Here is a 57,671-nt window from a genome sequence, read left to right as displayed (position 1 = left end):
GGCGTTACAATTGTGCAGCTTGTTCAATGACGATGCTGTGGCGCTGGGCTAAGCGCTGATGGTCTTTGTCATACCCACCACCAATTACAGTCGCGACGGGGACACCGTATTGTTGACAGGTTTTTAATACCAAAGCATCGCGTTTGGCTAGCCCCTGCCAACTAATATTGAGCTTGCCTAACGAGTCATGCTCCCATACATCTACACCAGCATCATAGAGCACAAGCGATGGCGTTAAATCTTGCAATAACCCCGTTAAGACTTCTTCAACTTTGGCTAAATAAACTGAGTCCGAGGTGTGATTATCTAACCCGATATCTAAGTCGCTATCATGCTTGCGAAACGGAAAGTTTTTTTCACAGTGTATCGAGCAGGTAAACACATAAGGATTGTGTTTAAGTAGTGCAGCAGTGCCATCGCCTTGGTGCACGTCTAAGTCAAATATGAGGATGTTGCGAGCCAGACCTTCGTTGATAAGTGTTGTGGCCGAAAATGCAAGATCATTCACCATGCAATAGCCAGATCCAAAATCATAATGGGCATGGTGGGTGCCACCAGCTAGATGGCACGCGATACCATGTTTAAGTGCAAGTTTAGCTGCTTTTAACGTGCCCAAGGGGGCGGTGAAGGTTCGCACCATTAGCTGCTCTGACCAAGGCAAACCGATACGACGCATGGCCTTAGGGCAAAGTCGATTGTGCCACAAATCCCACAGATAATTATCGCAATGGATCAGTTCTAAGTGGTCGGGCGTCCCTAATTTTGGCGTGTAGACATTGTCTCGTATCAGCCCTTTAGTTAAACATTGCTCGTATAGGCGGGCAAATTTGCTCATTACAAAGCGATGCTGAGGATCAAAACTAAACGAGTAGTTTTCATGATAGACCAGTGGCAGGTTAGGATTAAATGTCATTGATTCACCTGTTGCAACGGCAAAATTAACGATGGAGCTGTGTTGCAGATAGGGTATAATATCGCGCTTTTGGCGCAACTACGAGCGCATTGCAGACATTTGACTCCATTTACACTGGCAGTGAGTAGTAACATACATGATAACTGAAGTTTTAGCGATAGATGATGAACATAGCTTGGACAAAGCACTTGAAGCGTTACGTTTAGGCGAATTGGTGGCTATTCCAACAGAGACAGTTTATGGCTTAGCTGCCGATGCAAATCAACCACATGCGGTGGGGAAAATTTTTGCAGCCAAAGGGCGTCCTGCGGATCACCCACTGATAGTCCATGTTGATAGTGTTGAGAAAGTTGGTCGCTGGGCAGCACATGTCCCCGAATCTGTCGCAACCCTCGCAGATGCTTTTTGGCCTGGGCCATTGACACTCATTTTACCAAAAGCCGAACATGTATCCACCGTCGTCACCGGTGGCCACAACACGGTAGGAATACGTGTGCCGAATCAAACTGGTGTACTTAAACTATTGAATATGCTTGATTCTGGGTTGGCAGCCCCGTCTGCAAACCCCTACAAACGTATTAGCCCGACTACTGCCGAACAAGTGATGTATGGGATGGATGGCAAAATCGCAGCGGTACTAGATGGTGGCCCATGTGAAGTGGGGTTAGAGTCAACAATTTTGGATATCAGTACCCAAGAGCCGAGAATTTTGCGCGCAGGTCCCATTACTAAATCACAGATTGAAGCGGTATTAGGCTGTGAAGTGAGCGTGCCGCTCAGCCACACTGTGGCGGTGCCGGGTAACGTGAAGGCGCACTATCAACCCAGCAAACCTGTACAATTATTATGTGGTGAGGTATTGGCCTCGGCTTTAACTGGGGTATCGCCCCGTGCACAAAATGATATCGCGATTTTATATTACTCGGAGCAGTTACAAACTGCACTTGAAGGTAACGAAGCCGTGACAATGAAGCTTTCTGCCAATAAAGCACACTATGCGCAAAATCTATATTATGCTTTGCATCAATTGGATCAGGCTGATGTCACGCAGATTTGGGTAGAATTACCACCGAGTGATGAAGCATGGTTAGACGTCCATGATAGGTTGAGTCGTTCTGCAGCCAAGTAATTGTTAATTATGATTTTATTGGTCATTTTCAATCGACCAGCACATGTTGCTTGAGTCTTTTAATACTGTTTTAAGTATTGTTTGATTTTTTATTGCATACGTATTCAACGGGATAAATGTGAATTGGTGCTCTACATTGTTATCGGTTTGTAAATAACGCAAAATAACAAAGAGCACATTATGACAACATTAAATAAAATATCTAAAACATCGCTGATTAGTGGTGCAGTACTGCTAAACCTAGCGCAATCCGTGCAAGCACAGCCCACCACTTTCGTGCATTTATTTGAATGGTCTTGGCCCGATGTCGCGCAAGAATGTGAAACTTTTCTCGGTCCTAAAGGGTATGCTGCCGTACAAGTGTCTCCGCCAAATGAACACATTAAAGGTGATCCATGGTGGACACGCTACCAACCTGTGAGCTATCAACTACAAAGCCGTGGTGGCAGTGAAGCTCAGTTTAAAGAGATGGTTAGTCGCTGTAAGTCAGCGGGTGTTGATATTTATGTTGATGCGGTAATAAACCACATGGCCGCAGGCAGTGGTGAAGGCGTTGCCGGTAGTGCCTATGGTGATAAGTACTTTCCAATGTATAGCCCACAAGACTTTCATGAGAGTTGCGCAATCAATGGTGAAGATTACGGCAATGATCCATGGCGTGTGCAAAACTGTGAGTTAGTAGGGCTTGCAGATTTGGACACCGATGCACCGTATGTACAGTCGCAGTTATCAGGCTATTTAAATTCTTTAGTTGCAGCAGGCGTTGCTGGGTTTAGGCTCGATGCATCAAAGCATATGCCCGCAGGAGACATTGCCAGTATTCTTTCTCAAGTAAATGGTAGTCCACTGGTCTTTCAAGAGGTGATTGATCAAGGTAGTGAGGCGGTCAGCGCTAGCGAGTACTTTGGCAATGGGCTCGTTACGGAGTTTAAATACACCACTAAACTGGGTGAAACATTTAAAAGTGGCAAACTCGCATGGTTGAGTAATTTTGGTGAAGCTTGGGGCATGATGCCAAGTTACAAAGCAGTGGTATTTGTCGATAACCATGATAATCAACGAGGCCACGGTGGTGCGGGTAATGTGGTCACTTTTGAAGATGGCAAGCTGTACGATTTAGCAAATGTGTTTATGCTAGCCTATCCATATGGCTACCCAAAAGTGATGTCTAGCTACGAGTTTAATCATGACAGCGATGCTGGTGCGCCTGCGGTGCCTGTACATGACAATGGACAGCTTAACTGTTTTGCACAGCAATGGCAGTGTGAGCATCGTCACGACTTTATCTCGGGGGCTGTGGATTTTCGTAACAATACCACTGGGCACTGGCAAGTAAGTAACTGGTGGGACAATGGCAATAATCAGATTGCTTTTTCAAGGGGAAGCGAAGGCTTCGTTGCTATCAACCGAGAATCGGGCGCGATGCAGCAGTACTTACAAACTGGGCTTGCACAAGGCGTATATTGTGATGTACTCAGTGGTCAGCTCAGCGAAGATAAGCAAACGTGTACAGGGCGACAGGTTTCAGTCAATGAGCAAGGGCAGGCTTTGATCTCTTTGGCTGCTATGGATGCGATAGCAATACATCATAATGCTAAAACCCTAAGTGATGCCACACCGCCAACCATGCAGCGCACCATCGTATTTATCAAAGCGCTAACCGAAGCGGGTCAAGACATGTTTATTCGCGGTGGCATTGACCACGGTTATGCGCAAACACTAGGTCGAGACTGTTCACTTAATGCCAATGATTGTGCTTTGCAAATTGTTCACAACAATTTGCAAAATGCCACCACCAATGTCTGGAAAGCGGGCGATAACTACCTAGATTGGGGGGCTTATGAAGCGGGCCAAGATACATCAGCACAAGGCAGTCCATTGGATTGGACAACGGACTTATGGCCAAGCGAATGGGGAACTAAACGCACCGTTGAACAAGATGGATATGGTGAAACGCCGCTTAACCAATATGGTGCACACTATTGGATGTTGGATGTACAAATGGATTGTTCAAACACCGTAAATGGATGGTTTGAATTAAAAGCCTACGTTAAGAATGGTCAAGGCTGGGAAGGTGATATTGCCCAAGCAGATGCGCCATACGCTAGCAACAATCATTTTGCGCAATGCGGTAAAATCAATGTCTTTGAGTTTGGTTCAAACAATGTGTACTACACGGATTTATAATTAATAGTAGACAATAAGTGATGAAAAGTGGCCCCTAAGAGGGTCACTTTGATTTTGTGTCATCTATAAGGCAGTGCTCGTTAAGTAAGTCTTTTGGCACATGCTTTTGTGGCCTTATTCGGTTATATCGTGCCACTTGGCTGGCGAAGTGTTCACTCAACCATCGAACATTCACCATATCAACATACTGCTGCATGGACTGTTGTTGGCCATGTTCAAACAAAAAGTCACCATGCTCAATGGCGTAGGCTAAACGTTGTAGGTGTATTTCATTTGGAGCTTCTAACACGTTAACCAGCGCACGCATAATGACAAAATGATAATAGTAATGATGATTGTTGTTCGGTACTGCAAAAATTGTTTGCCTTACAGAGTTTTGATAGCGCCAAAACTGTGCGAAGTCACCAAGTAAAACCTCAGTATTGAGCAAGTTCAAACCAATTCTTGCCGCGGTCTCAGTCTCATTTGCAAGGCTTAAATCACGATATAACTCCTTGAACAAGTCTCTAGCTTGATAGAGCTGGTTGTTATCAAGCAGATTATTAGCCACATTGATTTTTACACGTAAACGCTGTTGTTCATCTGTAGCAAGTAACTTTGCTTCTTCGAGGATCTGCTTTGCCTTATCATGCTGCTTTAGGCGTACCATCGCAGACTGTAAATTAAGCAAGGTGTGAAAGCGAAAATGGGGATCGTTTTGATTAAGGTCTAAAGCACATCGATATGCAAAAATAGCATCTTGGTAATGGCCATTGATACGCATTAAAACTCCCATATTACTGATTATCTTAGCTTTATGATTGTCTATAATGGGTTGCCATAGCGGTTGGGAGAGCTTAACTGAAATGTCATTGGCTAATTTGGGTTGGTTGCTGACTATCGCGGCTCTTAACGTGAGCTGATAAAATTGTGCTGACCCAGTATTGGCTGGCAAATTTGTATGCTGGTAGTAGCGTTCGGCAAGCTCAGCTGGCTCTTGCATAAACTGGGACTTTAGTTCAGCTAAATCGGGTGGTGTGCTTTGTATCAAACCAATTAAAAACGCAAAATTTAATAGCACATCTACTCCAGCTATAAGACAAGGTGCCAATGAGGCGAATGTTGCAGATTTAACTTTATGTAAAAGTTACTCAGATAAACGCAGTGTAACATCGAATAATTAATCGTAAAGGAAATAACAATAATGTGGATAAAAAACGTACCGCTTGAGGGTCGCTGGGTTACTCTAACGCCACTGGCTATGGGGCATTCGGAGGCGTTAAAAAATGCTGTGCAAGATGGTGAATCTTGGCGTCTTTGGTACGCAAATGTGCCTAAACCGGAACAAATGGATGATTATGTCGCGGATGCGATAGTAGGTGCTGAACAAGGTAATGTCGCGTATGCTGTGATCAATAATCAAAGTCAACAAATTGTCGGAACGACCCGTTATTATCAAGTGGATAGTGATAACCGCAGGGCAGCTATTGGCTATACATGGTATGCAAACTCTGCTCGCCGTACTGCGATTAATACGGAAGCTAAATTGTTATTACTAGAGAACCTGTTTGGGCAATGCAATGCGGTCGCAGTTGAGTTTCGCACGCACTTTTTAAATCATACATCACGCGGGGCAATTGAACGCTTGGGCGCTAAATTGGACGGCATATTACGAGCACATCAAATCATGAGAGATGGTTCGTTAAGAGACACCGCCGTCTATTCGATAGTTGCTAGTGAATGGCCCGCTGTTCGCAATAATCTTCAGTACAAATTGTCCTCAAGGATGTAATGAAATGTAGCCAAGCAGTGCTCATCCTTTGCAATTTTCAACCAATCCTTACAGTTAATTAGTGTCAATTTTTTTATGCTAATCCAATCTGACTTGGGGCTCAGGACAATAGATTAATGACACGATTAGTAGGGATTGATGTTGCAAGGGCGCTGGCTTTATTTGGCATGGTTATCGTGAATTTTAAGTTGGTTATGGGAGTACAGGAGGGTGACTCTGCGCTGTATTACATCACCAGTCTAATAGAGGGGCGGGCTTCTGCATTATTCGTGATTTTAGCTGGTGTGGGTCTGAGTTTTATGGCGACTCACGATGCGCAAACACGGCGACTGCCTTTGGTGCGTTGGCAGATTTTTAAGCGGGCCATTGTCTTATTTGCTATTGGTTTAGCATACACGCCGATTTGGCCCGCTGATATTTTACACTTTTATGGACTTTACTTTGTTGTTGCGGCGTGTGTGATCACCTTCTCAAATCGTTCGCTGTTGTGGGTATGTGCTGGTTTAATAGTGGGCTTTGTATTGCTGTTAAGCTTGCTTAATTATGAGCAGGGCTGGCACTGGGATACGTTAGTCTATAAAGACATGTGGTCATGGCAGGGCATGTTTAGACACTTATTTTTTAATGGCTTTCACCCTGTCTTGCCATGGGCTGCATTTTTAGTCTTTGGCATTTGGCTCGCCCGACAGCCATTATTGGATAAATCTTTTCAACACGCCGCGTGTAAGCGGGCTTTGACAATATTAATACTAATGGAAACGACACTGTGGCTGTTGCGTAGTTGGCTTGAACTTGATAACACAGACAAGGACCTTGGCGTGCTGTTGTCATCGCAAATGATGCCGCCTTTGCCAACGTATATGGTTTCAGCTAGCTGCTCTGCGACTTTGGTACTGATTGGGTGTATATGGATTGCACAGAGGTGGCACGAGTATTGTGTTTTTAAGTACCTTGCTCAGGTCGGTCGGTTGTCATTAACATTTTATGTGGCACACGTACTTATTGGTATGGGCACTTTAGAGGCATTAAATATGCTGGGAGGTCAAACAATAGAAACCGCGATTTTGTGTGCAGCAATATTTTGCTTGGCTGCGGTATTGGTCAGTGCATTATGGTTAGCGAAATTTAGGTCTGGTCCACTTGAGGCGCTATTTAGAGTGATCACAAAGTAAGCATGTCATGCGAGTGCGTTATTCAATATCTTGAAAATAACATTAATCGCCACTATTTATAAGTATCACTCAGCGCTGCTGATGAACACAGCGGGCTGAGACAGTCAGATAATACAGTTAAGGCGCAGGCATGAATCCTATTTTAGCAATTTTAAAAGAACATAATATCAGCGATGAACAAGTGAATGAGTTGTTCCAGACGCTCACAGAGAATCCAATGATGGCCATGGGGGTTATTTCATCGCTAGGTATTCCCCCTGAAAAGCTACAGCAGTTAATGGGGTTGGTGATGCAAAATCCAGCACTCATAAAAGAAGCTGTTGATGAGCTGGGTTTAGACTTTGCTAAAGTTGAACAAGCGAAAGCAAAGCTCAATCAATAATCCACTTTTGCTACGGCGAGGTCCCAGCTCGCCGTTGTCTTCATACAAAACACACATCGCACCACTACAAATCACCCAATTAGTTTGATCAAAAACATTGAATGACAAAAGTGAGCAGCGCTACCGCTTTCATTCGTTTAGGGTCTGAGTTATCATGCATAAAAATCGTAATGGGAATTATTGCTAATTACAATAAGTGGTTTAGCCTATGACTTTAAACGAATTAAAATTTCAGCAAAAAGCGGTAATAGCCGCTTTAAATCATCAAGATATTGCGCTAGCAAGTCGTATTATGGCTTTGGGGTTGGTCCCTGGAGAGACAATAGAGCTTATGAATGTGGCCCCCATGGGATGCCCGTTGCAGGTCAAAGTAGGCGATACGCTAGTAAGTGTGCGTAAAAGCGATGCAAGCTTGATAGCACTGCAAACAGCCAAGTAGGGGAAAAAATGAAAATTGCATTAGTTGGTAACCCTAACTGTGGCAAAACGACGGTATTTAATCGTCTGACAGGGTCTAAACAAAAGGTTGGGAACTGGCCAGGTGTAACCGTTGAGCAAAAAGTAGGGTTGTTTTCACTAACTGTTGAAACGGATGCCAAAGAGGTTGAGCTAATTGATTTGCCAGGTTTGTATAGCCTTGAGCAAATTGATGCGGGGCAGGATGAGCAGATTGCGATTGACTTTTTACGCAATGGTGACGCAAGTCTTATCATCAATATTGTTGATGCCGCAAACCTTGAACGTAACCTGGTGTTGACCACTCAGTTGCAAGAGTTGGGTGTGCCCATGGTAGTGGTAGCAAATATGGTGGACGTGGCTACCCAGCGTGGTAAAACGTTGAATGTTGATTTGCTAAGTGAGCGTTTGGGTTTCGCCGTTGTGGAGATGGTCGGCTCGACAGGTAAAGGAACCGATACGCTTAAAACTGCGTTAGCCAAGGCGATAGAAAGTAATGAGCCTGCGCCTTCAATATCGTCTGAAAAACCAAGCGAAGAGACCGATCCAATTAAGCAAACCACTGAGCGATACAAAAAAGTGCGTGGTTTAACGCAAGGCGTGAATGTGATTTCTCCTCAGCGCTCAGACATCACCGACAGCATAGATAAAATCGTACTGAATCGCTTTTTAGGTGTGCCAATCTTTCTTGGGATGATGTATCTGATGTTTACCATCGCGGTAAATTTTGGCGCAGTATTTATTGATTTTTTTGATATTTTTGTCGGCGCGCTGTTAATCGATGGCGTTAAAGAGGTACTCGGTGCTATCAATGCGCCCACTTGGCTTGGGGTTATATTGGCAGATGGCTTTGGTGCCGGTATACAGCTGGTCGCAACATTTATTCCTGTGATTGGCGTGTTGTATCTGTGTTTATCTTTGCTTGAAGACAGTGGTTATTTATCTCGTGCGGCGTTTGTCATAGACAGGTTGATGTCGTCCATTGGTTTACCAGGTAACGCGTTTGTACCACTCATCGTTGGCTTTGGTTGTAATGTGCCAGCGGTGATGTCAGCACGTACCATGAACCGTGAATCAGACCGTTTATTAACCATCATTATGGCTCCCTTTATGTCATGTGGTGCGCGCCTCACTGTTTACGCTTTATTTGCTGCGGCATTTTTTCCAACCAACGGCGCCAATGTGGTATTTGCACTTTATTTGTTGGGTATCGTTGTTGCCATAGGCAGTGGTTTTGTATTTAGAAAACTGGTGTTTACCGGTGAGAAAACGCCTTCATACACTGAAATGCCCGCCTATCACTTGCCAGTATGGCGCAATATTTGGCTAACCACTTGGCACCGCTTGAAGAGCTTTGTGATGCGAGCAGGTAAAACAATCGTGCTGGTTGTTGTGTTATTGAGTTTGGTAAACTCAATTGGTACGGATGGCAGTTTTGGCAATGAAAACACCGAACGTTCGGTGTTGGCAAAAGTAGCTCAAGTGGTGACACCAGTATTAAAACCACTTGGTATTGAAGAAGACAACTGGCCTGCAACTGTGGGTGTGGTGACAGGCTTATTTGCTAAAGAAGCGATAGTCGGTACTCTAGATGCGTTATATATTGGTGAAGGTGAGCAAGCAAGCGAGTATTCGTTGGTAAACTCAACGGTGGAAGCATTGCAGACCATCCCTAGCAACTTCATTGATTTGCTTAGTAACTTGGGCGATCCGCTCGGTTTAGGCGCATTAGATGAAACGGATGCCAACAGCAACGCGTTATTGACGCAAATGGCCGGCCAGTTTAACGGCCAGTTGGGAGCCTTTAGCTACCTTGTACTGATCTTATTGTATACCCCATGTGTCGCAGTGTTAGGCGCGGTTAAGCGTGAATCTGGCGCACGTTGGATGTGGTTGGTAATCGGCTGGACAACGTCTTTGGCGTATATTCTATCGACCAGTATTTATCAGATAGCCAACTTCGCCCAGCAACCTCTATTTGCCAGTGTTTGGTTGCTCGTAATGGCGGCTATTACGCTTGCATGGTGGGCAGGTTTAAGAGGCTTAGGCAAGCAGTTAAACCAACCGCCAACGTATCAAATAAATTTAGGTTAGCAAGCCTTAAAAAACCAGAAGCGGCGCATGATGCGCCGTTTTTTATGGTTTTTTGAGACTCACAACGCGCAATTCTCGCATCACTATTGGCATTTGCCCCAAGGCGTACTAAAGCTTGTTATCTATGAATTAAAAGTTCTCGGTTGGCGGTCTAGTGCCATATCTGAAACTTATAAGAGAAAGATATGTTAGATAAGTATGAAAATTGCGCGATTAAGACATGTTTAGCATTGAGTTTGCTGTTGTTGGGTGTGTCGTTCATGTTGGATGGCAACACCAAGGGTATGGCTATTTTGTTGGACTTTTACCGTTTGGAGTCAATGTTATCCCCCCAAACTATGGGGCTAATCACCGGAGGTGTAATGATGGCGACGGCGGTGATGGGGGCGCTGGCAAGGGAGGCTAAATCAAACCTCATCACTGCGGGGGCACTGCTATTTATTGCTGTGGTAGCCTTGCTTACTTTGCTAAGTCCAAGTCGTTATCTTCAGGATTTAGGGGGCTTTCCTATTCTTGGTTCGGGGCAGGGGATCATAAAATATGCTGCGCTTATACCGCTGGTATTAAGTATTTATTTATACAAACGTTATTCTTTAAAACAATTGGCTTGGCTGAACTACCTGAGCGTTGCAATGGTGTTGTATTGGATTGGTGGCTTAAAGTTTTTTGAATTTGAAGCCAAGGGCATTGTATCTTTGGTAAGCACATCGCCTTTTATGTCTTGGTTGTACGATGTATTTTCTGTGCAGCAGGCATCCAATATTATTGGTGTGTTTGACGTGTTTTTTGCCTCATTATTGGGGCTTGGGCTGTGGCTTAAACGACCAAATATACTCTGGGCCGGAATACTTGGCTGTGGATCGGTGTTTGTCATGACACAAACGTTTTTATTGTCGGCGCAAGGGGCCTTTAGCGCTCAGACTGTGCTCGGGGGGCTTGGGCAGTTTGTGATAAAAGACTTGTGGTTTATTGCCAATTTGCTGGTGATTATTTGTTATACCAAGCAACTTGCCAAGGCGAACTAAAGTAGGGTTAGGTGGTGGAGAGCATAATGCTGGTTTCACTGTTTAAAATGCCATGAATGGTTCGCACTTCACGTAGTACCCCATCAAAAGCGGTCAAATTGGCCGCTTTGATTTCTGCGATGAGGTCCCACGCGCCATTGGTGGTATGTATTCTCACAAGCTCAGGGATGCCTTTTAGCTTTTGGATAACTTGTGAGGTTGATTGACCCGTCACTTCAATCATCATAATCGCACGCACTGAATCACTGTCTATTTCTTCGTGCACTCTAACCGTAAAACCTAAAATCGCCCCACTGCTTATTAACCGGTCTAATCGGTTTTGAATTGTCCCGCGTGAGACCTTAAGTAAATCAGCCAGTGTGGAGATGGACGCGCGACCGTCTTTGCGCAGTGCGCCAATCAGTGCTTTGTCTAACGAGTCGTAAAGGTAAGGTTGCATGGCTTTGACAAAAAGAATGACGATAAGGGAAAAATAGCAATAACTAACATTTTGCACAATAGTCTTATTGAAAATGATAAAAAATAGTTCAATTTGTATAATTTTTTGACATTTTAACTGTTTAATTGGCTGGCTATAGTAACCCTGACATTATGACAACACTTTTGGAGGGGCTATGCAGCCGTTTATTTCTCATCTTAAGCAAGGTGTACCTTTGGTGGACGTGGGCACAATGCGTTCGCTGATTAACAAAGTTGGAATAGAGACATTTTTAACTGAACTTAGCGTGCGTTTAGAGCAGGATTTTGCCAGATGGCAGCAGTTCGATAAATCGGCACGCTATGCCTCACACTCCGAGTCGGGCGTGATTGAGCTAATGCCAATTAGTGACGGTGAGTTCTTTAGCTGTAAATATGTGAACGGACATCCGAAAAACACCCATGTTGGATTGCAAACCGTCGCGGCCTTTGCTGTGCTTGCCGATGTGGATACAGGCTATCCAATTTTGCTCTGTGAAATGTGCCTACTGACTGCACTTCGCACCGCGGCCACCTCTGCGCTGGTGGCCAAGTACTTGGCACCTAAAAATACTCGCACGCTGGCATTGATTGGCAATGGTGCTCAGTCTGAATTTCAAGCGCTTGCCTTTAAAGCATTGCTAGGCGTGACGCATATTCGTTTGTTTGATATTGATGTTAACGCATCTCACAAAGTGAAGAAGAATCTAGCAGGCAGCGGCTTAACAGTAGATATTTGCAGCAGTGCCACAGAGGCCATCAAAGGGGCTCAGGTGATCACAACCTGTACCGCCGACAAGCGCAATGCCACTATCTTAACATCGGATATGGTGGGCGATGGTGTACACATTAACGCCATCGGTGGTGATTGCCCCGGTAAAACTGAACTGGATGCGGATTTGCTAAAACGTGCGCAAGTATTTGTGGAATACGAACCTCAAACGCGTATTGAAGGGGATATTCAACAGCTTGAAGAGACTTTTGCCGTCACTGAGTTTCATCAATTAGTTAATGGCAAGGTCCATGGGCGAGTGGATGAGCAACAACTGACGATTTTCGATGGTGTAGGGTTTGCGCTGGAGGATTTTAGCGCTTTAAACTATGTTAATGAATTAATAGGTAAACAGGCTTCAACACGACTTGACTTAATCACTCAACAAGACGACCCTCGTGATTTATTTTCCGTGTTACAAGCAAACCCAGCAGTACAGGTCGCCGTATGAAACCAAAACAAACGCCCAATGCGGTGGTGATGGTTCGCCCTCACCACTTTGTATCTAACCCGCAAACGATGCAAGACAACGCCTATCAAGTTATTGCCGACAGCCAGCATGTCAGCCTACGTGCTTATCAAGAAGTCACTAATGTGGCGCAGACATTGTCGGATGCGGGCGTGACGGTGCACTTGTTTGAAGATAAAACCAAGCTGACACCCGATTCCGTATTCCCCAATAACTGGTTTTCCACACACGCTGATGGGCAATTACTCATTTATCCCATGTATGCACCCAATCGCCGCATGGAGCGCCGCTTGGATGTGATAGAGCTGTTTCACAAGCAATATCAGGTTGAATCAGTTACAGACTTAAGCCGCCTTGCTGAGAGTGAGCTGTTTTTAGAGGGAACAGGTTCCATGGTGATGGATCATCCTCACAAAGTGGTTTATGCGGTTGAGTCAAAACGTACATGTGCTAAGTTGGTGGCACAGGTTTGTAAGCAAATTGGCTATGAGAGCGAGGTATTTAACGCCTATGACGCGCAAGGGGTGGCGGTTTATCACACCAACGTGTTGATGTGTGTTGCCAGCGAGTTTGTCATGATCTGTTTGGATATGGTGCCAAAAGAGCAACGAGCAGTGTTAGAGCAGCGTTTTGCACAGCAAAATAAAGTAGTCATTGCACTCACACTCGAGCAAATCGCACAGTTTTGCGGTAATGCGTTGGAGTTGCAAGGTCGTGACGGGCGTTTGCTCGCGCTCTCACAAACGGCATTTGCTGCGCTTACTCAAGAACAAAAAGCCATGATTGAGCGCTCAGCTAAACTTTTGCCAATGGCAATACCAACGCTGGAATCGGCAGGCGGCTCAATCCGCTGTATGCTCGGTGGTGTACATTTGCAAAAAAGATAATAACAACAAAGCACACAGTGGTGCACAACAGGAGTCTACTATGGTGAGTGAAGTGATTGGCAGTGTTAACGCCCTATTGTGGGGAGAGGGACAACTACTGATATATATTCTGCTCTTTGCAGGTGTGTGGTTTTCAACTCGACTAGGGCTCATTCAATTGCGCCAGTTTACTCACATGTTTACGCTTCTAAAAGGCAGCTCTCAAGCAAGTGACCAAGAGGTAAGCTCTTTTCAAGCATTGTGCACCGGATTGTCTGCTCGCGTTGGTACGGGTAATTTGGCTGGGGTGGCCGTGGCCATTTCGCTAGGTGGTAGTGGCGCTATTTTTTGGATGTGGGTGATTGCGATCTTAGGCATGGCGACGGGCTTTGCTGAGAGCGTGCTCGGTCAGGTTTATAAGGTACGCGATAGCCAAGGGGAGTTTCGTGGTGGCCCTGCTTATTATATTCAGCTAGGACTCAACAAACGCTGGTTGGCCGTCGTTTTCGCCATTTGTTTGTTCTTAGGCTATGGCTTTAGCTTTAGCGCCATGCAAACCAACACCATCACCGATGCGCTGTCGTTTGCTTTTGACGTACCACCGCTATACTCGGGTATTGTGATCACGGTGCTAGCAGGTTCCATCATTATGGGCGGGTTTAAGGCCATTGCCCGTTTTGCCGAGCGGGTGGTGCCCGTGATGGGAATCGTATTTGTCTCAGCGGCGTTGCTTATCACACTCATCAACTACGCTGAAGTACCAGCGATGATCAAAGACATTATGCTCAGTGCTTTTGGCTTGCAAGAAGCAGGCGCAGGAGCGATGGGCGCTGCGATTAAAAATGGTATTCAGCGCGGCTTATATTCCAATGAAGCAGGGGCCGGTAGTGTGCCGCACGCATCAGGCGCAGCAAGCCCAGTGCCTAATCACCCAGTTACTCAAGGTTATATTCAAATGCTCGGTGTGTTTTTTGACACTATTGTGTTGTGTAGTTGTACCGCGGTGATTATTTTGCTGGCCGATGTGGATATCAGTGGAGAAATGGAAGGGATCCGACTGACGCAAAGCGCGATGACGGCGCACTTAGCACAAGGGGGCGTGTATTTTGTTGCCGCAGCGATCACCTTGTTTGCCTTTACCTCGGTGGTGGCCAATTTTGCTTATGCAGAAAGTAACCTACACCTATTTAAGCTCGACAATAAACTTGGACGCAGCATCTATACCGCGATGTATTTAGGCATGATGCTGTGGGGCGCAACAGCAACGCTCAAAGAGGTGTGGAGCCTTGCCGATATGGCTTTGGGCTTGATGACGTTGGTGAATATTTTTGCCATCATACAACTGACCCCAACTGTTGTGGCGCTCAGCAAAGACTATCACGACCAGCGCAAGCAAGCTAAAGAGCCAGAATTTGACCCCGCATTAGTTAAAGTACAGGGCAAATGCGAGCCGGGCGTGTGGGATAAATAACCCTTTGCTGCGCTCAAATGGAGCGAGATTATATCGTGGTTTGTAAGCATCATTGGTATAGCGCTCGCTCAAGGAATGATAAAACTCGTCGATAACAGGTGAGCACAATAACGTACAAGGAAAAGTATGAAAGTTAATAGCAATGTAATGAGCGCTGCGCAGCACGTGGCGCTTTCTAGCCAAAATAATCTCGAACTATCTCAGCATGATAAAGCCGAGAAATTGAATAACATCAAGACTCTACCTACAGATGTTTATCATCAAGACTCGTTACAAGACCCAAAACCAACGTATGATAGGCCTGTTTCCATATCATCGAATGAAGAAGCGGTGACAAAAAGCCTTGATAAGGCGTTGGATGATATCGCCCTTGCGACCGTGCACTTATACACGCCAAGTGGTACGCTTTCTCAGTCAGTCAACAAGATGTCAAAACAGTTCGAAGGGATCATGTCAGATTTACATAAGCAGCTTCCACAGCTAGCGAATACGGACTGGGGCATTGCGATCACGGAATCCGGTGAATTACACGTTACTGGTTCGCTAACAGATGATGAGCGAACATTGGTTGAAAAAGCACTCAATAGTAACGATGAGTTTGTTGCCGCTGCCAATGATTTTAAGTCTAGCTACTTGAAATATATAGATATGGAAGTGCGCGGCTGGGCCAAGTATGACGTGAATGAAGACAATTTTTCACAAATTTTTGATCTTAAAGACATACTAGACAGCTCAAAGAGCGACGAGCATTTTAAAAAAGAGTGGGGTTATGAGAGCAACTGGATGAAGTTGCACGAGAATATTTCACAGCAATTGAGTAGCAAAGCGAGTAAATATTGATAGGAGTAAGGGCTTCTATATGTAGAAGCCCTCATATTGTTATGATGGGTTACTTGAGATCAGATCTTGATCACAAATGTGTCCAAAGTAAACGAAAGACACGTTGTCACCGCCGATACCAATAGTATCTATTCTTCCTTGTTCATCGAAACCTCTGTTTGTCGGAATGTCTATACGCCACATACCCACTTCAACATCAGAGCGCCATTCATTTTTATAACCAAAACTATAATGCTCAATACCTGTGGCATTTGGATTACAGTACAGGGTCAATGTGAGCTGGGCGTGTGGGATAAATAACCCTTTATTGCGCTCAAATGGAGCGAGGTTCTAACAATCAGAACATAAAAGCCATAGTTAAAGTGAAGGCGATAAACAACACCATGAATAGGCTAGGTCTGCCTGAATATCAGCCTCAAGGGCGAAAACCCGAGTTTGAGGTTCATGACCTGATTTGATCAACAAGGCACACTTTTAAGACCTTTCCAAAGTTCTTCTTTTATATTTTCGCAAACACGGAGTTATATAAAAATCTTCATGAAATGCTCATTTTAAGCTTTATTTGTTAACAAATGGTTGCCGCATGGTTACTTGGCTGATAAATTGCGCGTATGGAATAAGGATGAGGGTACAAGTGTGTGATTAACAGGGGCAGAAAGGACAAAACAAACAATTTCAAGCTGTACGTTCAACGTTCAATAAGGCAGATGAGGCTCGAAAAAAAGTGGACACAAGAGCAGCTAGGGAAGAAGCTCGGAGTGGATCAAGCAAGTATTAGCAATTACGAGTCGGGTAAAACCGAGATGACATGTACCCAACTTTTTGAGCTATTTTTAATTTTTGGTAAAGACTTGAGCAATGTGTTTGATTTCAAAAACTCAAATATTCAAGATGTACCTATTGAAGAACAAGAAAAGGAATAAATCACATGTATGATATTTATACGATTGTAGATTATCTGTTTCCACTCATTGTCGCGCTAGGATTGGTATTTAGCTGGAAAGTGCCTACTGCACGCTGGTTTCTGCTTTCTTATTTTTTTGTTGTTTTGTTTAGCTCAGCCTCGTTTCCCATTACTATTCAATGGAATACACATTACTACATATTTGAAGCCTTAATTAATATTGTTTTTATATTTCCTATCCTTTATCGTAGGGACTTAGCGTTGTTTCTTTATAGCAAAACAGGTTTAGATTTTTACCATCAAGTCTATAAAAAACAAAAACTTTCTGCACAAGAATGCGTTATTATCTTAGTAGTAGCTTTATCAGTTTTAGCTAATGTGATCACTTGGCTTGAAGTATTAGCTTACAAGTACTATTGGCTAGATAATGCATACTTCAAGCTATACTGTCGAGACAATATTATTTTGCTTATTCAGTTTCTCTTGTGTGGATGTTTTATAACATATTCATTAAAAGCAGAGTCGAGGGAATTGAATTATGACAGAGCTCAAAATTAAACAATTGAAAAAGGTCCTAGGTGGCATGAACTCTGGCTCGCCAGATCTTCCTGTACGCCAACAAACGCAACAATTTTCTCCCCCGCCGACCTACAGCGGGGGAAATTAAAGCTAAAAGCGCATTTTGATGCGCTTTTTAATATGAACATATTCATACTGCCTTTTTAGCTTACTCTTGTTCATACTAAAGATATTGTTGGTAAAGATTTTCTATTAAAGCGAAGTAGGTTGGTATAAGCGAAGCGCCATCCGACGCTTTAACCGCTTCACGCAATCGGTGCTATGTCTTGCGTTTGATTACTGTTATTTGAACGTTTGCCTGTGGCACCAATGCGGTTACTTGATGCGCGCTTAGCCAGCTCATCGATCCTCAGGTGAAATATGTTTTGCAGTCGCGGCAAACTCTTTTAGCTCCTGCAAAGTGTATTTTGTGTGTACTCTTTTTGTCGAGGGGGGTTGGTGATCAATACTTAATCCAGTGCGCCTTGCCACTTTAGGTCTAATGGGCCTTGGTGAAAAACCACCGCCACAATTAGGGCAGACATTTTCTAATATTTCGTCCACACACTGTTTGCAAAACGTACATTCGTAAGTACAGATCATCGCCTCAGATGAATCTGCTGGTAAGTCTTTATCACAGCACTCGCAATTTGGTCTTATTTCTAACATGTTTTTCTAACTTCCATGGTTGTCCGTGCAGCTCAATCGCAAAAAATGTCACAGCTTACGGGGTGAGTTTGGTTTGTTATACAGGTTACACCGTTAAAATAAAAGCGAAGGTCAATGAAGTGTCGTTGCTTATTACCCAAAGCTTTAAAGAAATATATTGCTCAGTGCAGTAGGTTAATTCACATGTGCCACCAGATAACCGTTAAAGGTTTGCGCTTGGCCCATTCCCAAGCGCTTGTTCGATATGACTATACACATCTTGGTTAATCATCGTTATTACGCTCGTGAGGTAGATCGCTAAAGTATTCTACAAACTCAACTTCAAAGCCGTCTGGGTCGATAAAATACACATTGTGGCGGTATGGGTTATCACGGCTGCCTTTATCGACTTGATACCCTGCTTGTTCCATTCTATCGATAAGTGCGCTGAGGTTATTCACCACAAAGGCAAAGTGACCAAGACCGGTCTGGTGGCCTGCTAATTGACGATTTTCACCTTCGCCATGATCGCTAAAGGCAATGTAGTTGTAGTCATCGCCAAAATGTAACCAGTGGCGTGCTTTTCCATACCACTCGCCGTGGCCTTGGCTGCGGACATGCCAATGAGGAAATGCGGCTTGATAAAAACGCAAAGATTGTTCCATATCTGTAATCACTAAATTCACATGTTCTAAACGCATAGTTCGCTCCTATTTATTTTTCATTGTATTTGTCAAAAGCTCAAAGAACTTGTCGAGAAAAGTTTTACTCAACGCTCGGTTAATATCGTTCATAAGTTCCTCCTGTGATGTGTTGAGGTAACTTTAAAACCTCAAGTTAACTTTAGGTAAAGGGCTTTTTTAGTTTTTTATTTAAAAAGATACGTCACATTTGCAGCGGCCATGTGTTGCACACACTGAGATTGCGATATGCTTATAGAAAGTTAAGTCTTTCAATAAAATAGGTGTGTAAGCATGATAAGTGCGTTGAATAAGGTGGTAGTAGCAACGGCTATGTTAGCAAGTGGCGTTGTGGGGGCAGAATCTAGTACGCCAGAGCAAGGTAAAGAGGTTTCATTCAGTGTTGTAGCAAAAAGCACACAAAGCTGGGATGGCAGCCAGCTGCCAAAGTACCCTAAAGGCCAACCAGAGGTGACCATTGTAAAAGTGGTCATCCCCGCAGGAGCAACAGTGGTGCAACACAAACATCCGATGATCAACGCAGGCGTCATGTTGAAGGGCAAGCTAACGGTGACATCAGAAGATGGCAAAGTATTACACCTAGGCCCTGGCGACCCAATTATTGAGCTGGTCAACAAATGGCACAAAGGTAAAAATGAAGGGGATGAATCCGTTGAGATCTTGGTTTTTTATGCCGGTGTGAAGGATCAGCCATTGAGTATCAAGCACACAGATTAGTGTGCTTGAATGTGTGGTGTAACTATAGGTGTACCATCTGGTTTAAAAAAGCAGTTGGGGGCGTGTTTTTGTTGGACCTTCCAAGTGGCTAATTTAACCAAAGTGGCGAGTACTAAGCGTTTATGACCTTGTGCTCCCAGTAGGTCGTCAGGTACTAACCCAGTGGCATCTTTTAAATGTACAGAGCCCTTGATCGCGCCTGCTTTTTCATCCAGCGACGGATCATTAATAAAGCTGCGGATCACGCCAATAAACGGCCAGCCAGCAGTCAGGGTATTACCAATGGGCGTATTACAACACTTGGCATACCAACGGTGTAAGCCCTTTTCGCTGAGTTTTAAACACGCAATGTGCTCCTCACCCTCAAGGATATTGAAGTGTGAAATGGGCACCTGCACAATTTCAGTTCCACCATATGTATTTAAAACATCATCTGCGCGTTTAAGTGCGTGGGCAAACTGCTGACAATCACTGCAATAACATATCAGATGATTGGCCACCTTGGGTGAGATTGGTACAACAGATGCCTTGACCTTTTTACATTGGCAGCTCAGTGAAAGTGGAGAGTGTGCCATGTTGCTATCCTTATATCGGCTAATCAAGAATTTTCAGGTATCAAACTACTGGGTTAAATGGTTTTAGTAAAGCGCATTTACGGTGAATGTGTAGATCGTAGAGGCGCTATATATTTTTTAAAATCTCAAAAACACAGTCATATGGTCATTGTTTGACTCAGGCGCTGCTGCGGTTTAGTCAGATCTCTGTCCGTTGCATGCCATTGTGCTTGATATGAGGCGCTTGGAGTTGTGCTAGCAAATGAGCCACTTCATCTGGGTCAACCTTGAACCCGTTTGTGCATGGAGCGTGGACCAATCCCGTATGTTTGATATCAAAATAATGAAACAAACGCTCAAAAAATCCGGCAAAAATCTCACAAGGGTGATTCTGTGCTGATGTGGTCAGCACAAAGCCACGCTTGTTCTTCAGTCCTTTACCAATTGGCTTTACGCTTAAGTTTTCAGTGAGTTCGGTCATACGGTCAATCAGACGTTTCATGTTTGATGTGACACCATGCCAATAGACAGGAGAGGCAAAAATAATGTTGTCAGCCCAATCAAGAGTCTGTGCAATCGTATAAAAGTCATCTTGAGGATAGTTGTTATCGTAATTGTAATCGCTAAATGTGAGCTTATCTATTTCGATAAATCGCACGCGCTCACTTGGTAGCTTTTCTAACACTTGGGTGACGAGTCGGTAAGTATTACCTGTTTGGTTAGCACTTGAAAATAAAATAACACTATTAGACATATTATGTACTCCTTTTTGAAACTTAGCGCAGTCTAAAAGCTCAACCTAACTTGAGGTAAAGCGGTATTTTCAAATTTTTTCACCTGTGTGTTTTTGGGTAAACGAAGAAAAACGTTTTTACCTTCAAAGTGATATGCTTTACTTATTGAGTAATGGCTTATAAATGACAGGAAAGCAGCTGAGTATGTTAAGAATCACGCTTGAACAATGGCGGATGTTTCGGATGGTGGCAGAGCATGGCGGGTTCAACCAAGCGGCGGCACAAATTCACAAGAGCCAATCGAGTATCCACAGCGCGGTGGCTAAAATTGAGCAATCTTTAGATGTGAAGGTTTTTAGCGTTGATGGCAGAAAAACCAAATTAACAGCAGCAGGAGAAATGCTGCTGCGCCGAGCTAACTACTTGCTAGATGAAGCTGAAAAGGTTGAGGCGGTCGGTCATACCTTAGCACTAGGTGTAGAAGCTTCTCTACGAATTGCGGTTGATGAGGTCTTTGCTCAGCAGGTTTTGTATCAGGCGTTGGAAGCCACATCACAAAAGTATCCTTTACTGCGTATTGAGCTGATCGAATCGATCCTCTCGGGGGCTCATGAACTGATTGAAAATAACCAAGCTGATATTGCGATTTCACCCATTCATCTGCCCAATGGCTTTAATGAACACTTGTGTCAGGTTGAGTTTGCTGCGGTTGCCAGCCCTACACATTCGTTGCACTTGTTAAAAAGAGAGTTAACGCTAGAGGACCTAAAGTCTTGTCGCCAAATCGTGCTGAGAGATTCTGCGCATACAAAGCGCTCTGACTCTGGTTGGCTTGGTGCTCATCAGCGTTGGACGGTGAGTCATTTACGTACGTCGATAGATATGATCAGTAACGGGCTAGGGTTCGCTTGGTTGCCAGTAAGTTCTATAAAAGAAGAATTAGAGCAGGGCGTGTTAAAGCGCCTACCTTTGACGCACAACGCAAAGCGCACCAGTTCACTATACTTAGTTTTTCAAGATGAGGATCGTTTAGGGCTGGGAGCACGAACATTTATTGAACAGTTGAGGCGCTTATGTGAAGTTGCAAGCGCCTCAACTTAGCAGTCGTAGCTTGACCAGCGCTTTTGGTCACTAACCGCAAATGCAGTCATAGCTGCTGAGCAATATGATATTGGTAGTATAAATGACAAGGGAGAAAGTAATGAAAACAACAACAAACATAGCTGTACTCACGGCAACTTTGGCTTTGAGTTTTACTGCCTTTGCTCAGGTAGATGGCGTTATTCATGCTGGTAAAGTACTGGTTAAACCCGAGCAGGGCGCGTTACGTGAGCAAACATTGGTTCTGGAAGATGGTAAGGTTGCAGCCATTCATGATGGTTATCGCTCATTGAATACGCTCGGTTTGGCTGATGTGCCTGTATATGATTTGAAAAACCATTATGTGATGCCAGGCATGATAGATATGCATGTGCATGTGACTTTTGAGCGTGACAAAGATGCGAATCCTCATAATTGGCTAACGAAAGAAGACGCAGATTACGCGCTGCATTCAATTCCTTATTTAAAGCGTACCTTGGATGCGGGTTTTACGTCGGTGCGAGATTTGGGTTCTAACTATAAAGTGATCTTTCCGTTAAAACGCGCTGTTGAAGCACAAACCATCGTTGGACCAAGAATTTTCGCCGCAGGTAATGCGGTGACGCCAACCGGTGGACACGCTGATGTGCATGGTTACCGACACGATGTGACACAAACAGTGAACTACAGCCTAGGTGTGTGTGATGGTGCGGATGATTGTCAACGAGCGGTGCGTGATGTGATTAAACATGGTGCCGATGTGATTAAGATCACCGCAACAGGCGGGGTGTTAAGCAATACTGCTGCGGGTGTAAATCAGCAGCTTACCGATGATGAGCTGACAGCTATTGTTAACGCAGCGCACAACCTTGGCCGTAAAGTAGCGGCACATGCTCATGGTACTGGAGGAATTAATGCAGCACTGCGTGCGGGTGTAGATTCAATAGAACATGGCTCATATCTAGACGATGAGTCAATTAAGTTGTTTAAAAAACACGATGCTTATTTGGTGCCCACGCTGCTTGCAGGCCACACGGTTTCTGAGGAAGTGTTGAGCAACCCGAACATGCCTAAAGCGGTTGCTGATAAGGTACGTCAAGTTGCGCCGAAAATGGAAAAAGCGTTTCGCAGCGCCTTAGAAAATAAAGTAAATATTGCGTTTGGCACAGACTCAGGCGTATCACGCCACGGAAATAATGCGTATGAGGCCAGACTTATGGTGAAATACGGTATGACGCCTAAAGAGGTCTTGGTCAGTGCAACCCGCACCGCGGCAAAGTTGCTTGGACAGGAAAAACACTTGGGCAGTCTAGAAGTTGGCAAGTTTGCAGATATTATTGCGCTTGAAGCAGATCCGGAAAAAGATATCAAAGCACTCAGCAAGGTTGCTTTTGTGATGAAAAATGGCGTTGTGTATAAACAGCAGGATTAAGGATAACAACGATATGATAGATTTTCGTTCTGATACGGTGACCCAACCTTGCCAGCAAATGCGCCTGCTTATGAGCAATGCAGAAGTAGGTGATGATGTATACGGCGACGACCCAACGGTCAATGAGCTACAGCAATGGGCCGCTAAGCGCCATGGTTTTGGGGCAAGCTTGTTTGTCAGCTCTGGCACACAGGCGAATTTATTAGGTATTTTGAGTCATTGTGAGCGTGGAGATGAATACTTGTGCGGTCAAAGTGCCCATAACTATCGATACGAAGCGGGCGGTGCCGCAGTGCTCGGCTCGGTGCAACCACAACCTATAGAGAACGAGCCTGACGGTAGCTTATGTTTTAACAAACTGGCCAGCGCAATTAAACCTGATGATAGTCATTTTGCTCGAACCCGTTTGTTAAGCCTAGAGAACACCATAGGTGGAAAAGTGTTGAGCCTTGCATACTTAAAGCAAGCGCGTGCTTTTACTCATAAGCATCAACTGGCATTGCACTTAGACGGTGCTAGAGTCTACAACGCTGCGGTGGCCCTTAATGTGGATATTAAGGAAATTTCTCAGTACTTTGACTCGATGACGGTGTGCCTATCAAAAGGATTAGGCGCGCCCGTTGGTTCATTGTTACTTGGTGATGAAGTTTTCATCAAAAAGGCACGACGATTACGTAAAATGCTCGGTGGTGGCATGCGCCAGGCGGGTATTTTGGCCGCTGCTGGCTATTATGCGCTGACCCACAATGTGAGTAGATTGACCGAAGATCATGAAAACGCACAGTATTTGGCGCACCAGCTAAATACTTTACCGGGCTTCGATACTCAAAATTACGCTGTGCATACCAATATTGTGCTGGTGGATATTGATGAAAAGGTTGATATTTTTGCTATCAGTGCTGCGTTAAAGGAGCAAGGGATCATCATCACCCCAGGTTACCAAGGCATGCGTTTTGTCACCCATAAAGATGTGACGCGAGATGATGTTGATATGCTTATCAGTGCAATGGCTAAGCTACTGAACTGAGTCGTTTATCACACATAACAAAGAAATATCCGTTAAGCGCAGATGATTATGCAATTATCTGCGCTTTTTTGTTGGCAATGAAACTACCTGCGTAAATTACCGTGGCTTGTTTGGTGACTCATCTTAATCAGCTACGGTTTTATTGTGAAATACACCTTGTGTTCGGTAATCTCTTTTTGGAAATAAGTAAGTATTTAAATCAAAAGATTATCCATATTTTCTTGGATTTTTGAGCGCCACTGTATCTATCAAAATTCTATTTTTTTAAATTAATAGACATTTAATAGGACGATAAACGCTTTGCGTGAGTACTTTGTTTCGCAGATAAACCCAAACGATATGAGGTTTATTGAAACGAATGGTGATTATCATCGATTCATATAAATAATAAATAAAGGAACTCATCAATGTTTAATTTAAAAAAACTATTACAAACAGCGGTATTATCTTTAGGCGTGGCTTCAACTGCTTCACTTGCAGCGCCATCGGGCATTATCAGTATCGAGTATTATGCAGATTCGACCAAGCAAGAGCTGATTGGTTATTGGTATCAAAGCTGTTACTTGAACTTCAAAGTGTTATGGGGCGTCAGAGAAGGATATCGAGCTTATGACCCTATGCATGGCCAAGACTGTACACAGTTAGGTGAATATAGCAATCGCAGAGCGATGTGTTTTTCTGAGAAGTTTAATCAAGCGGCCAATGGTACAGGTGTTGTTGGCAGAGATGAGGTTGAGTATATAAAATCACAATGTTAACTTAAATAACAGCTAGTTAGCGAGGTTGGCTAACAGCCAACCATATAGCGGTTGGATAAATATTCTCTGACTGTTATATAACCAAAAGCCCCTAGTACTTTTCTGAGACTAGGGGCTAAAGAGCCTTAGCGGACGAAAATCTGAATCTTTGGTGCTGCGTATTGTTTCTTGGTGGATGAGACGTCGTCAAGACTTCGCCAAGACTTCATCATAGCGGCTGCTTCTATCTACAGGCATAAAAGTTTAGGTCATACTTATAAACGGTGTTGAACAAATAAGAGTTTGTTTGGTGACCGATATAGGAATAATCAGAGCCGTCAAATGTATCACTAAAATGAGTGCAAGCCTGTTCGATTGAGACGGCTATTCATTACCGCTTGAATTGGTGATTTTTCGAGGAAATCGAATAACAAAATGCGCACCTTGTGCATCTTCTACACACTCCACTTGACCATTCATGATGTGAACAACGCAGTTGTAAATAATATTGAGACCTAGCCCTAAATTCCCTTCTCCCAATCGGGTGGTGTAAAACGGGTCAAACACTTGTTTGCGCTTATCTAAAGGAATACCCGCGCCATTGTCTTTGTAGTGGATGATCGCGTCTTTTTTGTCGCACTGTATGGTGATATCAACTTGTGGCTCCTGAGTGTCAACAAAGCCATGTTTTACTGAGTTTTCAATGAGCTGGGTGATCACTTTTAGTAAAACTGGCGCATAGTTGGTCACTTCAATGTCATCGCCCGACAGATTAAAGTGAATGGCTTTGTTTTGCGACTGTGCGAGCCTACCGATGTTTTCTTTTAAAAAACTCAACAGCGCAAATGTGGAACATTCACTCATGTGCAGTTTGGCAGACATCATTTTAAATCGTTGTACCATATCTGCGGCTTTTTCGCTGTTTTTTTGACTAAGAGTAAGCAGCTCGGTGGACTCGCGAATAAATTGTGCAAGTTGATTTTGCGTCAGCGTTTTGGATGCAAATCCTGTGGCCAATTTTTCTACCAAGGATTGTAGTGTTGAGTCAGCAGTGATAACCAACCCAAGCGGGGTGTTTAGTTGGTGCGCCATGCCAGATACTAAAGTAGTCATGGCGCGCATTTTTTCAGACTCAACAAGCTTTTCTTGTGTGCGCTCAAGGCGAGAAAGCAGGGCTTGTAGCTGGCGTTTTTTGTTGTTGAGGCGATACATAAAGTACCACGTTATGATGATAATTAGCGTTGCGCTGGTAAGAATAAACCAGCCTAACTGACGGTCAGCTTCCGCCATGGCTAAGGTAACTTGATGCGCCTGCTCAAGTTGTTTAAGCGCCATTTCTTTAGTTTGTAGTTCAGTCTGGGAGAGCATGTAGGCAAGCCCGATTGATGCTTGCTTTTTGGCAAACTTGTCTGCGATTTCGTTATATTGCTCTTGTGTACTAAGCGCTTTTTCGAGTGCCCCGTCTTGTTTCAATTGCGCACCATAGAGTTTCAATGCCGCCAGTGTCAGGGTAAGTTGTTTGTGCGCTTGACCTAAATCGATAATACTTTGCAACTGCGCTTCGGCATCATGACTACGCTGTTGTTGTACATATATTTTTGCAAGTTCAAATTTGGCTTGCAGCGTTTTCGAGGTCGCATTTTTGCTCTCCCAGCTCTTGATGGCTTGCTTGAGAAATTGTTCGGCATGCACAAACTCTTGTTTAGCAGCGTAGACCCGGCCAAGGTTAAACAGTGACCAAGCCTCGTGATAGGCCAGCCCATGCGCTTGGCGAAGCGCTAGTGCTTGCTCATGCAAACTGTGAGCTTTGTCTATCTGGCCTTTCTCCAGTGCCACTTCTCCCAAGTTATTCAAGCCGGTTCCCTGTTGCGGTATCAAACTCTGTTGGGCTGCAAAGTCGTAAAAACGTTGAAAATAGTTTTCTGCTTCATCCAAAAGCCCTAACTTTAAATAGACATGACCAATATTATTTTCAGTTTGGCTAATAAATTCTGGGCGCTTGAGAAGCGGCGCCTCTTGATAAGCTTTGAGATTATTCTCCAGCGCCAGTTCATAGAGTTCTGCATTTGATAATGCACTGGCAGAGATACTGTAGTAGCTATATAAAATTCCAGGCTCATCTATGTCTCTTGCCAACAGTCGAGTCTGAGCCAAGGTATCCATGGCTTGTTCGATAAGATCTGAGTTTATTTGATACCAAGACTTCATGTACAGCAAGCGAATAGTCTGTGCCTTAGCTAATGTGTCTTGGTGGCGAGAGAGTAGTTCATCAATCTTTGTAATGCCCGCCGAGGGGGACTTTTGACCCTCGGCTGTAGCTTGAGCGCGTAGCTGAGCAAATGTATCATCTGGAAGCTTGGCAAGCACAGCGCTTTGATTTAAAAAGACGATAAAAAGGATCAACCATCCACATTTTTTCATTGACCGTACTGCTCGCTACAAGCTACCTCTTCATTCAGTTTAGTTAAGATTGTGTCTTTTACGAGTCGCTGAACATAGAGATGAAATGAATCGCAGCGGGCGTTGCTATAGAAAGTAATTAGGCAATTTATCCAACATAATGGTATTATGTATCCAAAATAGGTTCAGTGAGACGTGCCGATGTGCTTGGCACGCTTACATCAAAATAAATAGAAAAATGACAAGGATACAAAGTTATGCTGAAAAAATGCCTCATACTCATCGCGGGTTTATACTCTCTCACTGGATTAGCTGCAACATATCAAGCTGAGGACTTTAACATTGAATACGATGAGGATGTGCCCAAAAGCATTGTGGAAAAACTTGCACAACGCGTCAAAGACAACCGTCAGTTGGTATTAGCCTATCTCAAACAATCAAAAGAATATCAAGGTACGCCTATCAAAGAGAAGTTGACTGTCTATATCTCAAAGGAGCATCGTATTCCATATCAAGATTGGAACACCATTCACATTCCACAAAAGCGTGTCATAGCAGCATTCTCACCAGAGCAAAGTGGCAGACGAGGAATGGCGATTATTCATGAACTGACCCATGTTTATGCGGTAAGTGCCTTTCGTAAGAAGTTAAAAAATAACCGCGAAGATAGGTTCTACGATGACGGCATAGCGGTGTTTTTACAGCACAGGTTTGGTGAGTCACCTGAATACCCTGACTTTGGTACAGACCTCTACCGTATGGTTGCACAAAAATCAGCTGAACACGGGGGGTTAATTCCGCTTAGCGATGCCGAGCGTGTCAGAAATGCAGCGCAATCGGGTGTGGCTCGTCAACTGGCGTACTTGCAAGAGGGCGCGTTTACTCAGTTCCTCATTGAAAACTATGGTTTAGATGCTTACTTGAAGGTATACCGAGGTGAGGATATCGCCTCGGTGACGGGTAAAAGTTTCACCGAGCTTGAGCAACAATGGGCGAACCTTATAGCGGTGTTTAGCTGATCAACACGTACTGGAGTGACAACGTTTGATTTCTTCTATGAGCGCATTGGCAAGCGGCGATACCGCGTTACTCTTAGAAGAAATCAACACCACGGGGATTTGATAACAGTATTTTTCTGGCAAAATGGGTTTAAATAACCCTTTGTCTACCCAAAAACTGGCGTAGTGTTCGGGTAAATAGCCTATAAATGCCCCCGATAGAATTAAATGGGCAATACCTTCATCGTGATACGCGATGGCGCTGTTTTGATAGTTCAGGCCATCGTTTCGTGTTTCTCTATCACGCATATAGTTACTGGTGATCACTTCAGCATCGGCTAATAATTTCTCAATTTTTGAAGGCTCACAATCGAACAAGGGGTGTCCAACACCGCAATACAAGTAGTTGGTTTCGTTATGCAATGGGAAGTAATCTAAGCCACGCAAATGGTGCCTGCTCACGCCAAGTCCTACCAGTGAACGGCCGTTTACAACAGATGTTTCTACTTCACGCGCTTCGCAAACATTTATATCAAACTGAATATTGTTACCTCTGGCCTTAAGCGCAGCAATCGCACTGGCGACGCCACAACGTGGATCGCTGACCATTGTATCAATGACGGCGATAGTCACCCGACCTGATAGCTCGTCTTTGGAGCTGGCAACTGTTGTGGCAAAGGCCTCACATTGTTGCAGTAGCTCTAAAGATGCTTGATAGGTAACGCGACCCGGTTCGGTCAATTCAAAGCCGCTGCGGCCACGTTTACACAGTTTAATGCCCAGCCTCACTTCAAGATCAGACAAATGAGAGCTAATGGTAGAGCGACCGATATTGAGGCGTGACTCCGCAGCGGATAAGCCCCCGCATTCTACAATGGCCACAAAAATCCTTAATAGCCGTAAATCAACGTCATGGACTTGCATTCTGTCTACCTTTTTGTCTTACTTTTTAGTTCGATAAAATCGGAATGAATTACGATTATTATGCATTTATAAAACATCATGGGCAAGTTAGCATTAGCCTATTGAAGCACGTAGTTGCTCTGAAAAGACAAACGCTTAGGAGAAAATGATGACGTTTAGATATGGTGTTGACCAACTCACTCTGGATATCGTGAACGGGATTGCGAATGGCAGTGTTAAGGCTGAACTTTGCCAGCAAGCCCTAGATAAAATTAATGCGAGTCGACAAAATGTTGATATTATGGCGAGTTCAGATAAAGCCATCTACGGTATTAACACAGGCTTTGGTCCGCTATGTGATACGCAAATTTCACCAGCAGAAACCCACTTACTACAAAAAAATCTGCTAATCACACACGCCGTGGGTGTGGGTGAGCCAATCGCCAAAGCCATTTCAAAACTCATGTTGATCACTAAAGTCCATGCTTTGAGTCAGGGGTTTTCGGGCATTCGCTTAGAAGTGGTTGAACGTATGTTGGCGTTTATCGAACATGATCTTATTCCGGTCGTACCTGAGCAAGGCTCTGTAGGTGCTTCTGGCGATCTAGCTCCGCTTTCTCATCTATTTTTACCATTGATTGGCGAAGGTGAGTTTTGGCGTGGTGATAACACAATCCCCGCAGCACAGGCATTAAAAGAGCATGGTTTAGAGCCTCTAGAGCTGCATGCCAAAGAAGGTCTAGCACTTATCAATGGTACTCAGTTTATTCTATCGCACGCGATCACAGCACTGACGAAAATGCGTTACTTATTAGACTTGGCCGACTTGGCTGGGGCGATGAGTATTGAAGGGATGCAAGGTAGCCAGTCACCATTTAGAGAAGAGCTTCATCAGATCAGAGCATTTGCTGGCAACATAGAAGTGGCTGCACGCATGAGACACTTCTTTAAAGACTCACAAAATATGGCTGCGCATACTGATTGTGATCGCGTTCAAGACCCTTATTCATTGCGTTGTATTCCGCAGGTACATGGCGCGTCGCGCAATGCATACAACCACCTGAAAGAATTGGCTGAGATTGAAATGAACTCAGTGACGGACAACCCAATTGTAATAAGCAGCGAAGAGGCCATCTCAGGGGGCAGTTTCCACGGTCAGCCTTTAGCTATGGTGTTAGATTATGCATCTATTGCCGCCGCAGAGCTGGGTAATATTGCTGACAGACGTTGTTACCTGCTGCTTGAAGGCTTACATGGCTTGCCAAGATTACTGACCACCTCGGGTGGCTTAAACTCTGGCATGATGATCCCACAATATACAACCGCAGCGCTGGTGACTGAAAACAAGTCATTGTGTTTCCCGCCATCAGCGGACAGCGTGCCCACTTCAATGGGTCAAGAAGATCACGTATCGATGGGTAGTATCTCAGGTCGTAAACTCAACCAAATCCTTGGTAATCTTGAAAAGATCATGGCCATAGAATTGATGTATGCGGCACAGGCGATAGAGTTTAGACGTCCGAATAAATGTTCAGACATCATCGAAGAAAACTTCGCATTAATTCGTCAAAAAGTGGCCAAGCTTGAAGAAGATAGACTGTTGAAGCCAGATATCGATGCCATGATAGCATTAGTTAAAACACAAGCATTTAAAGTTAACTAAGAGGGAGTGATGATGAACTTTCAAGAGCAAATAAAACAAGGGATCCCTAGCAAGTTACCGCCTGCAAAACCTTATCCAGAAGATGCTAACCGTGCGCCAAAGCGCAAAGACATCTTATCGGCGGATGAAAAGCAACTGGCTATTCGCAATGCCTTACGTTACTTCCCTAAAGAATGGCATCAAGAACTGGCACAAGAATTTGCGCAAGAGCTAAAAGACTTCGGCCGCATTTATATGTACCGCTTTAAGCCAAACTATGAACTTAAAGCCCGCTCAATTTCAGATTACCCAGCAAAATGTCAGCAAGCTGCTGCTATCATGCTGATGATCGACAACAACCTAGACCCTGCTGTGGCTCAACACCCAGAGGAGTTGATCACTTACGGTGGTAACGGCGCTGTTTTTCAAAACTGGGCGCAGTACTTGTTGGCGATGAAGTATTTAAGTGAGATGGAAGAAGACCAAACGCTGCACATGTACTCAGGTCATCCTATGGGGTTATTCCCATCATCAAAAGAAGCACCACGGGTGGTGGTGACCAACGGTATGATGATCCCGAACTATTCAAAACCAGATGACTGGGAAAAGTTCAATGCCTTGGGCGTGACTCAGTACGGTCAAATGACCGCGGGCTCGTTCATGTACATTGGCCCACAAGGTATCGTACACGGCACCACAATCACCGTGATGAATGCGTTCCGTAAAGTGTTGAACAAGGGCGAAAGTCCAAAAGGTAAGATTTTCCTAACCGCAGGTTTAGGCGGCATGAGCGGCGCTCAGCCTAAAGCGGGTAACATTGCCAGCTGTATTACGGTGTGTGCAGAAGTAAATCCTAAAGCGGCAACGAAACGCCACCAACAGGGTTGGGTTGATGAGCTTATCGACAATATGGACGCGCTCATCGCGCGTGTGAAAGAAGCACAAGCGAATGAAGAAGTGGTGTCAATTGCTTACATTGGTAATGTGGTAGATGTGTGGGAGCATTTCTACGAGCAAGATATTTTTGTGCACTTAGGCTCGGATCAAACATCACTACACAACCCTTGGTCGGGCGGTTATTACCCTGTTGATATTAGCTACGAAGAATCAAACCGCTTAATTCGTGAAGAACCTGATGTGTTCAAAGAAAAAGTGCAAGCAACGTTGAAGCGCCACGCGGATGCGGTGAATAAGCACACTGCTAAAGGCACCTATTTCTTTGATTACGGTAATGCCTTCTTGCTTGAAGCATCACGCGCTGGCGGTGATGTGATGGCAGAAAATGGCATCGACTTTAAATATCCATCATATGTGCAGGATATTCTTGGTCCTATGTGTTTCGACTACGGCTTTGGCCCATTCCGCTGGGTATGTACATCGGGCAACTCTGATGATTTAGATAAAACCGATGCGATTGCCGCTGATGTGTTGAACAAGATCATGGCTGAGTCTCCTGAGGAAATTCAGCAGCAGATGCAAGACAACATCACTTGGATAAAAGACGCCAAGCAAAACAAGCTAGTGGTAGGTTCACAAGCGCGTATTTTGTACGCCGATGCGCAAGGTCGTGCCCAAATCGCCAAAGCATTTAACGATGCCATTGCTCGTGGTGAAATCGGTCCGGTTGTACTTGGTCGTGACCACCATGATGTGAGCGGTACTGACTCACCGTTCCGTGAAACGTCTAACATTTACGATGGTAGCCGCTTCACAGCCGACATGGCGATTCATAACGTGATTGGAGATAGTTTCCGTGGTGCAACTTGGGTATCAATTCACAACGGTGGCGGTGTAGGCTGGGGTGAGGTGATCAATGGTGGTTTCGGTATGCTGCTAGATGGCACACCAGAGGCAGAAGGTCGCCTTAAGTCAATGTTGTTGTTTGATGTAAACAACGGGATTGCACGTCGTAGCTGGGCGCGTAACGAAGAGGCTGATTTTGCGATTAAACGTGAAATGGCGCGTACACCTAAGCTAAAAGTCACTTTAGCAAACAATGTGGATGATGAGATTTTAAATAACTTATCGTTCTAAACACGGCAAAATAACTGAAAAGGCCAGACAACATTGTCTGGCCTTTTTTATTTACTTGATTGGTGTGAGCTCCGTTGTTATTCAGCTAAATCGCAGCTTGCGAGCGTGATATTTAAAGACTTAAGAACCTCCTCATTGAGCAACGCCGCATAAAACACCACCTGTAAATGAACCGTCAATACATTTGAAAGGTAAAATCAAAGCTTTAAAATCAGTGTGTTAAATGTATAAGCTGCATGAGCATCGGTATCGCGCTTTAACATCGAAAGAATTCACCAATTGGACATCGCTAGACATCTTCGTGTTCTCGACAGATCAGCTGTGTATCGTCCGAGGTTAGCGGCTGCTTAACAAGGTCGCAAAAATAGTTGCCATCGTCTGTTAGCTGATTGAAACGGCATGTTTTACAGACCCCAAAGGTCTTTAAGTTATTAGCCTTTAGTAACGCCGAAAGCAGTAACTTGAGTGACGAGTTAATGTCTGATTGCTGTTGTGGTGATAACTGCTCACAAGCCTTGATAAACAAGTTGGTAGGTAGAAGTGCTGCCACGAGTTGTTGACCGCTTACCGACAGCTTTAAGTGAGTGATACGCTTGTCATTTTCATCTATCGTTTTGACCAGTAAGCTTTTTTTCTCCAATACCTTGAGTGTCTGTGAGACCGTACCTTTGGTTAACCCCAAGTATTCAGTGACCGCCATTGGCGTGTCTGAGTATTGATTACAGATCGACAGATAGTGCAATACCTCGACGTGCACGGGCTGTAACCCATGCTCTGCACCTGCCTGACGCGCTCCCACTTTAAGCAAATCGCCCAAGCGTTCAACGCTGTTGTATATGTGATTTAGTTTCATAATTAAATAGTATCGGCTAAATACTATGTTGACAACCCTGATTCTGATCTTTACAGTTTAAAAGGTGTTGAGTCGATACCTTTTAATTTAACAAACAAGGAACAATCATGAAGAAGGCAATTTTTTATCACGCGGGTTGCGCAGTGTGTGTTGAAGCAGAGCAACAGGTTTTGCATGCACTGGATAGCAATCGTTATGAAGTGGAGTCAGTACATTTGGCGCAAAACACACAGGCAATTGACCAAGCCGAACAGGCAGGCGTTAGGTCGGTGCCGGCTTTGTTGTTAGATGACGTTGTGTTTCATATTAACTTTGGGGCGTCACTTGAAGAGGTAAAAGGAGCTTGTCATGGCTAAATTTAATTTACTTGCTTCATGTTTGGCTGTGGCCCTTTCGTTGCCAGCTTTAAGCCATGAACAACATAAAGGTGGGATCAAAGCGCCGGTTAATGATACGACGTTAGCGCCTTTTGACATCATTCACGGAAAAATCACTACCAAAGGTAATGTTGCTACGTTTCATATGGCGGTCTCTGGCGAAGCGGGAACACACAAACCCACTGCCAGCGGTAAGCTTGCAGGGAGCGAGGTATTTTCATATGTATGGCCCACTTCGATTGATAGCTATGAAGTTGGGTTTGAACGCAATGCAGGTATTTTGGCATTAGCTGTTACAGCACATCCGGATTTTGATGATACGCCATTGTATGATGAAAATGGTGATGGCAATACCAGTAATGATGGCAACATATGGCACAGTCATTGGGTGGTACTACAGGCTAATGAGCAATGTGGTAATGGCGCGTTGGGGGTTGTGGATATTCCCAAAGGGAGCAAACCGAGACTACCCAAAACTTGGCCTGGCTTACCCATTCTTTTGGATAGCCCTGGCTGGCATCCAACCTTTAACGGCGATGTGGTTGAAGTAAAAGTCCCATTTGAGAATATTGGCTTGCTTGAAGATACTCAGTTTGATGGTGTAACAGCGGGTTTAAGGGTCAATCAGAGTGTTCACGCGCCATTACTGTGCGTAGTCAATGTGATGGATATCGCCTCTGGAGATTTAAGCCTGCCTGGCAAGGTTAACAAATAGTCGTGTTTGAATGGGCTTAAGCCAACACCGCTTCAATGTTTGTGTAGTCACTGAAGTGGTGTTTTAATTGTAAGGTTTTGAGGTAACTAAATATATTTTTATAGTTTTCTACCAAGTCGTTTTTCTATTTGGCGTTTTTCCCACTTGGATCCAAATAGATTAAATACTTCATATGTATCGAGCGCATGGCTGATAACGCCCACACCCCAACCCAGTGCAACCCACCAAGCCCAGTAATAATGAGGTGATACAAAATAGTTGATAATAAACAAAGTGATGATGGTTACCCCATATTGTATCAAGTGACTGTAAAACGCCTTTATGGCCCATACTTGTTCGATAACTTTGTTTTCTTGGTCGCTAATAGCGGCGGTGTTTGTGTCGGCTTTCATCGTTAGCTCCTGTTGAAGACTGGCAACTGTGGTTTCAAAAACAGCAGCTAAAGACTTAAGCGATTCTAAACTAGGTGTTTGACCGCGCTCGATACGCTGAATTGTTCTCAAGCTTAAACCACTAGCCTCGGCCAGTTGTTCCTGAGACCAAGCTTTTTGTAATCTTAACTTTCTAATAATCACATTTTTGTCCTTGCTGTTGTGCTTAAGTAAAGCCTATGGAAGTGGCCCAACAATTGTAACGTCAGCTTTATGCCATCTTAACGACAAAGTTTATTTTTCAAATAGTTACTAAGTCTAGCTTTGCGTGCTTTCGCGTGCGACCGTGAACTGTTCTGTGCAGGCAAGCTTTGTAAGTAACCAGTCGAGCTGTGTAGCAGTTTGGTAAAGATTAAACTCGGCCGCTATTTGGCGCTTGATAGGCAAAACGTTGGCATGCTCAATCTAGTTGACCCGACAAAACTTATTGTGGGCAAACTTCACAGCGATCACAACCAAAGCACAAATAGTAGCGCTCAGAGGAATGAGTAAAACATATGGTGAAATGAGCACTAAGCCGGATAGTGGCCCACTGCTGGCACCAATAAAGTCATGAATAAACAAGGTAAAGTATATCAGTGTCATCTCAATTGAGGTGACGATTAAGAATGTGTAGAAGAACAAAGAGCTGTATTGGTTTTGAGGCACTTTTGTACCTAGGTACAAAATAAAATACGGCACAGCTTTGGCGGTCAAATCCATTAAAATCAGCAGAAAAATGGCATTGAGCTCGAATGTTGTTACCCCAAATAAGGCTGCTAATAAGGCAAATATAGGCGCGCTTATCAAAAGGTAAGATAAAGTGGTGAGTTCAGTGTATTTAACGATGTTCAAACTGTCTTTCCATGAGTTGTACTGAAGATGAGCTTCACTTTAAAGTAAAAACTCAAACAAGTGTACCTTTTTTATTTACTGTTAGAGAGCGCTCATTGTCAGAGAAGTGTCCAGCAAAACCCACCTTGAAAAGCTGAAAATTTGTACTTTAGTTAAATACACAGGATGTCTTGCAGAATATAAGGATGATTATATGAAAGCACTGTATTTAACCTTCGTTTTGGCATTGGTAGTTTTGCTATCGGGCTGCAAAGCTTCACCAGATGTCTCGCAGACTACCTCGTATATTAAACAGGACACCCACTTTAAAAACGAGCTAGTGAGACCCTTTTCTATTAGCGATGTCTTCTTTGTGATCATATTACCAAAAATGTACCCATAATTGACCAGCAAGTTGGGGTGGGTGTCCAGTTAAACATCCACAGTTAAACATCCACAGTTAAACACTTTTCAATGATAGCGGTGCTGGTTATTGTGTTATTACTTGTGGTGTATTTTGTAAAAGCACAGCCGGCGGCTTTGTACATCACGGCCTTTGTTATGCTGGCTGTGATGTTGTTAACATCGTACTGCATGATGGCTCGGTGATTCGCTTAGGCACAGATAAGCCCACTGAACTTGAACAGGCCATTCAGACGGTTATATCCCGTTAGCCTTGCTATACCAAACATCAAAACCAAGCATCAAATAAAAAATAAGGCCAGATTTTCATCTGGCCTTTATTACAAGTAGTAGGAGACTTGTAAATTTACAGATTGAAGGTGCGTGACACGCTCAGTACGATACGCTCATCAGCGGTATCATAATCTAAACTGGTGTTTTCAGCCGCCACTTCAAAGTTAAAGCCTTCGTAACTGGTCTGATACGCTAGACGGTAATGGTGATAAGACTTGTCACCCGCATCCCACATATACTTTTCACCATCCAATGAGTTTGATACGTCAAAGCTGGCGCGCAGTGTATGGCCTTTGGCAATTTCTACGCTGTGAGCAACCATAGCGATGGTGTGCCCAGCACCCGTGCCGAAGTAGTCCCAGCTATACCAGAAGTTAAACTCGGTGTGACCCAATGAGTTGGTGTAACCAAATTTTGAGTAAATCTCAGGGTAGTTTCCATCGCTTGAGTTGCTGTCACCGTGGTAGGTGTAATAAGCGATACCGTAATCTACGCTCCAGTTGTCGTTTAAGGTGACGTATTTACCAAGGTAGGCGTCCCACTCAAGGTTAGTGTCGCCACCAAAATCAACATTAGAGGCCCAAGTGCCCGCATAAAGACCATCATCGAATGCATAGTCTAGGCTAGCTTGTAGGGCAGGGTCATTTTGTGTTTGGCTCACACCATTGAAGGTATAATCCGATGCCGCCGTCACAGTCGTAGACCAATTTGCTGCCGCGTGTGTTGAAGCCAGTGCAAGTGCACCGAAAAGTAGAGTTCTCGTTGTTGTCATGTTGAAATCCTTAGCTAGCTGTTTCAATTTTGCTGTAGTCAATTTTGTTGTCTTTGGGTGAGCTGTCAATTTGGCAAACGGTTTTAAACTTGCCGTAGCCGATATAGGCCGCGCAAGAGAAGAACACGCCTATCACCAACGCGCCAACCCACTGAATTTGTAAAAACTCAAGTTTAAACAGTAAAGTTAACAGTGATAGGGCAATAATGTTAAACAACATATAGTTTCGTAGGCCCAAACGTTTTACTGTTAGGTTTAAATTGTCGGTATATAAGCGAATCAGTGAATCAAGTGAGTTGATCACAAATACGATGCCCACAAATACCATGGCGAAGTTTTTAATGCCCGCCGTAGGTATTCCCGCTTCATGGTAGTGATAAAGCACACTAAACCAGATAGCGATTGGAATAGATGGGAACACCAACATAGCAGCCAATACTTGATAGGTTTTGAGTCCACCCACAAAGCGAGAAGTGAATTGGCCAATCATGATGCTCCAAGCAAACCACCAGAACAGATAAAACTCATGGTAATCATTCAGTGGTAATACAAATTCATTGATATGCGTAAAATAGTCGCCAAGTAGCGCAAACTTATTGGCAAAGCTGCTCATAGCGCTGTCGCCAAATAAAAATGCTGCACACCACATATAGGCAATCAGCGCGATAAACAACCAAGTGGTTGAAATACTCAAAAAGCGCACATACTTCAAACTGGTACTTGAGTAAACTGCAAAGCAAATCGCCGCAAAGACCAACAGATAAAATGTTGGAATAATCGAGCTACCATCGCCGACCTCTGGTAAATACCAAGGCAGGTTTGACAGCAGCAAGTACGCTGTAAAGGCACAGGTGCCAATAATGATCACATTATTGACTAATTTCACCCAAGTAATTTCAAAGAACTTTACTTTGGGTTCTATTACGCAGAAATAAAAGCAGGTAAGGAAATAAAATCCCCAGATTAAAAATCCCCAAAAACCAAACTCAATGGCCAGTGGATTTGCAAACGCATACTCTGGGCTTGCTTTTATGTCTGCGTAACCCGCAAACTCAGTAAGTGGAAACATAATCAGTCCGACATCTAAGCCTGACGTAAACAAAATGGCGATAAAGGTAAAGGTTTTAACGGGTGTGACGCCAACACACTGTAAATTTCCCCATTTAAACAAAATTAAAGCAATTGCCAATAGGGTGAAAATGATACCTGCACTAAGCCATAAGGTCATTGTCACCCTCCCAAAATAAGTAAAAGTAACTCATTGTTTCTCCGTTTTTTTTCTTAGTCTTGCATTAATGCTTGAGGGGCGAGAAAACCTGCCCCCTTGGGATAACCAATTTATCCCGCACGCCACTGCAAGCCCCACCTAGGTATCACTACCTAAGCGAGTGGCAAATTTAGATCTCCGAACTGCGTTGTACATGTTGCCATTTGGGCTCCATATCAACCGCAGCGTTTTGGTTAGTTAAAAGTGTCTTATCCAAAATATGGTCCGCTGCTTTTTCAGCGAGCATGATTGTGGGGGCATTTAAATTTCCGTTAGGTATGGTTGGGAAGATTGACGAATCAACCACTCGTAAACTGTTGATACCATGGACTTTAGTTTGTGAATCAACCACCGCCATCTCGTCTTCACCCATTTTGCATGAACACGAGGGGTGATATGCGCTTTCTACCGCCTGGCGCACAAAGGTATCGATTTGCTCGTCGGTTTGTATCTCTTTACCAGGTTGAATTTCATCATCGCGAAACTCATCAAACGCACTTTGCTCAATGATCTCTCGAGTTAAGCGAACGCAGGCTCTAAAGCCTTCGATGTCTTCTTGCTCTTGTAAGTAGTTGAACAAGATTTTCGGTGGCTCATCGGGATTGCTAGACGCAATCGTGACACTACCACGGCTCTTGGGTTTGTTATGACCCACATGCACCTGAAAACCATGGCCATCAAACGCGCTCTTACCATCGTAACGAATGGCAGCCGGAAGAAAGTGGTATTGAATATCAGGCCATTCAACGCCCGGTTTAGAGCGAATAAAAGCACACGATTCAAAGTGATTGGTTGCGCCAAGGCCATCTTTTGTCAGCAACCAACGTGTGCCAATCAGACCTTTTGAAACCAGCCCTAACTTACCGTTTAGGGTAATGGGTTGCTTGCATTTGTACTGAAAGTAAAACTCCAAGTGGTCCTGCAAATTCTGGCCTACACCCGGTAGGTGGTGCTGTACTTCAACGCCTGCTTTTTCAAGCACGTTGCTATCACCAATACCCGATAGCTGTAGCAAATGAGGTGAGCCAATTGGCCCTGCGCTTAGGATCACTTCTCTGCGCGCATAGGCTTTTTGAGTCTTACCTTTGATTTTATATTCAACGCCTTGCGCTTGTTTGTTTTGCAATAAAACACGCTGTGCCTGAGCGCCTGTGATGATGGTTAAATTACTACGGCGTTTAATTGGGTCTAAATACGCACGGCTGGCTGAACAACGACGACCATTTTTAACCGTCATATGCATTGGGCCAAAGCCTTCTTGTTGCGCGGCGTTATAGTCATTGGTTTTTGCGTAACCGGCTTGCTTACCTGCTTCAATAAAGGCGCGATATAGCGGGTTGGCCATTTCATTACCGTTGTTTACACCCAACGGTCCTTCTGAACCTCGGTGTGCATTTTCACCCAGATACCAAGACTCTGCTTTTTTGAAATACGGTAGGCAAGATTGGTAATCCCAGCCTTGTGCACCGTGTTGCTGCCATTCATCAAAATCTTTAGCATGGCCCCGTACATACACCATACCGTTGATTGAAGACGAGCCGCCTAGCACCTTACCGCGAGGGCAATGCATTTTACGGTTATCTAAATATGGCTCTGGCTCAGTGTGAAACTGCCAAGCGTATTTGTCTGTATTCATTGGAATCGATAAGGCGGTAGGCATTTGAATAAAAATGCTTTTATCACTCCCGCCCGTTTCTAGCAGCAACACTTTGTGTTGGCCATTTTCTGTAAGTCGATTGGCCAGAACGCATCCTGCGGAGCCAGCACCAACTATGATGTAATCATATTTTTGGGTCATGGGGTCTCCAGTTAAAATGGGCTTTCGATTTTATTCATACCGACGTACACCGACTTGGTTTGGGTGTACTGATCCAGCGTTTCAATGCCATTTTCTCTACCTATACCTGAGTGTTTATAGCCACCAACAGGCATTTCAGCAGGAGAGTTTCCGTACGCATTGATCCAGCAGATCCCAGCTTCAAGCTGGTGAATAACGCGATGAGCTCGTTGAATGTCTTTGGTAAATACGCCAGCAGCTAGGCCTAAGTGGGTATTGTTAGCACGTTTGATCACATCTTGTTCGTCGTCAAACACCAACACGCTCATTACAGGGCCAAAGATCTCTTCTTTGACGATGGTCATGTCGTCATGACAATCCACAAATACGGTAGGGGCAACAAAATAGCCATTAGGCGCAGATTCTGGACTCAGAGCTTCGCCGCCAGTAAGCAAGGTCGCACCTTCTTCGATACCTTTAGCAATGTAGTTTAAAACCAATTGTTGGTGAGGTTTTGAGATCAACGCACCAAGGTTAACCTCAGGATTCAACGGATCCCCTGCAATGATATTACTTTCAGTGCGGATTTTAAGCTCGTTGATAAACGCGTCGTACACATCACGGTGTACATAAACGCGCGTACAATTGGTACAGATCTCACCTTGGGTATAGAAGTTACCAAGCATCGCGGCGCTGACTGCTTCGGTGATGTCGGCATCATCGAATACCAGTAAGGGGGATTTACCACCTAGTTCCATCGTTACGTCTTTGAGCGTGGTCGCTGCGCTGCTCATTACCTTTTTACCCGTTCCCACTTCGCCAGTGAATGATACTTTTTCAATATCCGCGTGGCCGGTCAGCCATTGACCCACTTCAGCTGCACCTTGAACGACGTTGAATACGCCCTCAGGTACACCTGCTTCGATAAATATTTCAGCAAGCTTCAATGCACCTAATGGTGTTTCTTCTGAGGGTTTAAAAATTAAAACGTTTCCAGCTGCAAGGGCAGGGCCTGATTTCCAACAAGCAATTTGCAGCGGGTAGTTCCATGCACCAATGCCTGCGCAGATCCCAAGCGGTTCCTTACGAGTGTAATAAAAGTCACTGCCAACCATTTGCTGCTGGCCAACTTGTGCAGGCGCAAGACCCGCAAAATATTCGATTACATCGGCACCGGTTTGTACATCGACACATTCAGCTTCTTGCCAAGGCTTACCGGTATCAAGCACTTCAACTTTGGCCAACTCATCGTTACGTGCTCGCAATAACGCCACGGCTTTTAATAAAATGCGGCTACGTTCAACAGGGGTCATTGCTGACCAAATAGCAAAGCCTTGCTTAGCACTTTCAATTGCTGCACTTTGGATTGACTCATCAGCAACCTCAACGTGGTAAATCACTTCGTCGGTGGCAGGGTTTTTAACTGCAAAACTTTCACCACTTTGGTTTGCCATGTAGCGACCGTGGATAAAGTTTTGATAAACAGGCACATTGCTATTTTGGCTGCTCGTTGTCGTCATATTAGGCTCCATACTGGCTGATCAGTGAGCGCACGTACTGCTTGGCTAATTGCTCACTGTGTTTAAATTGGTCTTTGTCGGATTGACTGAGTACGGCACGTAGCCATAAACCATCAATCATCGCCGCACTTAACTGGGCTGCAAGCTTTGCGTGCTCAACACTCATCAGTTGTCGAAATGAGCTGGCAAGGTTGCTGTATAAGCGCTTACTGTTTACGTTCTGTAGTCGGTGTAACTCGGGGTCGTGCATTGACTGCGCCCAAAAACTTAACCATGTGCGGGTGGTGTCTTTACGTTGTTGTACTAACGCAAAGTTGGCTTCGACAATATACATCAGCCGTTGCTGCGGTGATGTTGTGTCTGTTACTTGCGCCATCAGTGAATATTTTAGGCTAGACAACAAGTAACGCACAGTGGCTTCAATCAAGCCCTGTTTTCCACCAAAGTAGTGGCTGATTATCCCCGAAGATAACCCTGCTTTCTTACTGATGCTGTTAATAGTTGTACCTTGTAAACCAAGCTCAGCGACTGATTCAATGGTCGCTTTTATCAGCTGTTCGCGGCGTACAGGTTCCATTCCGACTTTTGGCATATTTTTATTAATTGAACGTTCAATAAAAATAAAGGTTAAAGAGATGTGTCACATATTTCAATGTTGACATTTGCGTTTAAGCCGTTCTTTATGATTTTTATGTGTGGGTAATCTATTGATATTAATGCATAAAATTGGTGTTGAAATTAATTGGAATATTTTTTAATCAAACATTGTTTTTGTATGGCTTTTCACCAAAATCAGTACAAATAATACCATCATGGTTTTACCAAATAGATAACTTATACGTTGTGATGTGTTTCAACTTTTGTTCTGTATATGCCATCAAGGCCGGAATGAGTGAATATAGAATTGACTAATACAGTGAGTATTCCCATGATCTACTAAATAAACAGCTCATGAGAATATTGGTTAAGGATAAAGAGAACTAAGACCTTTTATGATAGGTATACCCTTATTGACAGGGGCTTAATAGCTTGTTTGGCACTCGGCCAAATTAGAGCCTGGATTTAAGCTCGATCAACGCATTCATAATCTCATCATTTTTAGTTTGAAGCTTGTCCAAGCTGTCCTCATTATTGGCTATGTCTTCAAGTAATACATCCAGCGGTATCTCATTGAGCGTTTTATTGTGATGGGTTGTCCATGTGTTGCCCAGCTTGTCCATCAACTCACCGACACTGTTTGTAGATAAAGCGATTTCACTCACACGTTCGTATGCTCTGGTGGGCAAGAATTTATCTGCATCGGAATTGACGATTTCAAGGTGTTTTCTCAATTGTGTTTTGTAGTTGAACTCCCTTTGATCAAATTCGGCGAATCTCTTTTCAGTTGCAATCATTTTAGAGATATAGCTAATGATAGCTTGAGATAGAAATGAAAACGAAAACTCTTCAATGTACATCGATAAGTCAATATAGTGGTGTTTACCCGTTTTCAGCGCCTCTTGGGTTCGGCTCATATTGTCAGAAAGAGCCTCGTAAAGATCACCTTGGGTGACAAGCAGTGCATTCTCGTGTTGTAATTGAGGCTCTTTTTCCGATAATGCTTCTACCCTGCTCAAAATAGCCTGCTCTTTCTCAAGCATCAATTTTATATTTTCCTCAAGAGTTAACTTCTCCTCTTCGAGGCTCAACTTTGCATCTACCAGACTTAATTTTTCTTTTTCTAGCTCAGCTACTTCAATTGTTTTTTGGCCTAGCTTTTGATCAACATCATAAACTTGCTTATATGCTTTAGCTACAAATATCACACTGACGATAACGGATAATTTTGCGAGCCAATCTAACGCAATATTTATTATCATGTATGGTTTACTACTAATATATGGCGTCGACATGTTTGACTCTCCTTAGAATAACGTTGACTTTAGTACTTTCAAATTCAACATTACATTACCTTGCTAATTTTGTTAACTCGAAAGCAACAACTATGGTGAGAGAGTTCACACATAGTTGCTCACTTCTAGGATTCTGCTTGTTGTGCAATTGACGAGACCTTCTGCGTTATCGTGTGACAATAAGGGGGAGCTATTCGAGAGAGTTAAGAGTAGCTGGTGCTTTTTTAACGAAGGCTCTTTAGATTGTGTTTGCAATACGCTACTCATCAGAGCTGCAAATAGATTATTAAGGCTGAATATTCACCCAGCCATTAATAACGACTTATAGAATCCACTCAGTAATTGCTTGCAAGCCGCCAAAGCTCTAATAGCGTACTTCTGTTTTCAATAGCCTGGGCTCTGAGTCGAGTAAGTTGTTGCTGTGTGAGCCAGCGACCATGCTTGCTTACGGCAACAGGGGTCTTTAATGAGGCCAAGTTTTCAATTGGGTTTATACGGGTAAAAATAAAGTCAGCTTTGTATCCTACCTTTATTTGTCCAATTTGCTTATCTAACTTCAGTGCTCTGGCAGGCGAGTAGGTGGCTGCCTTGAGCACTGCAAAGTTTGTGAGCCCAGCATCTTTTAGTTGCGCCATTTCGTTGTGTGTTGCTAAACCATGGGGCGATAGCAGCACGCCAGCATCGGAGCCCACCAGCAGTTCAATACCTAATGTATGCATTTGCTCAGTGATGAACAATAAGGTGTTGTAAGTATCTCGGTTATAGCTCGCGTGGTTTTGAGAGGTGTTGAGCCAACGAGCAACTTGGTCGCGTTGCTCGGCAGCAGCTACTATGGGTGATATATAGTGCTTAGGTAAAGTATCTAAAAAGGCTTGTTTATCTTCACTTATTCTTGTTAATTGCCAAAAAATATTGAGTGTTGGTGTGACGGGGATGTTTAACTTTTTTATCTCTTTGAGCGTTTGAGTGAGCTTTTGCTGATCAAAAGTATGGTTCAGTGGGCCTTGTAGTATGTCTTCCACATGCTCCAAAGATTGCAATTCAGATAGGCTTGACCAAGGCATATCTGCTGATGGATGTGGACCATGTTTTGCCACGGGGATATTGAGTGTTTGCGCGGTTTTAATTAGGGCCTTTAGTGCTTGTGGCGACAAGTTGCCATAAGCCTTAATCAGGTCGTATCCTGCATTTTTAGCCGTGATAACAGCTTGTTCTGCTTGTTGCGTTGTAGCGACGTATTGATGCAGTGCACCGTTTTCAAACCCAGAAAGAATAGGGCTGCTGACAGAGAGCGTACTGCCAACTCTTTCATTCTGCGCAAGCTGGTCTCGCCATGCTAGATGTTGTGCAATGCCGTTCATAATACGCACATGTGTGACACCGTGAGATAAGTTAGTTACCAATGCGCTCGGGTCGTAAAAATGCACGTGCATGTCAATGAGGCCGGGGGTCACATAGCCACCTTGAGCATCAATAATGTTGATGCCTGGGATTTCATGTAAGCTGCTGTTAATACTGCTTATAATTCCATTTTTAACGAGAATGGTTTGATTTTTAATAATACGCTCTTCAACGGGAGAGACAATATTCACATTTTTTAGAATAAACGCCTGCGCGGGCGGGAGTGATACTTGGCTATGGCATGCGCTGAGTATAGCTAAGCTTATAAAAATGAAAGCAGAAAGTTTAAAGAAGCGAAACAGTAGCATGGGTAGTGGCCTATTTGTTACTTGCGATAACAGTAATTTATCGCTCTTAAGTAACGTAAAGGTCTAAACGCAAGTAATTAGACGCATAAATTCAGGATTTTGTACGCTTAGTTGGGGTTAGAACGAAGGCTATTTCTATATTCGCTTGGTGTCATACCTGTTTGTTTTTTAAAAGAATAATTGAATGATGATTTCGCGCTAAAGCCTGCTTCATGGGCCAAAGTAAGAAGCGGCTTGGTGGAGGAGGTGCGCATCGCTTCTTTTACATGTTCAACGCGAAATGAATTTATATAGTCATTAAAGCTGAGTTGATGAGACAAGTTGATGGCACGAGATACATCTCTTGGCTGCAAGCCAGTGAGTTGTGACAGGTCGGATAATGACAAACGTGCTTGTAAAAACCACTGCTTATCCCTCATTTGTTGATCGATAGATTTGAATATTGCTTGGTAGTCTTCCGCTGATTCGTGGGTTTTGTTGGGAGTGTCATCCGTTTGCTGAAGTGGCAAAGTTTTTAGAATCTTGTGCTCGGCGTTCAACTTGGTCGTCAATACCAGCAAAATAGTGATATTGATAACTGCTACTAGGCCCTGTCCGAAAATATTCCAAAACACAGGTAACATTGGCTGCAGGTTAAGCCTAACTAAATCAGCAGCGTTAGTGATGGTCATGATCACAATAAGCCAGCCTAGCCAGCGCAGGGCCACCTCATGCGCATCTGAGCGAGAGTTATCAAGCGTCGCGTTGAACTGGTAAATGCGATAAACAGCAAATCCCGCATAGATAACCCGCCACACTGTGCCAATTAAGATCACAGTCTGTGTGTATTGGGTAAAGGGTAATAACAACAGCATAGGCACAAAGTGTAGTATGTCGTATTTATTGACTTGTTTGGTTAAGGACTTCACCACAAGGTAAAGCATGGGGCCAAAGCCCAGCACAAATACAGGGGTCACTAAGTGAATAGAGCGCGTAATATTCAGCTCTTCTAAGAGATTAAAGATGGCTGACAGCATAACCATGGCAAAAAATGCGCTTACGGTACGATAGAGCTTGTGCGTACTTAATATCGCAATGCTCAGCGTAGCAATACCGATTGAAAAGGCTTGTATAAGATTGACCACATTGGCTTCAAACATAACTTAAAGATTCATGGCTCTTTAGTGACTGGTTGGATGTTAGCATGAAAAGCGCGTCGAAGGTTTGAAATATGCTCTGGCTTTTACTTAGAGGATCAGAGGCTTAGATTTTCCAAGCCTGTATTTGCTATCTGTGTTTCTTAGCAAGTTGTTAAACACGCTAGATAAGACCTTCAATAGGGGATCGCGTGCTTATCAAAATACGCTGTAACTTCATCAAGATATGGGGAGAAGTTTTTCCAGCGTCCAATTGATTTTGTGTTCAGTGGCTGACGCACTTGTACCTTGCTTGCCGTTGATACCGGCGCATCGTTTAGGTGAAAATCTAGACACTGCTTTTGCCAAGGAAGCTGGCAATAGTCGAGTAAGGCTCTTATTTGCTGCTCAGGTTGCGCGACGAGTTGCTCGTATTCTAACAACTTAAAATATGACCCGTGTAACGCTTGCCAATGGTGCATAAGTTTATAAAAACGTGTGTAAAATTTAGCTGTGTCCATTAAATCTAAAGAGTATCGGTAGTAGGGGTTGTTGATAGTAAACAACTGACGATAATTACCGATGCAGGTATCTAGTGGATTACGTAGCAAACAAATGATTTTGGCGTTTGGTAGGGCCTTGCGGATCAAGTCCACATAAAAAAAGTTAAAGGGTAATTTATCGACAAAGTGGCAGCTTTGCCCAGTAACGACACGTGTAGCGTCAAGGTAGTCTTGTCCCAGTTGCTTAAAGTCACACTCGTAAGCGGCTTTAAGGGTGGCTTCATCAAGTACATGAGGTGTGGTGGTTTGACTCAACCGTTTGGTGACGATTCCAAAATCTTGTAACTCTCCTGCGGAGGTAACATCACTGTGGCTAGATAATATTCGCTCTACCAAAGTGGTGCCAGAGCGTGGCATACCTAACACAAAAATAGGCTCTTTTGTGTCTGCTCCCAAAGGTGCATCACTTTTTGTTTGATGGCTTAATCGATACAGCAAATCAAACAATTGTTCAGAGGCATTATCATCAAAACGTGCCTGTTGTAATTTACTTGCTTTACCTTGCTTGAGTGCTTCAAACGCTAAGTCATACTGCTTAAGATCTTGATATTCTTTTGCTAAGGCATGACCTATGTGTAACTTTGCATCAGGGTGTTCAAGGCGTGCAAACACACTTTTAAGTCGTAAAATATGATTGTTACTCTCATTGACCTTAGTAAGGTCTGACAATGCAAAATGTGCCTGATGGTGGGCAGGCTCAAGTTTAATAGCTTGTTCAAACGCGGCTTCTGCTTTGTCGAATAACCCCAAAAACTTACAACACACCCCATAATTATAAAAAAATTGAGGCTGTACGGCGTTAAGCTCTAACGCTTTTTGATAGCAAAGCAGTGCATAGTCATGTAATCCGATATGGCTGAGTGTGACACCTAAGGTATCTGCATCTAGTGCAGAGGTTAGGTCTTCAACAGCGATTGACAGTGCTAATGTTTTGGCTTGATTGAGTTGACCGTCTAGTGCGTAACATTTAGCTAAATGAATTGAGTATTCAAAACGTTGCCTCAAACCTTTGGCTTTTTCAATAAGTTTAATGGCCTTTTTTATTTGCCCAACCTGAACATTGATCATTGCCATTAAAAAGTAACCATCGGCATGTTCACGGGTGTCTTCAGGAGTAGTTTGTATCAGTTGTACTAAATACTGATGAGCCTGTTTTATCTGGCCTTGATTCAATGCCGTGACGGCTTGTTGGTGAAGATGTGTTGCGTTGAGCGTCATAAAAAGCGTGTTCTTATTGTTATTAAAAAGGCTCAAACTAAGTTTGAGCCTTTAGAGTAACGGTAACTCGGTTATAGTTCAAACTGGTAGTCGAACTTAACACCGATTGTTAAAGGACGGTTGATGTAATGCCCGTAGTTACGTTGAATTTCTGCACCGTTGGCGGTGGTGATATCGGCATTACTACGGCGTACAGATGTATACGCATACTTGTTAAACAAGTTATTGATATACAATGTACTTGACCACTGATCTCCAGTAATTTTTGCTGAAATGTTACTTAACGCGTAACCTGGTAGCGTTTCACCATTGTCATGTAGACCAACTTTAGAAATCATGTCACTTTGGGCTGTTAGACCATAATTAATGTCTAGCAGTTTGTTGTCCATTATCTCTGTTTGGTAGTTTACACCAAGCGAAAACTGATGCTCAGGTGAACCTGGCAGTCTATCACCACTTACGCCGCCATCCGTACCATCGGTGTTAAACAAAAATGGCGCGTCTTCTGTCAGTTCTACTTTTGTGTATGAATAGGTGGCATAGGCGGTAAATGAGTCCGTTAACATTGCACGCGTCGCAATTTCTACCCCTTTAGCATTAGCAGATCCTGCGTTTGAGGTATAAGGAAGCTGGCCTACCTCGGTTGCTCCACCAATTTGCGCGTCTTCCCAGTCCACGTTAAATAAAGCTGCATTGAAGTGTAAGCGGTTTTTCATCCAAGTACTTTTCATGCCTAACTCATAGTTTGTGGTCGTATCGTCTTTGTAGAGCATCTCATGTGGCTTACCGCAACCAGCTTGGTTTGCTGGCAGTGGATCTGGACAAGGAGCTAAACCATTTGAGCCACCGATTCTAAATCCTTCACTGACGGTTGCATACGCCATTACAGTATCTGAGAATTGATAACTGGCGTTAAATTTAAACAAGCTGCCATCATCTTCAGCATAACTGTTCTCGAAGTTCAAGCTGACATCGTTTAGCCCCGCACCACCAAAAACAGTGTTGTAAAGTGGGAAATCAACAGCAGAATCTGCATCGACTTTATACTCATAGAAGCGTGCGCCTACCGTAATCGTGAGTTTTTCACTAGCTTGATAGGCTATTTCACCGAATATCGCTTGTTCAGTGACTTCGCTGCGGTCGACAGAATAGTACTCTAGGCTGTCAGGACGAAGTTGTGTGCCACCAAAGTTTTCAACTGCGAATAGGCTGTACCCGGGTGCGTATTCTTTACTTGAACCATTGCTCTTACTCTTATTGTAAAAGCCACCCACAATCCAGCTTAAGTCAGAATCACCTTGTGATACTAAACGCAGTTCTTGAGTGAAGTTTTCTTCTTCTTCAAGTTCACGGGTGAATGATGAGAATGAAGGGAATTCTTCATAGCCGTAGTCTAAGCGAATTAACAAGTCGGTTTGATCTCGTTGACCATCGGCTTCAAACTCAGAATAACCTGTTGCAGAGACAAGCTCGGCAAAACCCAAATCAGCTTTAATTTCAAGGCTTAGTAATGAGTCTTCTTTTTCTCTTGGCTCTTCGTAGCGGTAGGCTGATTCATATTTTCCAATACGCTTATTCAAGCCATTGTCAGGATTTAAAGCGCCGTGATGAACAATTGAGCGGCCCTCACTGTCTTGTTTTTGATAGAAGTAGTTCAAGGTACTGTCTAACCAATCAGTTGGCAGCCAACGTAGCGAGATTCGACCTGTTGTAGTTGTTTCACCGTTATTGTCTTTTGCTTGTCGCAAGTTGTGGTTGATGTCATCTAAGTCAGTCCAGTCAGGGTCAGGTTGTGAAACGCCTGCCTCACGTACAACATAGTTGTAATCGACAAAGCCTGGGTCTTTAAATACGTTGACGCTTGCGCGAACAGCGAGTTTATCATCAATAAGAGGGGTGTTGAAAATAAAGCCGGCTTCGCCACCAAATGAATCACTTTCACTATTTTGGAAAGCATCGCCGTATACCTTACCTGAGGTAAAGTCTAGCTCTGGTTCTTTTAAGATATAACGGATCGCGCCGCCCAGCGTTCCAGCACCATACAGTGTGCCTTGTGGACCAATCAAGACTTCTACGCGTTCTACGTCGGTCAGGCGCATATCTATTGCGACTGGGATCTCGTTGATGTACGTCGCAACCGTTCCACCATCAGATGACGGGCCTGATGAATTAGTATTCAACCCACGAACAATAATGGGCGAGCCTGAACGGCCACCTTGGTCTGTAACAGTCAAACCCGGTACCCAGCGTGCTACATCAGCCAACTCACCAATGTTTTGATCACGCATTACATCACTGTCTAACGCGGTGATATTCAGTGGAGCTTCTTGTACTGAACCAGAACGCCTAGTTGCGGTTATCTGAATAACCTCAAGCGATTTATCTTTGTTGACAGCCTCTTCTGCAGAGACCGCAAAAGACGTACTAAGCGTTCCTGTTAAGGAGCCGCACACGGCTAGTGAGAGTATGCTCGGTTTAAACATTATTTAATCCCCATTGTTACCATTGTTGTTTTTATGCACACAAAGAAAGCATAAATCGCAAGAAGCGACAAGTGAGCAAAAAAACATGTGTGAATTTATATTCTTCTATATTGAAATTTCATGCATTCTAGTTGGGGTTTTAGCAAAAATATAGTGAAATTTTGAATTAAAATATTTTTTTAATAAATTTACGGAGTATTTTGAATGTATTTTTCACAAATTTAATGTTTATTCATCATTTTTGCATATTTTTTGTATTTTGTTGGATGGATTATATTTTTGATTGCTGTTTTTATCGCCATTATCTGGTCATCTAGATTTAAACTTTGGTTGATATATGAGCAAGTGGTTGTGAAGCGGAACTATATTGGTCGTGTAAAGGATGAGCATACTGGGAAAACACTTTCTGGGTAACACTTTCTAAGCAGCATAGTATGCGTATAAGCTGATAATTCAGCGTTTATTATTATTGTTAATGTGCTTTTAAAAGTGATAGTTCCAGTAAGCTTACCAGTATGCTCAATTTTGGTGTTTAGTTATTGGTTTGGTGCTTACCTACTTGCCACTGATTATGGGCAAGATAGTTTTCACCTGCATCAATAGCGCCTGCTTCCAATGTGGTCGCCATAGAGTCATTCCAGCGATTCAAATAACCAAACAAAGCTACCACGCCAAGAATTTCAACGATTTCGCCATCATCCCAATGCGCCTTTAGCTGTGATTCAATAGTATGGTCAACGGCGTTAGGTACGCTAGATGCAGCAAGTGCAAACTCAAATGCCGCCTTTTCCGCGTCAGTAAAAAGTGTGCTTTGTCTGAACTGCCAAATGTTCTTGAGGCGTTCATCAGACCCACCATAGCGTTGCGCGGCTAAAATTGTATGTGCTTCGCAATAACGGCAGCCAGTATTGGCGCTGGTAATGTAGCCAATTAAGCGCTTTAATTCGCTGGTCACTCTGCCATGGTTTTCCATCACGGCTTTGTTTAGGTTAATAAAAGCTTTGGCGATATGAGGGCGGATCTGCATGGTCAGTACGCTATTTGGACAAAACCCCAAGGTTTCATTGAAAAACTTTGCTAACTCTGCAACCTCTGCGTTTGCATCTTGTGCCAGTGGTGTGACTAAAGCCATAATGTATTCCTGTTGATGTTTGTATGTTGCATTTGCAACATAACATAGTGCCTTTTATAGCATCTGTCTACAAAAATTGAGCATTTAAGTTTAAAAAATAGGGTCAATATATGAACAATAAAGCACGAAAGGCGGCGTTTGAGCTATCAAAAAATATAGAGCAACCCTATGATTTATATAATCATGTTCCATATCGTATTGCCGTTGCTAGTAACTTGCTAGCAATGGACAGAGATGCATATATAAAAAACCTAACAGGGCTTGAAACACGAGAGATACGCGTACTACTGAATATTGGCTCGTATGGTCCAATTAATGCTGCCGATATCGCGTATCAATCGCGCTTAGACCCTTATTCGGTGAATCGAGCAATTAATACATTACTCAAACAAAGCTTGATTTGCCCTGATAACGATCATGTAAAACAACGCAGTAAATTAGTTAAGTTAAGTGAGCTGGGTTTGCCTTTATATCAGCAAGTGGTTGAACACATGCGTCAACGTGAGGCATATGTTTTGGCCGACATAACAGATGATGAAAAGCGCCTGTTACTTAGTCTACTGGAAAAGATTGAATTGCGTGCTGAAGCTAAATTGGCGCAAAGTGCACAAAGCCTTGAAGCACAAGGCCACAGTATTACTAGAGACCAAGCGGAATTAATCCGCTGGCATAAACGTTCATGTAAGTCTATTTAAGGTAATGTGTCCATTCGATCGATGAGCACATTACGCGTTTTTATTAAACATTGGTCGTTCTGGATGATTAAAGTGTCAACGTAGCGTCCATTGAAGATTTTTCGCTTTGCATTGGGCGTGTTTTTATCGCTTAAGTGAAGAACAAAGTGAGACACATTCGAATAGGTATTCTGTGATAGCTGCTTGATGTTTGTGCTGGTTATCATATGAATACTTTTTTTAGTCATGAGCGCTTTTTTGGCTCTGTTGGCAATCGCTTCACTGGTGTTTAGCGCAATGTTCAGCTTGGGCACTGAAAAGGTTGCATCTGCTGTAAATAGGGCTTGATACTGTTCGATAGGCCCTAGATCCCTATATTGAATATAATCATGTATGGTTTTTTCGCATAGTTTAATATGAGAATCATTTACTGTGTGTGTTGTTTTACAAGCAGTTAGTATAAATAGCGCGATAATACTGAGAGTTAATTGTTTCATATACATATATAGCTTCACTTTTCTTTACAGTAGGGTACTGTTAATAACCTTTTAATTCAATTATATTTACAGGCAGGTAACTCTATTTGTAACAGTTACACCAAATATATCAAACAAGGATATTATAATAATGAAACGCTTATTACTTTGGCAGCTTGCGTTGTCATCGGTTGTTTTAACGACAGGGTGTCAGTTAAGCAAGCCTGTAAATGATGCTAACCATACACAAGCTGAGGCGACAAAGGCGCCTTTAGCGGCAAAAATCCCACATAAAACCAACATCCATGGATATGAGATTGTCGATAACTATCACTGGTTAAGGGATGATACACGTTCAAAGCCTGAGGTCATTGCTCATCTAGAAAAGGAAAACGCGTATACCGATGCGGTATTGGCCCCAAGTGAAGCCCTTCAGTCGAGTCTATTTACCGAGATTAAGTCAAAAATAGTTAAAGACAATCGCTCGGTGCCTGTTCAACATGGGCAATATTACTACTTCAATGAAACCATTGGGGAGCAAGAGTATGCGTCGATTTATCGCAGTACAAATGTAAAGGGTGACAACCCTGAGTTGCTGCTGGATATTAACGAACTCGCAAAAGCTTATGACTATTTTGCTATCGGTGATGTAGAAGTAAGCCCCAACGCTAAGCTGATGGCTTATTCACAAGACACTTTGAGTCGTCGCATCTATACCATCAAGGTTAAAAACCTTGAAACTGGCGAGCTACTTAGCGATGAGCTGACAGGCACGCAAGGTGGTGTGATCTGGGCCAACGATAATAAAACGCTGTATTACGTTAAGAAAGACCCGGTTTCTTTACTTGGCACTCAGGTGTTTAGACATACATTGGGCACACCGCAAGAACAAGACGAATTGGTGTATGACGAGCTAGACAATACCTATTACACCTATGTGAGTAAGAGTAAAGATGGTGAACAGATCTTTATACACCATTCGAGCACTGAGTCGAAGGGCGTGTCTATTTTGTCAGCCAATGACAGCAAGTCTATGCCTAAACGCTTGCTGCCTCGTCAGAAAGGTCATGAGTATCACATCGCAAAATTAGATGACTGGTACTACATCATGACCAATTTGGACGCGGTGAACTTCAAACTGATGAAAGCAAAGGTCGCGTTGGCAGCGGATAAAACTAATTGGCAGCCTGTGATAGCACATCGCCCAAATGTAAAACTCGAAGACTTCGAACTATTTGAAAACCATCTGGTTTATCAAAGCCGCTCGCAAGGTCAATCAAAAGTAACGATTCGTGAATTGAGTAAGAACAAAGAGCATGAACTGACGTTTAATGACCCCGCATACAAAGTGTATATGACCAGTAATACTATGCTTAGCAGCGATAGTGTGAGAGTGGTTTACACCAGTATGACAACCCCTCAAACAACCTTTGAGGTTGACTTAAACGACTATTCAAAAGTGACGTTGAAACAAGAAAAAGTACTTGGAGACTTTAACCCAGACGACTACCAATCAGAACGTATCTTTATTAGCGCACGCGACGGTGCCGCTGTGCCTGTGTCAATTGTTTACAAAAAGTCTCTGTTTAAAAAAGATGGCACTAACCCCTTATTACAATATGGCTATGGTTCGTATGGCTATACTGTTGACCCTAGATTTTCGGTTAGCCGTTTGAGTTTGCTTGATAGAGGATTTGTGTATGCCATAGCGCACATTCGTGGTTCACAAATGTTAGGCCGCCCTTGGTATGAAGATGGCAAAAAGCTCACTAAGAAAAACACCTTTAATGATTTTATTGATGTGACAAAAGCGCTGACAGAGCAAGGCTATGGAGACAAACACCGCGTTTACGCACAAGGTGGTAGTGCCGGTGGTCTACTTATGGGGGCTGTAATCAACCAAGCACCAGAGCTTTATCATGGTGTTCACGCGGCAGTGCCTTTTGTGGACGTGATCAATACCATGCTTGATGAAACATTACCGCTGACGACAAACGAATACGATGAATGGGGCAACCCAAATGATAAAACGTACTTTGATTATATGCGCTCTTATTCGCCATACGACCAAGTGACCCATAAAAGTTATCCGAATTTGCTTGTGACAACAGGCCTACACGACTCTCAGGTGCAGTATTTTGAGCCTGCAAAGTGGGTGGCTAAGTTGAGAGAGCTAAAAACAGATGATAACAAATTGTTGTTTAAAGTTGATATGGAAGCAGGACACGGCGGTGCGTCCGGACGCTTTAAGCGAATTAAAGATACCGCTTTGAACTATGCCTTTTTCATTGAATTGGCTAATGGTCGCCTTTAAGCAATAACTAAAAAATCAGACATAGTCTTAATACATCTCGTTTGGGCTAATTAAGCTATCTTCTAGGTTTAATAATAGGCTGCAGCGCAAATTGCAGCCTATTTTTATGCCTGAACTTAAAAAAAACAACACCTTACCTCACTATTTAGTCACATGCTGAAATCGCTGTAGTTACAAAAGTCATTTCCCATTGCGTGGATTGGGGTAGATGTTTTATCACAGGTCAGCTATCACAGTGCTTAAAAGTTTGCCCAAAGGCAATGCAATAGCTCAATGCTCCAACCCATTTCGTCGTTACCTGTACGACTAAAAGAAAGTTACCCATATATAATGCGTTACAGCTTAATATCTCTTCTGTTACGAGTGAAAATCACACAATACATTGCTTTTACTAATATTTTAAGAATGTAAATAAAAGGTTTTTGTGGCGTTTTTTTGCACCAAATGTGTAGAATTTTTCGGCTTTTGTCCCTGTATTAATCCGATTATTGCAGTAAAAGCTTGGGATGTATTCTTTAAAAAAATAATATAGGTTATAAAATGTACAAACACTTTGTGGCGGCCCTGTGCCTTGTTTGTACCCTATTATTCTCTGTCTCAGCATTAGCGACACTATCGGCACCTGGCCCAGTGACTGCTACTATTTACAATGGTAATGACATTACCATTCGCTGGTCGAGTGTAAGCGGTGCAACAAAATATACGCGTGAAGCGAGAGTTAATAATGGACCTTGGGTGAATGACAGACAGTACAAAAGTACCTCTGTCACCATGCACGATGCCCCGTTCAATACCTACCAATACCGTGTTAGGGCATGTAATTCAACGGGCTGCTTCGACTGGGCGTATTCTAACTCAGTAAAGGTTGCAGTTTCGCCACCAAATCAGGTGACCGCCACAATATACAATTTTGACGACATTACCATTAGTTGGTCGAGTGTGAGCTACGCGACGAAATATACTCGTGAAGCTAGGGTCAACAATGGTGAATGGGTCAATGATACAGCCTATACGGGTACGTCTGTGACCATGCAAAATGCTCCGCCTGCGACTTATCAATACCGCGTCAGAGCATGCTACTCAACGGGCTGTTCTAATACATGGACCTATTCAAATTCAGTTACGGTTGTGCCCGAGCCTGCAACACCTTCAAGTCTAGCCTTAGCGATAACTGATGGCGACGATATTACTTTGTCGTGGAGTCAGTTTGATACATCCAAAGTTACGCACTACCGCCGAGAATATAGCTTTAATGGTGGGAGTTACGGATATAGAAAAATAGTTTACCCACCAGTTAGCAATCCACCAAGTGATGCTGATGTAGCTAAAGCACCAGGAACATACCGATATCGACTTCAGGCGTGTAATAGCGGTGGGTGTACTGGCTGGGCGTACTCTCCGACAGTAAGAGTATTACCCGCCCCCACTTATGTAACAGCAATTTTAGATAGCAACGAAGATATCTTTTTGTCGTGGGATGGTAGCGGCTATGCAACACATTACTTACGTCAGGTGCGAGAAAACGATGGCGCGTGGAAAAACGAGTCGGGTCACAACGACACATCTGTTAAATATCAAAACGTCTATGATGGAAAGTTTCAATATCGGGTTAAAGCGTGTGACGCAGCAAGTTGTTCAAACTGGACTCAGTCGAATGCATTAACGGTTGTGTTAAAGCCGAAACCGTTGGCTTCGGTAACAGCCTCGGTAGTCAATGGCGACGATATCAATGTGTCTTGGCAACTAGTAAGTGGTGCCACCAATGTTGATAGATTTGAGAAGCAAGTCAGCTTTAATGGTGG

General features: G+C 43.6%; 52 protein-coding genes. 27 read left to right on the top strand and 25 right to left on the bottom strand.

Annotated elements, in window-relative coordinates; genetic code table 11:
* Positions 1-4: 4 nt before the first annotated feature.
* Positions 5-913: a histone deacetylase gene (locus tag L1070_RS16680; RefSeq protein WP_237126395.1), complete on the bottom strand. Its 909-nt coding sequence runs from the start codon at positions 911-913 to the stop codon at positions 5-7.
* Between the two features lie 136 nt (positions 914-1,049).
* On the opposite strand from L1070_RS16680, the gene L1070_RS16675 reads away from it, so the two are divergent.
* Together L1070_RS16675 and L1070_RS16670 are read left to right on the top strand one after the other, a co-directional pair.
* Positions 1,050-2,042, top strand: coding sequence for an L-threonylcarbamoyladenylate synthase (locus L1070_RS16675; RefSeq protein ID WP_237126394.1), 993 nt, complete (start codon positions 1,050-1,052; stop codon positions 2,040-2,042).
* Between the two features lie 180 nt (positions 2,043-2,222).
* A complete protein-coding gene (locus tag L1070_RS16670; RefSeq protein WP_237126393.1) occupies positions 2,223-4,229 on the top strand; it encodes an alpha-amylase family protein in 2,007 nt (668 codons plus the stop codon).
* A 43-nt stretch (positions 4,230-4,272) separates the two neighbouring features.
* Here L1070_RS16670 and L1070_RS16665 read toward each other — a convergent pair whose 3' ends face one another.
* Positions 4,273-5,289 carry a hypothetical protein gene (locus L1070_RS16665; protein WP_237126392.1) on the bottom strand — a complete coding sequence of 339 codons (1,017 nt, stop codon included), beginning with the start codon at positions 5,287-5,289 and terminating at the stop codon, positions 4,273-4,275.
* Between the two features lie 123 nt (positions 5,290-5,412).
* Here L1070_RS16665 and L1070_RS16660 point away from each other — a divergent pair, with 123 nt between their 5' ends.
* The 6 genes from L1070_RS16660 (at position 5,413) to L1070_RS16635 (ending at position 11,129) form a co-directional block, all read left to right on the top strand.
* Positions 5,413-6,000, top strand: a complete 588-nt coding sequence (locus tag L1070_RS16660; protein WP_237126391.1) for a GNAT family protein — start codon at positions 5,413-5,415, stop codon at positions 5,998-6,000.
* 116 nt (positions 6,001-6,116) lie between these two features.
* A complete protein-coding gene (locus L1070_RS16655) occupies positions 6,117-7,172 on the top strand; it encodes a DUF418 domain-containing protein (RefSeq protein WP_237126390.1) in 1,056 nt (351 codons plus the stop codon).
* Between the two features lie 130 nt (positions 7,173-7,302).
* Positions 7,303-7,554, top strand: a complete 252-nt coding sequence (locus L1070_RS16650) for a DUF2999 family protein (protein WP_070983586.1) — start codon at positions 7,303-7,305, stop codon at positions 7,552-7,554.
* Between the two features lie 208 nt (positions 7,555-7,762).
* Entirely contained in the window at positions 7,763-7,993 is a 231-nt protein-coding gene (locus L1070_RS16645; RefSeq protein WP_070983588.1) for a FeoA family protein, read from the top strand.
* Between the two features lie 8 nt (positions 7,994-8,001).
* Positions 8,002-10,104, top strand: a complete 2,103-nt coding sequence (feoB, locus tag L1070_RS16640; protein WP_237126389.1) for a ferrous iron transport protein B — start codon at positions 8,002-8,004, stop codon at positions 10,102-10,104.
* Positions 10,105-10,289: 185 nt separating this feature from the next.
* Positions 10,290-11,129, top strand: coding sequence for a DUF417 family protein (locus L1070_RS16635; RefSeq protein WP_237126388.1), 840 nt, complete (start codon positions 10,290-10,292; stop codon positions 11,127-11,129).
* Positions 11,130-11,136: 7 nt separating this feature from the next.
* On the opposite strand, the gene L1070_RS16630 is transcribed toward L1070_RS16635, so the two are convergent.
* Positions 11,137-11,568, bottom strand: coding sequence for an Lrp/AsnC family transcriptional regulator (locus L1070_RS16630; RefSeq protein ID WP_070983612.1), 432 nt, complete (start codon positions 11,566-11,568; stop codon positions 11,137-11,139).
* 175 nt (positions 11,569-11,743) lie between these two features.
* On the opposite strand from L1070_RS16630, the gene L1070_RS16625 reads away from it, so the two are divergent.
* The 4 genes from L1070_RS16625 (at position 11,744) to L1070_RS16610 (ending at position 16,003) form a co-directional block, all read left to right on the top strand.
* Positions 11,744-12,808, top strand: coding sequence for an ornithine cyclodeaminase (locus tag L1070_RS16625; protein ID WP_275423307.1), 1,065 nt, complete (start codon positions 11,744-11,746; stop codon positions 12,806-12,808).
* Positions 12,805-13,713, top strand: coding sequence for an arginine deiminase-related protein (locus L1070_RS16620; RefSeq protein WP_237126386.1), 909 nt, complete (start codon positions 12,805-12,807; stop codon positions 13,711-13,713). The genes L1070_RS16625 and L1070_RS16620 overlap by 4 nt, the downstream gene beginning before the upstream one ends.
* A gap of 40 nt (positions 13,714-13,753) precedes the next feature.
* The gene (locus tag L1070_RS16615) at positions 13,754-15,163 is read left to right on the top strand and encodes an alanine/glycine:cation symporter family protein (protein ID WP_237126385.1); all 1,410 of its coding nucleotides are present in this window, start codon (positions 13,754-13,756) and stop codon (positions 15,161-15,163) included.
* 126 nt (positions 15,164-15,289) lie between these two features.
* On the top strand, positions 15,290-16,003 hold the full coding sequence (locus L1070_RS16610) for a hypothetical protein (RefSeq protein WP_237126384.1): 714 nt from the start codon (positions 15,290-15,292) through the stop codon (positions 16,001-16,003).
* Positions 16,004-16,042: 39 nt separating this feature from the next.
* Here the strand turns inward: L1070_RS16610 and L1070_RS16605 are convergent, their stop codons facing one another.
* A complete protein-coding gene (locus L1070_RS16605) occupies positions 16,043-16,276 on the bottom strand; it encodes a hypothetical protein (protein WP_237126383.1) in 234 nt (77 codons plus the stop codon).
* Between the two features lie 434 nt (positions 16,277-16,710).
* On the opposite strand from L1070_RS16605, the gene L1070_RS16600 reads away from it, so the two are divergent.
* Positions 16,711-16,926, top strand: coding sequence for a helix-turn-helix transcriptional regulator (locus L1070_RS16600; protein ID WP_237126382.1), 216 nt, complete (start codon positions 16,711-16,713; stop codon positions 16,924-16,926).
* A 5-nt stretch (positions 16,927-16,931) separates the two neighbouring features.
* The gene (locus L1070_RS16595) at positions 16,932-17,465 is read left to right on the top strand and encodes a hypothetical protein (RefSeq protein ID WP_237126381.1); all 534 of its coding nucleotides are present in this window, start codon (positions 16,932-16,934) and stop codon (positions 17,463-17,465) included.
* A 360-nt stretch (positions 17,466-17,825) separates the two neighbouring features.
* On the opposite strand, the gene L1070_RS16590 is transcribed toward L1070_RS16595, so the two are convergent.
* Positions 17,826-18,134, bottom strand: a complete 309-nt coding sequence (locus L1070_RS16590) for a DUF1272 domain-containing protein (protein ID WP_237126380.1) — start codon at positions 18,132-18,134, stop codon at positions 17,826-17,828.
* Positions 18,135-18,397: 263 nt separating this feature from the next.
* Complete coding sequence (locus L1070_RS16585; RefSeq protein WP_237126379.1) at positions 18,398-18,814, bottom strand: VOC family protein; 417 nt, start codon at positions 18,812-18,814, stop codon at positions 18,398-18,400.
* Between the two features lie 273 nt (positions 18,815-19,087).
* On the opposite strand from L1070_RS16585, the gene L1070_RS16580 reads away from it, so the two are divergent.
* Positions 19,088-19,531 carry a cupin domain-containing protein gene (locus tag L1070_RS16580; RefSeq protein WP_237126378.1) on the top strand — a complete coding sequence of 148 codons (444 nt, stop codon included), beginning with the start codon at positions 19,088-19,090 and terminating at the stop codon, positions 19,529-19,531.
* On the opposite strand, the gene L1070_RS16575 is transcribed toward L1070_RS16580, so the two are convergent.
* The gene (locus tag L1070_RS16575) at positions 19,528-20,106 is read right to left on the bottom strand and encodes a DUF6151 family protein (protein WP_237126377.1); all 579 of its coding nucleotides are present in this window, start codon (positions 20,104-20,106) and stop codon (positions 19,528-19,530) included. The two genes, L1070_RS16580 and L1070_RS16575, sit on opposite strands and share 4 nt — an antisense overlap.
* 178 nt (positions 20,107-20,284) lie before the next feature.
* The gene (locus L1070_RS16570; protein ID WP_237126376.1) at positions 20,285-20,839 is read right to left on the bottom strand and encodes an NAD(P)H-dependent oxidoreductase; all 555 of its coding nucleotides are present in this window, start codon (positions 20,837-20,839) and stop codon (positions 20,285-20,287) included.
* 184 nt (positions 20,840-21,023) lie between these two features.
* Here L1070_RS16570 and L1070_RS16565 point away from each other — a divergent pair, with 184 nt between their 5' ends.
* The 4 genes from L1070_RS16565 to L1070_RS16550 all read left to right on the top strand — a co-directional run bounded on the left by L1070_RS16565 (position 21,024) and on the right by L1070_RS16550 (position 25,116).
* A complete protein-coding gene (locus tag L1070_RS16565; RefSeq protein ID WP_237126417.1) occupies positions 21,024-21,920 on the top strand; it encodes a LysR family transcriptional regulator in 897 nt (298 codons plus the stop codon).
* Between the two features lie 100 nt (positions 21,921-22,020).
* Positions 22,021-23,331, top strand: coding sequence for an amidohydrolase family protein (locus tag L1070_RS16560; protein WP_237126375.1), 1,311 nt, complete (start codon positions 22,021-22,023; stop codon positions 23,329-23,331).
* 13 nt (positions 23,332-23,344) lie between these two features.
* Positions 23,345-24,358 (top strand): low-specificity L-threonine aldolase, encoded by a 1,014-nt coding sequence (gene ltaE, locus L1070_RS16555; protein ID WP_237126374.1) that lies wholly within the window; start codon positions 23,345-23,347, stop codon positions 24,356-24,358.
* A gap of 407 nt (positions 24,359-24,765) precedes the next feature.
* Positions 24,766-25,116 carry a hypothetical protein gene (locus tag L1070_RS16550; protein WP_237126373.1) on the top strand — a complete coding sequence of 117 codons (351 nt, stop codon included), beginning with the start codon at positions 24,766-24,768 and terminating at the stop codon, positions 25,114-25,116.
* Between the two features lie 363 nt (positions 25,117-25,479).
* On the opposite strand, the gene L1070_RS16545 is transcribed toward L1070_RS16550, so the two are convergent.
* Positions 25,480-27,516: a tetratricopeptide repeat protein gene (locus L1070_RS16545; protein ID WP_237126372.1), complete on the bottom strand. Its 2,037-nt coding sequence runs from the start codon at positions 27,514-27,516 to the stop codon at positions 25,480-25,482.
* A gap of 236 nt (positions 27,517-27,752) precedes the next feature.
* Between L1070_RS16545 and L1070_RS16540 the strand changes: the two genes are divergently transcribed.
* On the top strand, positions 27,753-28,514 hold the full coding sequence (locus L1070_RS16540) for a hypothetical protein (protein ID WP_237126371.1): 762 nt from the start codon (positions 27,753-27,755) through the stop codon (positions 28,512-28,514).
* On the opposite strand, the gene L1070_RS16535 is transcribed toward L1070_RS16540, so the two are convergent.
* A complete protein-coding gene (locus tag L1070_RS16535) occupies positions 28,515-29,417 on the bottom strand; it encodes a LysR family transcriptional regulator (RefSeq protein WP_237126370.1) in 903 nt (300 codons plus the stop codon).
* Positions 29,418-29,565: 148 nt separating this feature from the next.
* Between L1070_RS16535 and hutH the strand changes: the two genes are divergently transcribed.
* Positions 29,566-31,059, top strand: a complete 1,494-nt coding sequence (hutH, locus tag L1070_RS16530) for a histidine ammonia-lyase (protein ID WP_237126369.1) — start codon at positions 29,566-29,568, stop codon at positions 31,057-31,059.
* 12 nt (positions 31,060-31,071) lie between these two features.
* Entirely contained in the window at positions 31,072-33,072 is a 2,001-nt protein-coding gene (locus tag L1070_RS16525) for a urocanate hydratase (RefSeq protein ID WP_237126416.1), read from the top strand.
* A gap of 289 nt (positions 33,073-33,361) precedes the next feature.
* Here L1070_RS16525 and L1070_RS16520 read toward each other — a convergent pair whose 3' ends face one another.
* Positions 33,362-33,925: a MarR family winged helix-turn-helix transcriptional regulator gene (locus L1070_RS16520; protein ID WP_237126368.1), complete on the bottom strand. Its 564-nt coding sequence runs from the start codon at positions 33,923-33,925 to the stop codon at positions 33,362-33,364.
* Between the two features lie 107 nt (positions 33,926-34,032).
* Between L1070_RS16520 and L1070_RS16515 the strand changes: the two genes are divergently transcribed.
* Both L1070_RS16515 and L1070_RS16510 read left to right on the top strand, forming a co-directional pair.
* Positions 34,033-34,281 carry a thioredoxin family protein gene (locus L1070_RS16515; RefSeq protein WP_237126367.1) on the top strand — a complete coding sequence of 83 codons (249 nt, stop codon included), beginning with the start codon at positions 34,033-34,035 and terminating at the stop codon, positions 34,279-34,281.
* Positions 34,274-35,017 (top strand): hypothetical protein, encoded by a 744-nt coding sequence (locus L1070_RS16510; protein WP_237126366.1) that lies wholly within the window; start codon positions 34,274-34,276, stop codon positions 35,015-35,017. Before L1070_RS16515 ends, L1070_RS16510 begins: the two co-directional genes overlap by 8 nt.
* Positions 35,018-35,115: 98 nt before the next feature.
* On the opposite strand, the gene L1070_RS16505 is transcribed toward L1070_RS16510, so the two are convergent.
* The 13 genes from L1070_RS16505 to L1070_RS16445 form a co-directional block, all read right to left on the bottom strand.
* Positions 35,116-35,592, bottom strand: coding sequence for a 2TM domain-containing protein (locus L1070_RS16505; protein ID WP_343221767.1), 477 nt, complete (start codon positions 35,590-35,592; stop codon positions 35,116-35,118).
* A 261-nt stretch (positions 35,593-35,853) separates the two neighbouring features.
* Positions 35,854-36,282 (bottom strand): hypothetical protein, encoded by a 429-nt coding sequence (locus tag L1070_RS16500; protein WP_237126365.1) that lies wholly within the window; start codon positions 36,280-36,282, stop codon positions 35,854-35,856.
* Between the two features lie 748 nt (positions 36,283-37,030).
* Complete coding sequence (locus L1070_RS16495; protein WP_237126364.1) at positions 37,031-37,729, bottom strand: TorF family putative porin; 699 nt, start codon at positions 37,727-37,729, stop codon at positions 37,031-37,033.
* Between the two features lie 10 nt (positions 37,730-37,739).
* Positions 37,740-38,957, bottom strand: coding sequence for a BCCT family transporter (locus L1070_RS16490; protein ID WP_237126363.1), 1,218 nt, complete (start codon positions 38,955-38,957; stop codon positions 37,740-37,742).
* Between the two features lie 169 nt (positions 38,958-39,126).
* Positions 39,127-40,794 (bottom strand): choline dehydrogenase, encoded by a 1,668-nt coding sequence (gene betA / locus L1070_RS16485; protein ID WP_237126362.1) that lies wholly within the window; start codon positions 40,792-40,794, stop codon positions 39,127-39,129.
* Positions 40,795-40,805: 11 nt separating this feature from the next.
* Positions 40,806-42,305 (bottom strand): betaine-aldehyde dehydrogenase, encoded by a 1,500-nt coding sequence (gene betB, locus L1070_RS16480; RefSeq protein ID WP_237126361.1) that lies wholly within the window; start codon positions 42,303-42,305, stop codon positions 40,806-40,808.
* A complete protein-coding gene (gene betI, locus L1070_RS16475; RefSeq protein WP_237126360.1) occupies positions 42,295-42,885 on the bottom strand; it encodes a transcriptional regulator BetI in 591 nt (196 codons plus the stop codon). Before betI ends, betB begins: the two co-directional genes overlap by 11 nt.
* Before the next feature lie 457 nt (positions 42,886-43,342).
* On the bottom strand, positions 43,343-44,152 hold the full coding sequence (locus L1070_RS16470; RefSeq protein ID WP_237126359.1) for a hypothetical protein: 810 nt from the start codon (positions 44,150-44,152) through the stop codon (positions 43,343-43,345).
* A gap of 368 nt (positions 44,153-44,520) precedes the next feature.
* Positions 44,521-45,894 carry an amidohydrolase family protein gene (locus L1070_RS16465; RefSeq protein WP_237126358.1) on the bottom strand — a complete coding sequence of 458 codons (1,374 nt, stop codon included), beginning with the start codon at positions 45,892-45,894 and terminating at the stop codon, positions 44,521-44,523.
* A gap of 107 nt (positions 45,895-46,001) precedes the next feature.
* Positions 46,002-47,033, bottom strand: a complete 1,032-nt coding sequence (locus L1070_RS16460; protein ID WP_237126357.1) for a helix-turn-helix domain-containing protein — start codon at positions 47,031-47,033, stop codon at positions 46,002-46,004.
* A 173-nt stretch (positions 47,034-47,206) separates the two neighbouring features.
* Positions 47,207-48,790 carry a sulfotransferase gene (locus L1070_RS16455; RefSeq protein ID WP_237126356.1) on the bottom strand — a complete coding sequence of 528 codons (1,584 nt, stop codon included), beginning with the start codon at positions 48,788-48,790 and terminating at the stop codon, positions 47,207-47,209.
* Between the two features lie 71 nt (positions 48,791-48,861).
* Positions 48,862-51,273, bottom strand: coding sequence for a TonB-dependent receptor (locus L1070_RS16450; RefSeq protein WP_237126355.1), 2,412 nt, complete (start codon positions 51,271-51,273; stop codon positions 48,862-48,864).
* Between the two features lie 532 nt (positions 51,274-51,805).
* Positions 51,806-52,405 carry a carboxymuconolactone decarboxylase family protein gene (locus L1070_RS16445; protein ID WP_237126354.1) on the bottom strand — a complete coding sequence of 200 codons (600 nt, stop codon included), beginning with the start codon at positions 52,403-52,405 and terminating at the stop codon, positions 51,806-51,808.
* A 110-nt stretch (positions 52,406-52,515) separates the two neighbouring features.
* Here L1070_RS16445 and L1070_RS16440 point away from each other — a divergent pair, with 110 nt between their 5' ends.
* A complete protein-coding gene (locus L1070_RS16440; RefSeq protein ID WP_237126353.1) occupies positions 52,516-53,100 on the top strand; it encodes a MarR family transcriptional regulator in 585 nt (194 codons plus the stop codon).
* Here L1070_RS16440 and L1070_RS16435 read toward each other — a convergent pair.
* Positions 53,097-53,576 (bottom strand): nuclear transport factor 2 family protein, encoded by a 480-nt coding sequence (locus tag L1070_RS16435; protein WP_237126352.1) that lies wholly within the window; start codon positions 53,574-53,576, stop codon positions 53,097-53,099. The genes L1070_RS16440 and L1070_RS16435 overlap by 4 nt on opposite strands.
* 130 nt (positions 53,577-53,706) lie before the next feature.
* Here L1070_RS16435 and L1070_RS16430 point away from each other — a divergent pair, with 130 nt between their 5' ends.
* The gene (locus L1070_RS16430) at positions 53,707-55,869 is read left to right on the top strand and encodes a S9 family peptidase (RefSeq protein WP_237126351.1); all 2,163 of its coding nucleotides are present in this window, start codon (positions 53,707-53,709) and stop codon (positions 55,867-55,869) included.
* Between the two features lie 540 nt (positions 55,870-56,409).
* A partial coding sequence (locus tag L1070_RS16425) for a fibronectin type III domain-containing protein (RefSeq protein ID WP_237126350.1) occupies positions 56,410-57,671 on the top strand: 1,262 nt, incomplete at its 3' end.

Origin of the sequence: Pseudoalteromonas sp. MMG022 (assembly GCF_021654245.1) — a bacterium.
Lineage (GTDB): Bacteria > Pseudomonadota > Gammaproteobacteria > Enterobacterales > Alteromonadaceae > Pseudoalteromonas > Pseudoalteromonas amylolytica.
This window is presented reverse-complemented; position numbering and strand designations above follow the sequence as displayed.

Excerpts from the sequence above, each read along its gene's own strand:
- L1070_RS16435 (WP_237126352.1), bottom strand. The coding sequence starts at position 53,576 with ATGAAACAATTAACTCTCAGTATTATCGCGCTATTTATACTAACTGCT.
- L1070_RS16515 (WP_237126367.1), top strand. The coding sequence starts at position 34,033 with ATGAAGAAGGCAATTTTTTATCACGCGGGTTGCGCAGTGTGTGTTGAA.
- L1070_RS16570 (WP_237126376.1), bottom strand. The coding sequence starts at position 20,839 with ATGTCTAATAGTGTTATTTTATTTTCAAGTGCTAACCAAACAGGTAAT.
- L1070_RS16465 (WP_237126358.1), bottom strand. The coding sequence starts at position 45,894 with ATGCTACTGTTTCGCTTCTTTAAACTTTCTGCTTTCATTTTTATAAGC.
- L1070_RS16575 (WP_237126377.1), bottom strand. The coding sequence starts at position 20,106 with ATGGCACACTCTCCACTTTCACTGAGCTGCCAATGTAAAAAGGTCAAG.
- feoB (WP_237126389.1), top strand. The coding sequence starts at position 8,002 with ATGAAAATTGCATTAGTTGGTAACCCTAACTGTGGCAAAACGACGGTA.
- L1070_RS16430 (WP_237126351.1), top strand. The coding sequence starts at position 53,707 with ATGAAACGCTTATTACTTTGGCAGCTTGCGTTGTCATCGGTTGTTTTA.
- L1070_RS16595 (WP_237126381.1), top strand. The coding sequence starts at position 16,932 with ATGTATGATATTTATACGATTGTAGATTATCTGTTTCCACTCATTGTC.
- L1070_RS16650 (WP_070983586.1), top strand. The coding sequence starts at position 7,303 with ATGAATCCTATTTTAGCAATTTTAAAAGAACATAATATCAGCGATGAA.
- L1070_RS16620 (WP_237126386.1), top strand. The coding sequence starts at position 12,805 with ATGAAACCAAAACAAACGCCCAATGCGGTGGTGATGGTTCGCCCTCAC.
- betB (WP_237126361.1), bottom strand. The coding sequence starts at position 42,305 with ATGGAGCCTAATATGACGACAACGAGCAGCCAAAATAGCAATGTGCCT.
- L1070_RS16560 (WP_237126375.1), top strand. The coding sequence starts at position 22,021 with ATGAAAACAACAACAAACATAGCTGTACTCACGGCAACTTTGGCTTTG.
- L1070_RS16445 (WP_237126354.1), bottom strand. The coding sequence starts at position 52,405 with ATGGCTTTAGTCACACCACTGGCACAAGATGCAAACGCAGAGGTTGCA.
- L1070_RS16470 (WP_237126359.1), bottom strand. The coding sequence starts at position 44,152 with ATGATAATAAATATTGCGTTAGATTGGCTCGCAAAATTATCCGTTATC.
- L1070_RS16450 (WP_237126355.1), bottom strand. The coding sequence starts at position 51,273 with ATGTTTAAACCGAGCATACTCTCACTAGCCGTGTGCGGCTCCTTAACA.
- L1070_RS16635 (WP_237126388.1), top strand. The coding sequence starts at position 10,290 with ATGTTAGATAAGTATGAAAATTGCGCGATTAAGACATGTTTAGCATTG.
- L1070_RS16680 (WP_237126395.1), bottom strand. The coding sequence starts at position 913 with ATGACATTTAATCCTAACCTGCCACTGGTCTATCATGAAAACTACTCG.
- L1070_RS16440 (WP_237126353.1), top strand. The coding sequence starts at position 52,516 with ATGAACAATAAAGCACGAAAGGCGGCGTTTGAGCTATCAAAAAATATA.
- L1070_RS16655 (WP_237126390.1), top strand. The coding sequence starts at position 6,117 with ATGACACGATTAGTAGGGATTGATGTTGCAAGGGCGCTGGCTTTATTT.
- L1070_RS16520 (WP_237126368.1), bottom strand. The coding sequence starts at position 33,925 with ATGAAACTAAATCACATATACAACAGCGTTGAACGCTTGGGCGATTTG.
- L1070_RS16625 (WP_275423307.1), top strand. The coding sequence starts at position 11,744 with ATGCAGCCGTTTATTTCTCATCTTAAGCAAGGTGTACCTTTGGTGGAC.
- L1070_RS16525 (WP_237126416.1), top strand. The coding sequence starts at position 31,072 with ATGAACTTTCAAGAGCAAATAAAACAAGGGATCCCTAGCAAGTTACCG.
- ltaE (WP_237126374.1), top strand. The coding sequence starts at position 23,345 with ATGATAGATTTTCGTTCTGATACGGTGACCCAACCTTGCCAGCAAATG.
- L1070_RS16540 (WP_237126371.1), top strand. The coding sequence starts at position 27,753 with ATGCTGAAAAAATGCCTCATACTCATCGCGGGTTTATACTCTCTCACT.
- L1070_RS16550 (WP_237126373.1), top strand. The coding sequence starts at position 24,766 with ATGTTTAATTTAAAAAAACTATTACAAACAGCGGTATTATCTTTAGGC.
- L1070_RS16660 (WP_237126391.1), top strand. The coding sequence starts at position 5,413 with ATGTGGATAAAAAACGTACCGCTTGAGGGTCGCTGGGTTACTCTAACG.
- L1070_RS16455 (WP_237126356.1), bottom strand. The coding sequence starts at position 48,790 with ATGACGCTCAACGCAACACATCTTCACCAACAAGCCGTCACGGCATTG.
- L1070_RS16460 (WP_237126357.1), bottom strand. The coding sequence starts at position 47,033 with ATGTTTGAAGCCAATGTGGTCAATCTTATACAAGCCTTTTCAATCGGT.
- L1070_RS16630 (WP_070983612.1), bottom strand. The coding sequence starts at position 11,568 with ATGCAACCTTACCTTTACGACTCGTTAGACAAAGCACTGATTGGCGCA.
- betA (WP_237126362.1), bottom strand. The coding sequence starts at position 40,794 with ATGACCCAAAAATATGATTACATCATAGTTGGTGCTGGCTCCGCAGGA.
- L1070_RS16545 (WP_237126372.1), bottom strand. The coding sequence starts at position 27,516 with ATGAAAAAATGTGGATGGTTGATCCTTTTTATCGTCTTTTTAAATCAA.
- L1070_RS16580 (WP_237126378.1), top strand. The coding sequence starts at position 19,088 with ATGATAAGTGCGTTGAATAAGGTGGTAGTAGCAACGGCTATGTTAGCA.
- L1070_RS16535 (WP_237126370.1), bottom strand. The coding sequence starts at position 29,417 with ATGCAAGTCCATGACGTTGATTTACGGCTATTAAGGATTTTTGTGGCC.
- L1070_RS16600 (WP_237126382.1), top strand. The coding sequence starts at position 16,711 with ATGAGGCTCGAAAAAAAGTGGACACAAGAGCAGCTAGGGAAGAAGCTC.
- L1070_RS16590 (WP_237126380.1), bottom strand. The coding sequence starts at position 18,134 with ATGTTAGAAATAAGACCAAATTGCGAGTGCTGTGATAAAGACTTACCA.
- L1070_RS16565 (WP_237126417.1), top strand. The coding sequence starts at position 21,024 with ATGTTAAGAATCACGCTTGAACAATGGCGGATGTTTCGGATGGTGGCA.
- betI (WP_237126360.1), bottom strand. The coding sequence starts at position 42,885 with ATGCCAAAAGTCGGAATGGAACCTGTACGCCGCGAACAGCTGATAAAA.
- L1070_RS16490 (WP_237126363.1), bottom strand. The coding sequence starts at position 38,957 with ATGACCTTATGGCTTAGTGCAGGTATCATTTTCACCCTATTGGCAATT.
- L1070_RS16585 (WP_237126379.1), bottom strand. The coding sequence starts at position 18,814 with ATGCGTTTAGAACATGTGAATTTAGTGATTACAGATATGGAACAATCT.
- L1070_RS16610 (WP_237126384.1), top strand. The coding sequence starts at position 15,290 with ATGAAAGTTAATAGCAATGTAATGAGCGCTGCGCAGCACGTGGCGCTT.
- L1070_RS16615 (WP_237126385.1), top strand. The coding sequence starts at position 13,754 with ATGGTGAGTGAAGTGATTGGCAGTGTTAACGCCCTATTGTGGGGAGAG.
- L1070_RS16495 (WP_237126364.1), bottom strand. The coding sequence starts at position 37,729 with ATGACAACAACGAGAACTCTACTTTTCGGTGCACTTGCACTGGCTTCA.
- L1070_RS16645 (WP_070983588.1), top strand. The coding sequence starts at position 7,763 with ATGACTTTAAACGAATTAAAATTTCAGCAAAAAGCGGTAATAGCCGCT.
- L1070_RS16675 (WP_237126394.1), top strand. The coding sequence starts at position 1,050 with ATGATAACTGAAGTTTTAGCGATAGATGATGAACATAGCTTGGACAAA.
- L1070_RS16510 (WP_237126366.1), top strand. The coding sequence starts at position 34,274 with ATGGCTAAATTTAATTTACTTGCTTCATGTTTGGCTGTGGCCCTTTCG.
- L1070_RS16670 (WP_237126393.1), top strand. The coding sequence starts at position 2,223 with ATGACAACATTAAATAAAATATCTAAAACATCGCTGATTAGTGGTGCA.
- hutH (WP_237126369.1), top strand. The coding sequence starts at position 29,566 with ATGACGTTTAGATATGGTGTTGACCAACTCACTCTGGATATCGTGAAC.